Origin of the sequence: Chryseobacterium foetidum (genome assembly GCF_025457425.1) — a bacterium.
Taxonomy (GTDB): domain Bacteria; phylum Bacteroidota; class Bacteroidia; order Flavobacteriales; family Weeksellaceae; genus Chryseobacterium; species Chryseobacterium foetidum.
The window spans coordinates 632,917-690,587 of record NZ_JAMXIA010000001.1; the positions used below are offsets into that span (position 1 = coordinate 632,917).

Here is a 57,671-nt window from a genome sequence, read left to right on the forward strand (position 1 = left end):
TTCTCACCTTTTCTGTCTTTCGGGAGCATTCAGCATCAGAAATTTTATGGACGGATACAGCGATGATCTTGTTTTCTTTAATTGCCCGAGAGAATTTGTCCGCACAGACGAAGCGTGGAAATACAAACACATGCACATCGTTCTCAGCACTTCAGACGAAGACATCTGTAAAGATAAAAACATCGAAATGGCAGAAATATTAAGTTCAAAAGGAATTGATTTCTGGTATGATGAGCGCAAATGGATCAACCACGACTGGCCGCTCTGGAGAATGGTTTTCCCAACATTTATAGGTCGGTTTTTCTCTTAAAATTATTTAAATCTAAACAATATTAAACACATTAAAACTATTATTATGGCAAAAAAAGTAGGAATTCTTTTTGGAATGGAAGACACATTTCCGTGGGCATTCATCGATAAGGTAAACGAATTGGGCAAGGGAGACATCGTTGCAGAACCCGTAATGATAGATAAGCTCGAGCAGGGCGTTGATTACGGATACGCTGTTATCATCGACAGAATTTCTCAGGATGTTCCTTTTTACAGAGCGTACCTTAAAAACGCAGCTTTAAACGGAACGTATGTCATGAACAACCCTTTCTGGTGGAGCGCAGACGAGAAATTTTTCAACAATGCTTTGATGTCGAAACTCGGAATTCCACTTCCTAAAACGGTTTTACTTCCTTCGCATGAAAGACCGAGCAACACATCTGAAACTTCATTCAGAAACCTGAAATTCCCTCACGACTGGGATTATATTTTCGATTACGTAGGCTTTCCGGCTTACATGAAACCTCACGACGGTGGAGGTTGGAAAAGCGTTTATAGAGTTGAAAGTCCTGAAGATCTTTGGGATAAACTTTCAGAAACAGAGCAGTTGGTGATGATGGTACAGGAAGAAATTGTATTTGATGATTACTACAGAGTTTACTGTTTAGGTAAAAAGCACGTTCACATCATGCCTTACGAACCAAGAAATGAACATCATTTAAGATATGCGACGACTCATCAGACTTCGGGTGCTAAACTTAAAAAGTTACTGAAAACCATTCACGATTACACTATCAAGATGAATGAGGCTTTAGGATACGATTTCAATACTGTGGAATTTGCGGTAAGAGACGGAATTCCTTATGCTATCGACTTCTGTAACCCAGCGCCGGATGCTGATAAAAACTCTGTTGGAGAAGAAAACTTCAAATGGATCGTAGAAAATGCAGCAAAATTTGCGATTGAGAAAGCCAAAGAATATGTTCCTGGAAAAGCAAATATCTCATGGGGAACTTTCGTGAAGGACTCTGCGAAATAATTAATTTCAAAAACACAAAGTATGCACACATTTACCATAGGAATTGAAGAGGAATATCAAATCATAGACGTTGAAAGCAGAGATCTTATTTCTCACGTTTCCAAAATTATTGAGGGCGGTAAAGCGGTTTTAAGTGAAAATTTAAAACATGAAATGCACGAATCCATGATTGAAATGGAGACTGGAATCTGCCAGAATATCCAGCAAGCCAGAGAAGAGCTCACGAGCCTTCGCAAACATCTTATTGCGACAGCCCATGAACAGGGACTTCGTGTCTCGGGAGGCGGAACACATCCGTTCTCCAACTGGGAACACAACACGATTACCAACGGCGAGCGTTACAATAAAATTGTGGATGATATGGGCGACGTGGCAAGAGGAAACCTCATCTTTGGTCTGCACGTACACATCGGAATTCCTAACCGTGAGGAAGGCGTGAGAATACAGAACGTAATGCGTTATTTTCTGCCCCACGTTTATGCATTATCCACCAATTCACCTTTCTGGATTGGAAGAAATACCGGATTTAAATCTTACAGACAGGAGATTTTTGTAAAATTTCCGAGAACGGGTATTCCGAGTTATTTTAATTCTCTTTCTGAATTTGACAGCTATGTTGATCTACTGGTAAAAACAGGAACGATTGATAATGCCAAAAAAATATGGTGGGATCTTCGTGTGCATCCTTTCTACCCGACAATTGAGTTCAGAATCTGCGATATGCCGATGAGAATAGACGAAACTGTCTGTCTTGCTGCAATTATGCAGTGTCTCGTGGCGAAAATCTATAAACTTCATCAGCAGAATTTAAGTTTCAGAAGCTACAGAAGATTGTTGTTAAATGAAAACAAATGGCGCGCTTCCAAAGACGGAATTGATGCCCATTTGATTGACTTTGGTAAAGAGGAATCTGTTCCTTACCGCGATCTTTTAAAAGAACTTTTAGAATTTATCGACGATGTCGTAGATGAATTAGGCTGCCGAAAAGAAGTGGAATATGCATGGCAGATTATTGAAAACGGAACCGGTGCAGACCGCCAGCTGAAGGTGCTTCAGGAAACGGGAGACTTGAAAAAAGTAGTGGATTATATGATCTCTGAAACAGAATTTGGTATCACACACAGCGAGGCTGCTTTATAAAAATTTTATAACTTTGTTCAAATTATGAAGTTATGAAAGAGATAAGAATTGCGCTGCTGGATATGAATAACAACAAGAAAAATCAGGGTTTTAAAAACATCCGTGAGATTTCTGAAAGTTTTAAAGCAAATTCTGAAGAAGAAATTAACATTACCAATTTTGACATAAGACATCTGAACGAGATGCCGAAACTGGAAGATTTTGACATCTTTATTTCATCAGGAGGACCAGGAAATCCGCACAGAGAAGGACATGAATGGGAAGAGAAATTCGCCGGTCTTTTAGATGGTATTTTTAGTCACAACAAGGTTTCAGAGAACAAAAAATATATGTTTCTGATCTGTCACTCGTTTCAGATTGCCAGCATTCACTGGAAACTCGGAAATATTTGTGAAAGAAAATCTTACTCATTTGGTGTGATGCCTGTTCACAAATCTGAAGAAGGAGAAACTGATTTTTTACTTAAAAATCTGCCGGATCCTTTCTATGCAGTGGATTCGAGAGCTTATCAGTTTATCGAGCCGGATCAGCAAAGATTTGATGAGTTGGGAATGAAAATAATGGCACTGGAAAAGTTCCGCCCGCACATCAATCTTGAGAGAGCAGTGATGGCGATTCGTTTTTCAGAGGAAATTTTCGGTACTCAGTTTCATCCGGAGGCAAATCCTGAAGGAATGCTGGAAAACCTGAAAGATGAAGAGAACAAAATCGCTATGATTGAAAACTACGGTATCGAAAAATATCTGGAAACGCTCGACAGAATGGATGATGAGGATAAAATAAAACTGACTCAGGCACAGATTCTCCCAAGATTTTTGGAAGATGCAAAACAAAAAATTCTACAGCCGGAAACTGTTTAGAAATACAGCAAAATCGGGCACAGCGCCCGATTTTTTAATTAAAAAAAACATCAGGGATGATTCCAAAATACAGAAAAAAATTCAATTCAGAATTCTCTAATGAGAAATACCAAAATGTAAATTCAATCCTTACCGAAAAAAGCGGAATACAGACAGGATTCAGACTTTCTGAAAGTCCGGTTTTTTTGACTCACGATTTTAAAAATAAACTTACGGATGCCAGCGAAAGTATTTTGGACCAAATCATTGCGATGTCGCCGGAAGCTTTACAGATTGCCATTCCCGACAATTGTCAAGTTCCGAATGATACTTTAAAACCTCACTTTTTTACCATCGATTTCGGGATCTGTAAAAATGCAAAAGGCGAAGTTGAACCTCAGCTGATCGAACTTCAGGCATTTCCGTCTCTATATGCTTTTCAAAAAGTATATGAAGATGCTTTCTGCGAAGTCTACCCTTTTTTGAGTGATCTGAAAAGCAAAATGAGCGATGAAGAATTTCTGTCTCAGATGAAAAATCTCATTGTAGGAAATGAAAATCCCGAAAATGTAATTCTGCTTGAAATTTATCCTGAAAAACAGAAAACCTCAATTGATTTTAAACTTACAGAAAACTTTTTAGGCATAAAAACCGTTTGTCTTACCAAAATAAAAAAAGACGGAAAAAAACTTTTCTATGACAATGACGGAAAACTTACGGAGATCCGAAGAATCTACAACCGTGTAATTTTTGACGAACTCGACAGAATTCCGGATCTGAAAACTGAATTTGACTTCAGGGAAGACGTTGATGTGACCTGGGTGACGCATCCGAACTGGTTTTTCAAAATTTCAAAATATCTTTTGCCATTATTAAAACATGAATTTGTTCCTAAAAGTTACTTTCTCAACGAATTTCCAGCCGATGAAAATCTAAATGATTTTGTTTTAAAACCTCTGTTTTCTTTTGCAGGAAGCGGCGTCAACCTTCACCCGACATCAGAAATTACAGATAAAATTGAAGATAAGGAAAACTATATTTTACAGAGAAAAGTAGAATATGCTCCGGTTTTTGAGGACATCAACGGAGAATTTTCGCGTGCGGAAATCCGGCTTTTGTATGTGTGGCAGGAAAATGAGGAGCGTCCGGTTTTGGTTCAGTATCTTGTAAGAATGACAAAAGCGGAAATGGTGAACGTAGATTTCAATAAAAAAGACGCCATTTGGATTGGCAGTTCACATGCCTTTTTTGGGGAAGAATAAACAAAAAATCGGGTGAAACGTTGTCTCACCCGATTTTTTTGTTTTAAACTTATTTTAAATTTAAAGTCCTTTATTTTCCTCAAGCAATTCTCTCGCCTGATATTCCTGTACAAGATCGATTGCATTAGATATAACATCGCTCAAAGCAGTGATAAAAGTGCCGTCTTCAGCCATTCCCATTGCATGTTTTAACGCTTCAATTTCCTTTGGAATCGTTTCATAACTTACGTCTCTTCCGGATTCCTGCATGCCTTCGATGATTAAATTGTTAATCTCATCTTCAGTTCGTCCACGCAAATGTTTCTCGTTGCGGATGATGATGTGATCAAACATTCTGCCGGCAATTTTACCGCAAAGTTTGATGTCTGCATCTCTCCTGTCGCCAACACCGGAAATAATACCGATTTTCTTGGTGGCTTCCACATTTTTGAGATAATCTTCAATCGCTTCATATCCCGCCGGATTGTGTGCGAAGTCAATTAAGACTTTAAAATTCTTAAAATTAAAGACATTCAGCCTTCCTGGCGTCAGCTGTGCACTTGGAATAAAAGTTCTGAGTGAATTGGAAATATCTTCAATTGCAAATCCGTAAAGATAACAGGCTAAGCTTGCTGCCAAAACGTTTTCAATCATAAATTTCGCCTTGCCTTCCATCGTAATCGGGAAATCTTTGGCTTTACCAATTCTGATTTTCCAGTCGCCTTTTTTGATGGTTACAAAACCTTCTTCGTATACGCAGGTCGTTTTGCCTTCTTTCGCATACTTTTTAATGAAAGGATTGTTCTCATCCATGCTGAACAGTGCAATATTGCTGTCGAGATCATTAATAATTCTCATTGAATATTCGTCATCAGCATTCATTACACTCCACCCGTTCTTTTTCACGCTGTCGAGAATCACACGTTTTACCTTCGTAAGATCTTTCAGGTTGTGAATATCGTTGATGCCTAAGTGATCTTCTTTAATATTGGTTAAAACCCCGATATCACAGTTGGAGAAACCTAAACCTGATCTTAAAATTCCGCCTCTGGCAGTTTCAAGAACGGCAAATTCTACAGTGGGATCTTTAAGGATGAATTCTGCAGAGATCGGACCGGTGGTATCCCCTTTCGTCAACATTGTATTTTGGATATAAATACCGTCTGAAGTGGTAAAACCAACTCTGTAACCGTTGTTTTTAACGATATGGGAAATCAGCCTTGTTGTTGTTGTTTTCCCGTTGGTACCTGTTACTGCAATGATCGGAATAGTAAACGGCTTTCCTGGTGGATAAAGCATATCAACCACAGGAGCGGCAACGTTTCTTGGCAATCCTTCGCTTGGTGCGAGGTGCATTCTGAATCCTGGTGCAGCATTTACTTCAATGATGGCAGCACCACTCTCTTTTAGGGGCTGGGTAAGATTTTCAGCCATAATATCGATTCCGCAAACATCAAGACCGATGATTTTTGAAATTCTTTCTGCCATTGTGATATTTTCCGGATGCACCATATCGGTAACGTCGATGGAAGTGCCACCCGTTGAAAGATTGGCAGTTGATTTCAGATAAACTACTTCACCTTTTTGAGGAATCGTATCTAAGGTATAATGAAGTTTATCTAAAAGCTCTGTCGTGTCTTTGTCTATCGTGATTTCAGTAAGTACATTTTCATGACCGTAACCTCTTCTCGGATCCTGATTTTCTTTATCGATAAGTTGCTGAAGATTCAATTCCCCGTCGCCGATGACGTGAGCAGGAACTCTTCGTGCTGCAGCAATCATTTTATTATTAATCACCAAAACCCTGAAATCGTAGCCAGTGATATATTTTTCGACAATTACTCTGGTTGAATAAGTTTGTGCATGTGCCAGACCAATTTTGGCCGCCTCCCAGTCGCTTACATTGATTGAAGAGCCTTTTCCGTGATTTCCGTCAAGTGGTTTTATGACGATGGGATAGCCAATTTTTCTCACAACTTCATCCAATCCTTCCTCATCAGTGATCAGTTCACCAACAGGTACCGGAATGGCAGCGTCATGCAGCATTCTTTTGGTTAAATCCTTATTGCAGGCAATATCAACACCGATACAACTTGTATTTCCTGTAATTGTGGCCTGAAATCTCTGCTGATTGACACCATAACCCAACTGAACCAGCGAATTGGTTCCCAACCTAATCCATGGAATTTTTCTGGAAACCGCTTCCTCAACGATACTTCCCGTGGAAGGACCAAGGCGTACTTTCTCCCGTATCTCCTTTAATTTCTGAATGCAGGCAGGCAAGTCATAGTCTCTTCCTTCAATAAGAGCCTCAGCGATTTTTACTGATTCTTCAGCTGCAAAAATTCCTGCATTTTCTTCAAGATAATTAAAAACCACATTGTAAACTCCCGGAGTTCTGGTTTCCCTTGTTCTCCCAAAGCCTACATCCATGCCGGCCAGTGTCTGGATTTCGAGTGCGATATGTTCTATCACATGCCCCATCCAGGTTCCTTCTGCAATACGGTGAAAAAATCCACCCTCTACGCCCTCAGAACATCTGTGTGTGAAAAGTGACGGAATCAGCTGCTCTATGCGCTCGCGGAAGCCATCAATTTTGTTGGTAGGAAAATTTTCCATTTCCTGAAGGTCCAGTCTCATCTGGATCAGTTTCTTTCTTTTAATGCTCCAAATGTTTGGCCCTCTTAGTGCCTGTATCTTCTCAATGTTCATATAAACGGTGGTGGGTTAATTATCAATTTTTCGTTTTATACTCAAAGATAATGCAAAACATTAAATGATTGCAATATCAGTTTAAATATTTCTTAAAACAATAAATATTATAGTAAGCAATCTCTAATGAAAATCAATTCGTTAAATATAGATTAACATTTTATTAACCCACAAATATTTTTTAATTTTGCTGGCTATGAAACCTGTGGGAAAACTTATTATTATCGGAGGAGCTGTAAATAAAGGCAGTTTCACAGAAACCGAGTACGACCAAAATGTAGAAAAAAACCTTAATTTTTTTGAAAGAGGAATTTTAAGAAAAATCATTGCAGAATCTAAACACAAGGAAGATTCTGTAATTGAAGTGATTACAACAGCTTCGCAAATACCTAAAATCGTAGGTGCTGAATATAAAAAGGCCTTCGAATATCTTGGTGCTAAAAATGTAAATATTCTTGATATACACAACCGTGAAGAAGCCAATTCTGATGCGCTTGTTGCCAGAGCCAACGCTGCGGATGTAGTAATGTTTACCGGTGGAGATCAGTTAAGGCTGACTTCCATTTTGGGTGGAACAAGATTTCACGACACTATTTTACTGAAATATCAGGAGCAGGATTTTATCTACTCCGGAACTTCTGCGGGTGCAGCAGCGGCCTCTGAAAATATGATTTATCAGGGAAGCAGTTCTGAAGCTTTGCTGAAAGGTGAAATCAAAACAACACAAGGCTTAGGTTTAATTGATAATGTGGTGGTAGACACCCATTTTGTTCAGAGAGGAAGAATAGGCAGACTTTTTCAGGCGGTTGTGAGCAATCCGAGGACTTTGGGGATCGGTTTGGGAGAAGATACAGGTCTTTTTATTCACAACGACGTGATGACAGCCGTAGGATCCGGACTTGTAATCTTGGTGGACGGAAGATTCATTAAAGATACCAATTTAACCAATATCAATCTCGGAGAGCCAATTTCAATTGAAAATCTGACGGTTCATGTGATGTCGATGAATGACCATTACAACCTTACGACAAAGGAAATGACAATTGAGAATTCTCAGTTTAATCCGATTCCGCAAACATAAGTGATGTTTGATGAATGATGAATGATTTTTAAACGCATTATTTGAAACAATCAATCATCATTTATCACTTATCAATCATATCAAAAACATCCATTACATTCTATGAAAATCATCATCCACGGAGGTTTTTTCTCTGAAAGCGACCAGAGCAACGAAGTAAAAGTTGCCAAACAAAACTCGCTGAAAAGCATTGCTGAAAAGGCTTATCAACATTTAAAAACTAATTCTGCAGTGGATACTGCGGCTTACGCAGTTTCACTTTTGGAAGATGACGAACTGTATAATGCCGGAATTGGTTCGCAAATTCAAAGCGACGGGATCATCAGAATGAGTGCTGCTCTGATGGATGGTGAAACGCAGAAAATGAGCGGTGTGATCAATATTCAGGATGTGAAAAATCCGATTTTTGTGGCGAAGGAGCTGATGAATGAAGATGACAGGGTTTTGGGCGGAAATGGTGCAAAAATTTATGCAATTGACCATGGTTTTGAAAATTTCTCAACCGAAATTCCACAAAGAAGAAAAGAATACGAAGCCAAAATGAACAACGGCGGCAAAGGAACTGTGGGTTGCGTTGCCATCGACGAAAAAGGCAAACTGGCAGTGGCCACCTCAACCGGAGGCAAAGGTTTTGAAATCCCCGGAAGAATCTCTGATTCTGCGACTGTTGCAGGAAATTACGCCAACGAATTTTGCGCTGTAAGCTGTACCGGAGTGGGCGAAGACATCGTGAGCAACGCCACTTCAGCAAAAATTGTGACGAGAGTGACTGACGGAATGAGTCTGGAGCAAGCTTTCGACAAAACTTTTACCGAGCTGAAAGCAATTGACGGTTTTGCAGGAGCAATTGCTATTGATAAAGCCGGAAATATTTTCCATCAGGATTCTTATCCTAAAATGGTTTTTGCGAGCTTTGACGGAGAAAATTTTGAGATTTTTGAATAATCTGGCAAACACATAAGCCATAATAGTTTTTTGTTTAAGTGAATTGGATTTTTCAGAAAATACAAGATGAAAATCAAGATTTGATATTTAGACCAATCCTTAAAATTTTAACAAAACTTTAAATGTCATAAAAATTCTTTGGCACAGATTTTACATATTTCCTAATATCAATTAATTACAAATTAAAAAATAGAAATCATGGGAAATAAAACAAAAGGTTTATTGGCATTGGTAGGTTTAGGCGCATTGGCATATTGGAGATACAACAAAGCTACGCCGGAAGAAAAACAAGCGGTAAAAGATAAGATCAACAACGCAAAAGATAACATCAACAAGTGGGGAAATGATCTGAAAGACAAAGCAAACGAGGTAGCGTCACAGGCTCAAAGCAAATTTGATGAGGCAAAATCTGTTGCCGAGCAGAAGGTCAATCAAAACTAGTAATTAGTTAACATTCATATATACGGGAGAAAAGGTAAGTTTTTTATAGCTTATCTTTTCTTTGCTTTTATGGCGTACACCAACGGAATTTTATTCCCAAACTTTGTGATTCTCCACTTCCCTTTTTCAAATTCCTCCACGTGACGGAAGCACGCGTATGGCGACCAGTCGAATTCCCTGAAATGTTCTAAAACTAAATCTTTATCAATCAGACTTTGCAGGACATCAGACAAAGGATGATTCCACGAAACATAATCCTGAACGATTTCAGCTGATTTGTCTGCATAGGTGCCTTCTGTAGTTTCAATAATGGGTTTTTCATTAAAATAATTGTAGGCGACTCCATCGAAATCATCGTCATACATCCAGACCACGGGATGAAATTCTGCCATGACAAATTCTCCTTCAGGTTTTAAAAAATGACTTACTACTTCTCCCCATTTATTTAAATCGGGCAACCAGCCAATCGTTCCGTAGCTTGTAAAAACGATGTCGAATTTTTCATTTAAAACATTTGGTAAATTATAAACATCAGTACATATAAATTCGGAATCGGTTCCACATTGTTTTGCCAAATCGCTCGCAGCGTCAATTGCTTTATCCGACAAATCGACTCCGGTAACTTTTGCACCCATTCTTGACAACGAAATAGAATCCTGCCCGAAATGGCACTGCAAATGGAGAATACTTTTCCCTTTTACGTCTCCCAACAAATCCAGTTCGATTGAATTGAGAGAATTTCTTCCTTTTAAAAATTCATCTACAAAGTAAAAATCTGATTTCAGATGAGGCTCTACTCTGGCGTTCCAAGAGTTTTTGTTGATGTCTAAATAGTTTTCCATGCTTAATATTTTGTGTAAATATAATTTTTTTTGCAAAAATTAGCCTAAATGCGATATGCCGTAAAGAACTATAGAATTTTTAAAATAGATCTGGTAAAAATTTATTTATTCATTTGAAACAATAATTTTCATTCATTTTTCCCTCTTATTTGATAAAAAAAATTATATTTATAAATATTTAATTTTCAATAATAACGAAGGAAATTAAATGTAAAAATGATACTTAATACTAGCAAATAAATATGATTAATTTACAGAAAGGTCAGAAAATTGACATTGGATTGAGCAAAATGACGATTGGTTTGGGATGGGATCCCAGCGAAGGAACGGCTTTCGACTTCGATTTGGATGCTTCCGCATTTATGATTGACGAAAGGAGGCAGATCCCGAGCGAACCGTTTTTTATTTTTTATGGAAACACAGATTCTCCGGACGGCGCTTTGAGACACACCGGCGACGACCCAACAGGAGGAAACAGTGCCGACGGCGATGATGAAAGCATCGAGGTTGATTTATCTAAAGTTGACCCAAGAATCAACGAAATTCTTATTGTAGTAACCATTCACGAAGCTATCAACAGAAAACAAAACTACGGACAGGTAAGAAATTCATACATCAGAATCGTAGATGACAGCAACGGTCAGGAAGTGGCAAAATATGAGTTAGGAGAAGATTTTTCTATTGAAACTGCCGTTGAATTCGGAAGACTTTACAAAAGAAACGATCAGTGGAAATTTGAAGCTTCAGGAATTGGCTACAGAGAAGATTTAGCTTTCTTTTTATCAAAATATTACAGCGGACAAATTATCAAGTAATAAATATGGCAATCAATTTACAAAAAGGTCAAACCATCGATTTAAGAAAAAATGACCGTGGAGAAAGCGTTTACGACCTTTCACAGGTGACTATCGGTTTAGGATGGGATGTCCGTCAAAAACAAAGTGGTTTTTTCGGAAAAATATTTGGAGGAAAAGAAGAAGAATACGATCTGGATGCTGTAGCTTTTCTTCTCGACAGCAGCGGAAAAGTAGCTGATTTAGGGAGAACTGCTACTGTAGGTGGTAGAAACGTAGCTTTATACGGAGGCGACGTAATTTATTTCAACTCCATGAGACATCCAAGCGGAAATATCTGGTTGACGGGTGATAACAGAACGGGTGCAGGAGATGGAGATGACGAGCAAATCATTGTTCAGTTAGACAAACTCGATCAGAAATATCAGAAAATACTATTTGTGGTCACTATTTATCAGGGAAGACAGAATAATCAGCATTTCGGAATGGTAGACAATGCCTTCATCAGAGCTGTTGATGCCCGTGGAAAGGAAATTACAAAATACAGTCTTTCTGGCGATGTATCAATGAACGGAATGTGTTCCATGGTTTTTGCTGAAGCGTACAGACATAACGGCGACTGGAAATTCCGTGCACTGGGTGAACCCGGACAAACCGATAACTTCGTTGATCTTTTAGCAAAATACGCCTACAAATAATTAAATATGAGAAGATTACCCGTTTATTTATTATTAGACACCTCAGGTTCAATGACCGGAGAGCCGATTGAAGCTGTAAAAAACGGAGTTCAGATGATGCTGCATTCGCTTCGTCAGAATCCACAGGCTATTGAAACCGCTTACGTGAGCATCATTACGTTTGACAGTGAGGCAAAACAGATCGTTCCTCTTACCGACTTGGCTTCGTTTCAAATGGTGGACATCAAAGCTTCAGGTACAACATCACTTGGTGCAGCTTTAGGCTTATTAGCCGACAAATTAAATACTGAAATTACCAAAACTACCCTTGAGCAAAAAGGCGACTGGAAACCAATGACCTTCATCATGACCGACGGTATTCCAACAGATGACTGGCAAAGCGGATTTTCTAAATTAAAATCTGCAAATAAAGGTTTAATCGTCGGATGTGCAGTGGGAAGCGGTGCCGATGATAAAATTCTGAAACAAATTACAGAATCTGTTATCAGACTTGATAATGCCGATTCTGAAAGCATCAGCAAATTTTTTCAATGGGTAACAGATTCTATTTCTACCACCTCAACCAAAGTGGAAGAATCCGGAAAAGAAGTTACCGGTTTGGATCAGCTTCCTCCTCCACCGTCTGAGTTGGTAATCGTTGCATAATTATGAACAGACGACTATTAGCCTATTTTTTATTAGACACTTCAGGATCGATGAGAGGTGAGCCGATTGCTGCCCTGAATAATGGATTCAATGGTTTGGTAAGCATGCTCAGATCAGATCCGCAGGCTATGGATTCTTTGCATCTCAGCGTGATTACGTATGACCGTGAGGTAACCAATTTGATTCCGCTTGTTGATTTGGCCAGTTTTCATCCGGTAGAAATTACCTGTCCGGAAAGTGGACCTACACACACAGGGCAAGCGCTGGAAATGGTTTACAACCTCGTAAAAAAGGAAGTGATCAAAGGCTCAGCTGACAGAAAAGGCGATTGGAAACCCTTACTTTTTATTTTCACTGATGGTAAACCTTCAGATTTGCAGAAATACAAAGAGATGACTCCTTTAATCAAAAGTTTAGATTTTGGAGTCATTGTGGGCTGTGCCGCAGGTCCAAAAGCCGAAGTAAGTTTTCTTCAGGAACTCACGGACAACGTCGTAAAGCTGGATACGACAGATTCCAGCACGCTTACTAATTTCTTTCAATGGGTAAGTTCGTCCATCGAAATGGGAAGTAAAACGCAGGGAACCGGAGAAAGTATGACCTTACCGCCACCGCCAAGTGAATTGAATATTATTGTTTAAAACTAAAACATGAGAAGATTACCAATTTATTTCCTCATCGATGTTTCAGAATCGATGGTGGGAGAACCCATAGAGCAAGTTCAGGAAGGAATTGCCACCATCATCAAAGAATTAAAAACAGATCCTTACGCTTTAGAAACGGTTTGGGTTTCCATTATTGGCTTTGCGGGAAAAAGTAAAGTTGTCACGCCTCTTCAGGATGTCATCACTTTTTATCCTCCGAAAATTCCGATTGGTAGCGGAACTTCTTTATCTAAAGGTTTGGAAGAACTAATGAATTCCATCGACAGAGATGTTGTGAAAACCACTTACGAAAGAAAAGGCGATTGGAAACTTGTCATATTTTTATTCACAGACGGAATTCCGACCGATGATACTTCAAAAGCAATTGAAAGATGGAATGCCGATTACCGCACGAAATCCAATTTAATTATCGTTTCAATTGGCGACAATACCAACGTGAATCTTTTAGGTAAATTATCTGAACAGGTTTTGATGTTTAACAATACCGACAGCAATTCCTATAAAGAGTTTTTCAAATGGGTGACGGCTTCTATTAGGGCAACAAGTGAAAATATCAACAACAATAATGCGGATGGAATTAATTTAAGCAAATCAAATCCTGAATTGCTTGAGAAAATCGATTTAAGCAAAAACTATTCTGTTCCCGATAATAATTTTGTGGTTTTGAATGGAAAATGTTCCACGAATGACAAACTGTATTTATTAAAATTTAAAAAATCACTTCAGGAATCTCGCGTTCCCGGTTTTGATACGAGATTTTATAAAATCGAAGGCGCTTACAAAATTGATGAAAATTCGTACAGAGAATATTCTGAAGGTGGTTCCAACAACAACAAAATTTCCAGCGAAGAACTTTACGGAAATCCGAGCTGCCCATCTTGTGGAAACAGTTTTGCTTTGGCAACCTGCGTTTGTGGGGGAATTCACTGCATCGAAGGCGACGGCGTCGCAAAATGCCCATGGTGTGGAAATGCCGGTCAATACGGTGCTGCAGAAGGTGGGTTTGACATCAACAGAACTTTAGGTTAATATGAAAAGTTTATTGCAGGACGTCTTAAAAGAAAATCAAATCGATAGCAGCAAAATAGTGGACATCACTGTTGAAAAGCTTACCGATAATGCAAAGATCTACGAATTATCGAAAACCATCAAAGACCTGAAGTCACAAATATTACAAATTTTCACAATGCACAAAGACAGAGAAGAATTTAGGGAAAGTTACATCACGATTCCGAATGCCAATGTTAAAAAGGAATATAATTTCAAATTCGACCTTTCAAAACATCCTTCGATTGTCATTAAAGAAATTAAAAATCTTGATGGCGTGGGATTGCAGTTTGATGCAGAGAAAAGTTGTATTCATGGTACTCCGGCCAATGCCAACACGATAGAAATTCAGATTGTTTTCTTCAATAAAAATGATGAAAATTTGCAGGAAGACATCAAAACAATTCCGTTTATCGTCAATGCAGATCCGAAAGATTTGTGGCTCAACAAACCGAGTCCGAAAGACAGCAGATTTCCGAAAGAAGATCAGGCGACTTTTAAATCTACATTTTTAGACAAAAAAATTGTGGTGGCTTCTAAAAGAGGGAGATCTCATGCTCATGAAGGCACTTTCAGGGATGATGATTTTCTGGTTAAAGATTTACCCGGTGATTGGGCAATTGTTGCGGTGGCAGATGGCGCAGGTTCAGCAAGATTTGCGCGTGCGGGATCTCAGTTTGCCACAGATTTTATTGTGAAAAATTTTGACGATGAATCTCTTTTAAATAAATTATCAGATGCTGTCACTGTCTATTTTTCTAACGAAACCAAGGAAAACTTAAATGAAGAAAATGAAATAATTAATGAAGATTCAAATAATTCTGAAAATTCTTTAAATTCAAATTCTGCAGGCGATGAAAAAATAAAAAGCAAAAGTTTTATCATCAACTCCCTTTATCACAACGTGAAAAATCTTCACAGCGGGCTTTCGCAGATGGCAACTGAAGAAGGTGCGACATTAAAAGATTTTCATACTACCTTGATTTTTACTTTGGTGAAAAAGTTTGATTTTGGATATGTGATTTTAAGTTTTGGCGTTGGTGACTGCCCTGTCAATGTTTTAAACAGAGAAAATTCAGAGGTAAAACTTCTCAACTTTCTGGATGTCGGCGAGAGCAGCGGAGCGACCCGTTTCATTACAATGCCTGAAATCTTTGGTAAACCTGATATGGCTGAACGGTTTAAAATCAACTGTTTTGAAGATTTTTCCAAATTATTTCTGATGACAGACGGCATTTACGATCCCAAGTTTGTAGTAGAAAGCAAACTGGAAAATCTGGAAACCTGGAAGAACTTTTTAAGAGATTTAAATGGCGAAAATGAAGACAAGACAAAAGTAGATTTCGTGGAAGATTCAGATATTGAAAATCAACTGTCTGCGTGGATGGATTTTTGGAGTAAAGGCAATCATGACGACAGAACTTTGGCTGTAATTTATTAAGAATATGAGTGTAGTAAAGGTAAAATCAATCATAGATTCCACAAAAACATACGAGTATGTAGATGATGGAAATCCGAAAAAAGGCGGTGTAAAAGATGTTTATTTTTCGCCTGACAGAAAATATGTTGTGGCTTTTTTCCGCGATCCGCTTGACTTTAATCAAAAAGACAGAATCAAAAGAATTGTTTCACTTTATCTTGAAAATATTAAAAAAGGAAACAGTGCGGATTATTTTTTAGATGAAATTTTCAGATGGCCTTACGATGCGGTAGAACTAAACGGCAAAACAGGTGTGATTGTTCCTATTTATAATTCCAAATTTTTCTTTAAAAAAGGTTACAAATCCAACGAACTCATCAAAGGTGGCGAAAAAGTGGGCAAATGGTTTACCACGCCTTCTTTTAGAGACAATCAATACCCTTTGTCATTAGATAAAACCGAGCTCGGGGATTGGTTGAGTTACTTCCAGATTGCCATCAACATTTCACGAGGCGTGAAAAAAATGCACCAGATGGGTTTGGCGCATTCTGATTTATCCTACAACAACGTTTTGGTAGATCCCGTCACAAAATCTGCTGCAATCATCGACATTGACGGATTGGTTGTACCTGGATTATTCCCACCTGAAGTAATTGGAACTGCCGATTTTATCGCTCCTGAAGTTTTAAAAACAAAACATTTAAAATTACAGGATCCTGGCAGAATTCTACCTAATCAAAAAACAGATTTACATGCTTTAGCCATTCTTATTTACATGTATTTGCTCCGAAGACATCCCCTGCGTGGCGGAAAAATCTGGGATTTAGAATCTGAAAAAGATGAAGTTTTGTCGATGGGAGAAAAAGCTTTGTTTGTAGAACATCCTACAGATGACACCAACCGCGTGAAAGCAGATCATTTAAAAGTCTGGAATAAGTTTTGGGGTGATCCGTCTAGAATTCCTTACACTGTAACTGGTCCTTACCTGAGCGAATTATTTAAAAAAGCCTTTATCGACGGACTTCACAATCCTATACTTCGCCCAATTGCCAATGAATGGGAAACAGCTCTTTTGAAAACCGTTGATTTAATACAGCCGTGCAGCAACCCCAACTGTGACGAAAAATGGTATGTTTTCGACAATACATCAAAACCAAAATGCCCATTTTGTGGAACGCCTCACAAAGGAACTTTACCCGTTGTAGATTTATATTATAAATTCAAAGACGATGTCTGGAAACCTGAAAACCACCGATTGATGGTGTATCACAATCAGTATCTCTTTAAATGGCATGTGTCCAAAAAAGTGATTCGAAATGAAAGTCTGACAGCAATTGACAAAAAACCTGTTGGATATTTCACATTTTACCAAAATAAATGGGTGCTTGTAAACCAAAGTCTGACAGCATTGAAAGATATTACAGAAGACAAATTGATTCCCGTAAATTCTATGGTTGAGCTCACAGACGGTAAAAAAATCATGCTTTCTGATGAAGAAGGTGGCCGCCTGATGTATATAACTTTGACGAATACATAATTTTAGCTGGCTTTCTGTTTAAAAAAATTATGTTTGTCATAAAAGGCAAACATTTTTTATCTAAAACCATGATTACCAAGACAAAATTTCAATAAAAATACAGCAAAATATAAATCTAAATCCGAAATGAAGGAAAATTTCTGAAAATAAGGATTCACGTCAAAGATTGTCATTTAAAAATATTTATTTTGCATAGATGATCAATTTAAGTTATGAAATGATAATCTGCATAAATAATGTAAATATTTAACTTACAATTCAAATTTATAGATTTATTTTTACTTATTTTTGAAAAACCAAAATTACTTATTATTATTAGAATATTAAAAAAAACAAACACTATAATCAGATTGAAAGAGTGTATAAATTGATTTGATAACCCTGATAACCACGACTCTATGACTCCACTTTTACTAAAAAATGAAACGCTGGACCTCTGCAAGGATTTTAAAACTCCGCTGACAAACTTTTCAATTGCAGTAGATTGGGCATCCGTAAAGTCTCCTGTACGCAACTTTTTAGGATTTAAGACAAAAAGAATTTCTGACCATATTGATCTTGGGCTTACATGCGTATTGTTTGATAAACAGAATAAAATGATCGATCTCGTTTGTTCATCAAGATTTAACAGCTGGCTGATTAAAAACAGCTTTCCGTTAGGAAAAAGCATATCCCGGGATAAGGCTTTTAGACATTTTGACAACAAATCGACAGTAGATATTCTTTACAAGCAAGTAATATCCGTAGATTTGCTGAATGTCAACAGCGAAACTGACCACATTTTCTTTTATTTAAGTTTTGATCTCAGAAAAAATAAATCTCCTGACTTTTCTGCGGTAGATTCATTAAAACTTATTACTCTTGAAACTGTCTCACCAGATCGGGTGATTTCTGAATATGCCATTTCCACACAAAATACCCGCAGCAAAAACGAGGGCATCCTCATACTTGCCAGAGTTTACCGCGAAGATGAAGGCTGGAAATTTGCTACCGAAGGAAAATCGATTACTGAAAGTGGTTTCATTAGATTTACGAAAGGTATTCAGTAAACAGTACTCAAAAAGATCGCAAAGATTAGGAAAATTCTATCATGCTGAGAATCTTAAATTTTGGGTTCATATACAATAAAATGAAAAAAAGTATGAAATATTTTTTTCATCTAAATTGATGGAAATCAGAAAAAGCTAAAGAATTTATGAAAAATAAATAATTGATAACCAATTATTTAAACTATTAATATTTTTTTCTAAAAATCGGTCAGCTTTATAATAAATGAATAATTTAATAAAAAATTAGAAAAAACAGGTAAACTGCGGTATCACGTAAAAAACTTCCAAAAAGCCTGATTATCTTTGCAGAAGTAGATTTCTTCGGAATCTGAAAACACAATAACAGATATATTTTAGAAGAAACACAGGTGATGAAAAAATTCCGGCTCAATGCGGGCCGGAATTTTTATGTTCTGATATTATGAAAAATATACTTTTAGTTACCTTGGTTGCCATTTTGAATCTGAATGGATCAACACTCAAAAAATCTGATGTTTATCTTTGTGACAGTCCGGATGGAAAGAAATACCATTACACCAAAAACTGCCGTGGATTGTCTAACTGCAAGCATGAAATCATTAAAGTTAGTCTTAAAAAAGCACAGACTTTAGGGAAAACACTTTGTGGTTGGGAAGATTAAAATCTAACCTAAAAACTCTTCCAGAGAAACTGTTTTCTGTTCTCCTGCTTTAAGATTTTTAAAAGTTACATTACCATTTTTAATTTCTTCTTCGCCTAAGAAAACAAGATTTTTAATTCCTTTTTTCTCAGCGTAAGTGAACTGCTTGTTGATCTTTGCACTTTCAGGATAAAGCTCTGCAGAAATACCTTTTTGTCTTAACTGAATAATCAATTTTAAAGCTTCAATCGTTTCTTCACCTCCAAAGTTTGCGAAGAGATATTCTACGTTGGAAGTGGCATCTTCAGGGAAAAGATTTAACTCTTCCATTACCAGATAAATTCTGTCCAAGCCAAAAGAAATACCGATTCCCGGCACATTTTTTACGCCAAAAACTTCTGTAAGATTGTCATATCTACCTCCTCCACCGATCGATCCCATTTGCGCTTCGTCGGCTTTCACCTCAAAAATTGCTCCGGTGTAATAATCTAATCCTCGTGCTAAAGTAATGTCAAATACTAAATTCTGAATATCAACCCCTACATTTAAAGATTGGGTAATGACAAATTCTAATTCCTCAACACCTTTCAAACCAATTTCGTTTCCTGCAAATTTTTCTTTTAACTGAAGAAGATTTTCCAGAGCATCATTTGACTGTGTGAAAAGGAAATCAAGTTTATCGATTGATTCCTGAGAAATATTTCTTTCTAAAAGTTCCTTCACTACTCCATCTTTGCCGATTTTATCAAGCTTGTCGAGAGCGACAGTAAAATCAATGAGTTTGTCTGTAATTCCGGCGTATTCTGCCAAACCGGAAAGGATTTTTCGGTTGTTGATATGAATGGTCACTGAAACTTTTAATTCAGCAAAAGATTTTAAATACAGCTGAACCAGCTCCACTTCCTGCCAAAGGCTTTCGCTTCCTACGACATCCGCATCGCACTGGTAAAACTCTCTGAATCTTCCTTTCTGTGGGCGGTCTGCTCTCCAAACCGGCTGAATTTGATAACGTTTGTAAGGGAAAGTAAGTTTCCCGTGGTTCATGGCTACAAATCTTGCGAAAGGAACTGTAAGGTCATAGCGTAGAGCTTTGTCAGTGATATTTTCAGAACTGAAAGGTTTGTCTAAAGCTTTCTGAAAATCATTCATCATCTGAGTTTTTTTCTCATCTTTAGCTTCATTGATGCTCGAATTTAAAATCTTAAAAATCAAACGGTCACCTTCCTCTCCATACTTTCCAGTTAAAGTTGAAAGATTCTCAAAGCTTGGTGTTTCCAGAGGCTGAAAACCAAAAAGTTCAAAATTTTTCTGTAGTATATTGATGATGTATTTTCTTCTTGAAACTTCCAGTGAGGTAAAATCTCTTGTTCCTTTTGCTAAGCTTGGCTTCATTAGTATGAATGATAATTGATGGTTGATAAATGATATTCTCTGCAAAAATAAGGAATTGAAAGGACTTTTAAATGCATAAAAAGCCACAGAACATTTCCGTGGCTTTCTCACAAATTTATTTTCATCATTTAATTTTCAGAATCACACGCTTTCCAGAATTTCTATGATTTCTTCGCCGTAATTTTCTATCTTATGTTTTCCGAAACCTTTAATATCTAGGAGTTCCTGCTTCTTTGAAGGCTTGTATTTGGCTACGGAAGTCAATTCTTTATTGGTTGCAATAAAATAGGTAGGAAGATTCTGTTCTCTTGCCTTTTCTGACCGCCACAATTTCAGCGCTTCAAAAATTTTGATTTCACTTTCGGTTAAGACATCGTCATCAGCAGAATATTTTTCAGACTTTGTTTCTTTTACAAAGTTGGCAGTTTCGGGAAACCTTCTGTAGTAAAGGATTACAGACCACGACTGATCTTCATTCACAAAAGCCGTTTCAAACTTTACAACCTCATTTTCGACAAGAAAATGATCTACTTTCTGCTGATCTCCCATGAGAAACTCTTCAGCAATTCTCACTTTAAAAACTTTAATATGCATGGCTGAAATTTTTAAAATTAACCCTGTCTGTGGCCAAGAAGCACCAGTTCATCCACTCTTATTTCTGTGATGAACCTTTTGTTTCCATCTTTGTCGTCATACGATTTGTAGACAATTTTTCCTTCCACGGAAATCTCTTTTCCTTTCTGTACATATTTCTCCATGATGTCGGCGAGTTTTCCGTTGGCAACGAGATTGTGCCATTGTGTTTCTTCAACCTTCTCACCTTTTGCATTGGTGTAATAATCGTTGGTAGCAAGCGATACTTTTGCAATTTTACCATTTTCGAAGTTTACGATTTCAACTTCTTTTCCTGTGTAACCGATTAATGTTACTCGATTTCTTAGTGACATAATTTTGTATTTTTATTTGATTAATTATTCAGATAAGAGAGCTTCACTTTGTTTTCTCAAATCTCTGTTGCAAAGATTCATCAGGTTTGGAAAATTAGTCGGTTGTAAACTATTTAAATTCGTTTGTAGTCGTTTGAAAACGAATAAATTGATGGAAATCATTGTTTTATACAATTAAATAATTTATGTAATTTTTTGATTGATTGTGTAATTTTGAACGTTAGCCGTAATTATATAACATAAGCACATAAAAGTACATGCTTAGGTTTTTCGAAGAAATCTTATTATAATAAACAAGTTCAGCAAAAAATTGACTTTATTCAGCAATTTTCAATAGATTAGAAACATCTCACATATTACTAAAATGCAATCAACAAGGTCAAAATTGAAACTATGAAGTACAATTTTATAACATTTTCATTCACTTTCCTGTTGTGCCAGATCAATGTGTTGGCTCAGGATATTAAGGTTAAAAGCAGTTTTGATTATGTTGTAAGAAGTGAGCAAGGAGACTTGAATAATGACGGAAGAAAGGATAGAATTATGGTAGAAATGGATACTGTTGATGCTACACGTCCTCTACGATTGCAGATTTTTCTTTCAAAACCAAACGGAAAATTAGCTTTAAAAGTATCTTCTACACATATTATAGAAGCTCAGTATCCTCCAGAAAAACAAGCACAGTACAATGGATATCAAATTCCGGATTTTAGAATTGAAAATGGAAATCTATTGATGTGGAGCGAGATTAAAAATGGAAATATAAGCTACGAATTTAAATATCAAAAAGGAAATTTTAAATTGATAAGTGTCGAAAAGTTAACTAATAATTCTACAAAAGGCTATATTGACGAAAATACTTTATTTACTCAAACTAAATTTAATCTGGTGACAGGAATTAGAATCGAGACAGACGATACCAACTCAGAAAAAATACCGAAAAATAACATACGCAAACGAAGAGTACTCATAAAACCTTTACCGAAAATACAGGATTTTAAATTTTCAGATAAATACCTACATTAAAAGCAATTGTAATCCTGAAAATCACCAGAGAGTTATCCAGATCATAATTGCTGAATCCTCAAATCTGTTTAATAAATAAAAAAACTTCAGTGGTAATTTTTAATTGATTTTTAGCAATAATTTCTACTTTTGTACAGGAAAAAGTAAAAAATACAAAACAGGAAACTCTGCTTTAACAAAACAGCATGACTAAAGGAAAATTTGTAATATCTCTGGATTTTGAGCTGATGTGGGGCATGAGAGATATAGAAGATATCGCATCTTATGGCAAAAGTATTCTTGCAGTACATGATATAATTCCTAAGTTGTTGAATATTTTTACAAAGTATGGCATTAGTGCTACGTTTTCCACGGTAGGTTTTTTGTTTTTCGAAAAAAAGGAAGATTTGATTGCCAACATTCCGTCTGTAATTCCTGATTACGAAGATCAGAATCTGTCACCGTATTTAGGTTACTTTGATGTTGTAGGCGAAAATTATTTACAAGATAGATACCATTTTGCTCAAGATTTAATCCGGGAGATCCAAAAATATCCTCAACACGAAATTGGCACTCACACTTTCTCTCACTATTACTGTCTTGAACCCGGACAAACAACCGAGGCTTTTAATGAAGATTTAAAAAGTGCTGCCAGTATTGCAAAAAAATACAATATCAATTTGACTTCTCTGGTTTTTCCACGAAATCAGTTTAATGAAGAATATCTAAAATTATGTACAGAAAATGGTATTCTCTGCTACCGTGGTAACGAACGGTCATGGATTTACAAAGCCAAAAGCCGAGAGAACGAAAATTTATTTCGCCGTGGCGTGAGATTTTTGGACGCATATTTTAATATTTCCGGACATAACTGTTACTCAGATCGGGAACTTAAAGGTAAGTTACCATTAGACATTCCATCTTCAAGATTTCTCAGACCATTTTCAGAAAATATTCAATTTTTAGAAGGGTTGAGACTTAAAAGAATAAAAACGGGAATGACGCATGCTGCAAAAAACAATCTCACTTATCATTTGTGGTGGCATCCTCACAATTTTGGCTTAAATCAAGAGGAAAATTTCAAATTTTTAGAAGAAATTCTGATGCATTATCAATATTTGAATTCTAAATATGATTTTGAAAGTTATACCATGACCGCTTTGGCTAAATTAATTCTCAATGGAAAGTAAAAAAATAGTTTTATTAGCCGGTAAAGGTATTTCTACCAGCATTGTTTTTAATTCTATCCATCAGAATTTTGGCGTTGAAACTGCCATAATTGAAGAGCCTGAAAACCGAAAAATATTTCTAAGAAGAAGACTGAAAAAACTCGGGTTTGCAAGGGTTTTGGGTCAGGTTTTATTTCAGATTTTAATTTCAAAACCACTTTCAGTTTTATCTAAAAAAAGACATCAGGAAATTATCTGTCAATTTAAATTAGATCCTTCCGAAATTCCCGCTGATAAGGTGGTGAACGTAATTTCGGTAAATTCTAAAACAACGATAGACTTGTTAAAACAGATCAATCCAGACCTCATTATCGTCAACGGGACGCGGATTATTTCTAAAAAAGTTCTGTCGTCCGTCAATTGTAAATTCATTAATACCCATGCTGGCATTACCCCAAAATATCGCGGTGTACACGGCACCTACTGGGCTCTCGTCAACAGTGATCTGGAAAACAGCGGTGTGACAGTTCATTTTGTGGATGAAGGAATAGACACCGGAAACATTATCGCTCAAAGCCAGGTCTTACCGACTGAAAATGATAATTTTTCATCTTATCCCTTACTTCAGCTGGGTGAAGGCTTAAAAATTTTAAATACTGCAGTACAGGATTTTACAGAGGACAGACTTATTGCCAAAAAAGAAAAAAAACTGAAAAGTTTTCTGTGGTACCACCCTACTTTATGGCAATATTTATACTTCCGATTAAGAAAAGGTGTAAAATAAAACCTGAAAATCAGATAAGTCTCAAATCAAAATTGCGCTTAAAAGTTTCATGGTTTTTTCTGAAATTTGCGTGTTGTGTCGCCGTAAAATAATCACAGAAAATCTGATAAATTAGAGAATCTGTATGCGTAGCTTTAATTCCCAACTGAAAATAAATCTCCAGAATCTGATGCGATAATCTCTCCACCAAATCAGCTGCGAAAATGTGAATTTCAGATTGCTTTTCGGAAGAAACTGTTTCAAAATCATTCAGAATATCTTCTATTTCATTTGCAAAATCAAAAGTTTTGTCCAATTCATTATTAATCATTTTGTTAAATGAACTTAAATCAAGATTTGATCTGATTTTAATCGCTTCCTCAGAAAAATGAGCTGCCATCCCGAGATAATTGACCAGCAAAGTCAAATCTGCAAAAATCCTGAACGGAATTTTATCTAAAACATCGTCCGTAAAAAATTCATCGTAAACAAAACTGTATTCTTCCGAAACTTTCACATTTTCTGCTTTAAACGAATACGTTCCGGTAGCTTTCATGCCCATTGATTTCCAGTTGGGAATAATTTCAACTTTATCTTTAGAAATAACAAACGACCTTATCATTTCAGAACCCGATTTATCAAGCAGAGGAATTCCGTTCTCCAGCAATTTTGCATTTAATGTGAAATGGCTCAAATGTGGCGCTCCCGTCGCAAAATGCCAAAGTCCGTTGATCAAAAAAGTTTCGTCAGATTGCTTTTCTGCCGTTCCGCCAATCATTCCGCTGCCACCGAAACAGGTTTTTGAATCTGAAAAAAGTTCTTTTGCGATGTCCGGTTTTAAATTTCTTGAGAAAAAATTGGCTCCTGAACATAATGTGAGCATCCAGCCCAAGCTTCCATCGATTTTAGACCAATCGAAAAGAATTTGCAAACCTTGATTTAAACGAAAACCCAATCCGCCATACATTTTCGGAACCCAAATCTGAAGCAGTCTCTCCTGATGAATCTGGTCAATAATCTCAGAAGGAACTTTTGAAATCTGATGCATCTTTGCTGTGATTTCTTTGGGTGTAAACATTATTTGAAGTGTGTTTAAGTGAATGCTTTTATCTCTCGCTAATCAAGCAGATGTTGCAGATAAAAATCAGCTCAATTTGCTAAATCTGCGTGAACTTTATATAATCAGGCGACTTTTAAAGATTTAGATTTGATAATTTTCCGCCACTCAAAATATCCCGAAATCGCAACGATAAATAAGAAAGCCGTCAAACCTGCGTACAGATACAATTCTTTATGAATCAACAACGGAATTGCGATGATGTTGCTGATATTCAATAAAATCCAGTTTTCAATTTTTCTTCGTGCCATCAGCCACATTCCAGCCCATGCAAATGCACTGACCAACGAATCAACAACCGGAACATCAGAATCGGTAAACTTTGTGAGACAAATCCAGAAAAGGCTGAAAGTTCCAACTACAATTCCCGCCGTAATGAATTTCTCCTGACTGTTGGTTTCCGAAATTGTGGTTTCCGATTGACGTTTCCCAAATTTCCAGTAAAGCCAGCCGTAAATACTCATCACCAAATAATAGAGGTAAAGGGTGAACTCGGCGTACAGTTTAGACTGCATCATCACATAAAGTGAGAGTGAAATTCCGGCAATACCGAAAAGATAATTGTTTGAATTGTTTTTTCTGGCCAGTAAAACCTGAAAAATTGAAAAGAAGACACCCAGCCATTCCTGCCAGCTTGTTTGTTGTAAAATTTCCTGCATCAAATTAACTTATATAAATTAAATGATGAGATGATAAATCATAAAAAATCCCTACGTCGGCATTATCCGAATCAGGTGTGGAAAAAAATTCCCGGGTATCATCTCAGCCGCAATCTTGCAGCACCCCATTGATTGGGCAAAAGTGAGGATTTTTTTTGAAAAATGAAAGGTTTTTGTTTTTACATATTAAGAGTATTGTTATATTTCATAAAAATTATTTCCCCGACCCTAAAGGGAGTAATTTTTATGAAATTTTCGACAGACAAGTTTGTCATTCTGAAACCTTCAGGTTCGACGAGTCAAAGAATCTAATTAAGATTGTCGGGATGCTTTCAGCAAGACAAAATCCATGTTCAGAAGTACCGGAGGAAATTCTTATAAATTAATTTAACAATTTATCACAGTCGTTTACAAACGGATAATTTTTGTATCTTTAAATTCAAATAAATCCATATGAAGAAAACGCTGAAAAGAACCTACCGTGTATCAAAATATGTAATCTACAGAGAAACGCTTGTTGATTACAAAGAACATTTCTGGTCTTTTCTCGGTGCATTTTTCGGAATTGGAATTATCGCTTTTCTACAGTCGCAATATCTTTTGGAGCAGGAAAATGTCTTTCTCATCGGTTCGTTTGGAGCCTCCAGTGTTTTGATCTACGGAGCAATTCAAAGCCCGCTGGCTCAACCGAGAAATCTTGTTGGCGGTCATGTGATTTCAGCTTTGGCAGGTGTGACAGTTTATCAGATTGTTCCCGATATTTTGTGGCTTTCTGCACCGTTGGCAGTGGCTTTTTCGATTATTCTGATGCAGTACACCAAAACCCTTCATCCTCCGGGCGGTGCAACAGCTCTGATTGCCGTGACCTCTCCCGGAAAAATTGCTGATTTAGGCTATTGGTACGTGCTTTCTCCGGTTTTGTCAGGTTGTCTTATTTTACTTATCACTGCTTTGATTTTTAACAATATGACCAAAAACAGAACTTATCCGACGAGTACAAAGTGGAAGCGGCTTTTTAAATAAAAAAACATAAACACAATTGAAAAATTAATTAATCATGGAATGTATCGAATGCGGCGAAAAAATCATTGGCAGATCCGACAAAAAATTCTGTAACGATGCATGCAGAAATGCTTTTAACAATAAACAGAATAAAGATTCCAGCAATCTTATGCGGAATGTGAATAACAAACTTCGGAGAAATTACAGGATTCTGAGCGAAATCAATATTGAAGGCAAAACCAAAATCGCCAAAGCAAAACTCGATGGCTTGGGATTTGATTTCAATTATTTCACGAATCTGAAGGTGTATAAAAACGGTTCAGAATACAAATTTGTTTACGATCATGGCTACAAAATGCTTGAAGAAGATTTTGTTCTGATTGTAAAAAACTCCTGAATAAATGAAAGAAACAGTCCTGATTACCGGAGCCGGCGGAAGCATCGCCAGAAAGCTGGCAGAAACATTACAAAACGATTTTGAAGTCAGATTTCTAACCCGAAAAAAGAAAAATCCAAACGATTTTGAATGGGATCTGAAAAATAAAACCATTGAAGAGAAAGCTTTGGAAAATGTTTCGCACATAATCCATCTCGCAGGTGCCAATATCGCCGAAAAAAAATGGACTCCCGAAAGAAAACAGGAAATCATTCAGAGCCGCACGGATTCTGCACAACTGCTTTCAGATACTTTACAGAAGAAAAACATCAAATTAAAATCTTTTATTTCTGCTTCCGGAATCAACTATTACGGAACTAAAACTACAGAAAAAATTTTTAATGAAAACGATTCTGCGGGAAATGATTTTTTGAGTAAAGTTGTGATTTTATGGGAAAAATCTGCTGATCAGTTTAAAGAAAATAATGTTGCTGAAAGAGTTGTAAAACTAAGAACTGCAGTTGTACTGACCGAAAACGAAGGTGCACTTCCGAAAATGTCAACACCGATAAAAATGGGAATCGGTTCGCCAATCGGAACTGGAAAACAATACATGCCGTGGATTCACATTGATGACATTTGTAGAATTTATGAATTTGCCTTAAAAAATGAATCTCTTGAAGGCGCTTTCAATGCTGTAGCTCCGGAACACGCAACAAATCAATATTTAACCAAACATATTGCAGAAGTTTTGAAGAAACCTTTATTCATGCCGAATGTGCCTGCTTTCGTTTTAAAACTTTTGTTTGGTGAACTTTCAGTTGCACTTTTAGAAGGTTCCCGGGCGTCATCAGAAAAAATACAAAAAGCCGGATTTGAATTTAAATTTCCGAAACTGGAAAATGCCTTGAGAGATTTGTTTAAAAAATAATTAGCTTTAAAAATAGAAAATGCTGCAATCTACCATAAACATTGAAAAAACAGAGATTTTATCCAATAACTGGTACACTCTGAAAAAAGTAACCTTCAACATCAAAAAAGAAAACGGACAAACCGAAACGCAAAGTCGTGAAGCCTACGACAGAGGAAATGGAGCCGTAATTTTACTGTACAATATCAATTCTAAAAACGTAATTTTGACGAGACAATTCCGTCTTCCCACTTACATCAACGGAAATCCGACAGGAATGCTGATCGAAGCCTGTGCCGGACTTTTAGACAATGATAATCCTGAAGACTGCATAAAAAGAGAAACAGAAGAAGAAACCAGATACAAGATTTCAAAGGTTGAAAAAATTTTTGAAGCCTACATGTCGCCGGGATCTGTCACCGAAATTCTGTATTTTTTCATCGCTGAATATTCTGATGAAATGAAAATAAATGACGGTGGCGGAGTTGAAGAAGAGGGAGAAAATATCGAAGTTCTGGAAATAAATATTGACAAAAGTTTGGAAATGATTGACTCCGGAGAGATAAAAGATGCAAAAACGATTATGCTGCTTCAGCATTTGCGTCTTAAAAATTTAGTTTAAATTTATTAAATCACTGATTATGAAAGTTCGTCTTTTGATGATATTCTTTTTAAGTTTTTCGGCGGTGGCAATGGCTCAGAAAAGTCAGGCTTTAAGCTCTAAAGACAAAAAAATCATCGAATATTTTGAGAAAAATTATAAAAAACAAAATTATAAAAGATTTGACGGCAAAATTACCGTTAACAATAATTCCGTAAATTTTGACAAGAAAACAGTGAGCTTTGATGCTGCTGAAAAAAACATTCAAACCATTCTGAGAAAGGGATTAATTTATCCTCAGCTCATTTCAGAATATCAGGCAGAAAAATACAAAAAAGAAACTACAGACCGCACCCAGAAGCGTTTTATGAAAATTCAAAAAGGCTGGAAAGCGGCATTTGATATTCAAAGTATGAGATTAAGCCAGCTTCAGGAGCTTCAATATTTCAAAAATAATATTCAGGTAAAAAGGTTTAAGATCATTTCAAAAAACAGCAATCTTCCCAATTCTGTTACTTATTATTTTGAACTGACCAATGATAAAGCCAATGCCCAAACAAATTTGGAAGATTTTGTAAATGGTGCGAAGCTGACTTTCTTTGAGCAGGAGTGGTATGAGTGATTTAAATAAAGTATACAATTGAATCTTATTAATAACAGATGTTTGCCTTGATTTTTTGGATTTAGAAAATACTTTTTTAAAGTAAAATTTTATATTTTTGAATCAAAATATAAAATACTCGTTGCTATGGCAAATAAATATGTAGAATTTGTGTCTGATGAACATTTATTAGAGTGTGTGAAAAATCTCCACAATTCCTATTTAAAAGCCAAGAATAATATTTCTAAAAAAAGTTTTTATTCGAATAAAGTTGACACTTTTAAGTTGACTTTTGACTCAAAGTTTAACGATATCAGTGAAGAAGATTTGATTCAGTCTGAAATTCTCAGACAAATAGATAAATCAATCAACAACTCTATTGGAACTTTTCACGAACAGGTTTTAGGAGGAATTGCTGGGTTTGAAATTGGAAACCTCAGTGGTTTTGATGTAAAAGCAACTGATAATACTCTGTTTGCCGACATTAAAAATAAACACAACACCATGAACAGTAGTTCTGCCGAAGCATTATTTCAGAAGTTGGCACGCTATGCAGATGATTACAAAAAGGCGAAATGTTATTGGGTACAAATTTTAGCGAAAGGTAGTTTTGAAGAAAGCTGGAAAGGCGATATTAATGGAAAAGAATATGGTCACAGCAGAGTTTTTAAAATCTCCGGAGATCGTTTTTATGCACTTTTATCGGGACAAGATGATGCTTTAATACAACTATATAAGTCATTACCATTAGTAATTTCTGACCACTTAAATGAAATTGAAAAGGGAGATTTAGTTAAGGAAAATTCAGCTCTAGAAGAAATTACGTCCGCAACCGAAACGTCTAACAAATCAATTTTAGATCAGATAACTTTTGAAAATTTCAGCTATTATTTAGGCTTTGACAAATTATAATAAGAATTCAAAAACTTAATTATAGAATATCCTACTTCTCTACCCAAATTTACAGGAACCGCATTTCCAATTTGCTTGTATTGTTGAGCCAACGAGCCTGCAAATTCCCAATCATCCGGAAAAGTCTGAATTCTTGCATATTCACGGACGGTAAAAGGTCTTGTTTCGTCAGGATGACATCTTTCGGTTTGCTTCTGAGCAGGGCTGCAGGTTAGGGTTAAACTTGGCTCGTCCCAGCCAATTCTTCTTGCCATTCCTGTTTTTCCTCCACCCAAAAAGAAACTTCCGCCCATGTACTCTTTCTGAATTTCGAGAGGTAAATCTCTCCAATATCCCTTTGGTGGTACTAAATCTAAAACGACTTTTTTACTTTGAGGATATTTTGCACCGCCTGAAATTGGAACATCTGTATCAAACAATTCTCCCTTTTTTAAAGCATCTTTTAAATTATAAATTTTATTAAATGGTTTTGGGTAATCAAATTTAACATGAATATCTTTTCTAATTCCTACCAGAATTAATCGTTCTCTTTTTTGAGGAACTTTGTAATTTACAGCCTTTAAAACCTCAACAGGAACTACATTATAGCCAATCTCATCCAGGATGGAAATCATTCCACTTAAAGTGTTTCCATTTTCGTGATTTAAGAGACCTTTTACATTCTCTCCAATACAAATTGGAGGATTAACTTCCCGAACAGCTCTGGCAAATTCATAAAAAAGTGTTCCTCTTGCATCTTCTAAACCTAATCTTTTCCCTGCATAACTAAATGCCTGACAAGGAAATCCACCAGTAACAACATCAATTTTATCTTTGTATTCTGAAAAACTAAAGTTTTTAATATCACCTTCGAAAACTTTCCAATGAGGTCTGTTTTGTCTTAAAGTCTGACACGCAAATTTATCTATCTCATTTAAAGCTTCACATTTCAATCCTGCTTTTTCTAAACCAATTGCCAGACCACCTGCTCCAGCAAAAAGCTCTAATACTTTATAATCATTATCAGCTTCCACATAGTTATTTAAATGATTATTTTCTTCGACCAAAAAATCCGGAAACAGACTCTGAATATCATTTCGATGATATACACGATAATTACTCATAGGCTCTCTTACGGCAACCAATTTACCTTCATCATCCCATCTTCTGAGTGTTTTTGTGCTCTTATTTAAAAGTTCAGCAGCTTCAGAAATTGTATAATAATCTTTCATAACCAAGTTGTACAACATTAGACATTGGTTACAAATTTAGATGAAATTTTATTATTTTACAATAACATATTCTAATTATTTTATTCTATAGATTAGTATGTAAATTTAATAATTCATCCAGCTAAATAAGTTTAATTAACTTCAAATAAATTAATAATCAAAAACTTACGGTTTTTAAAATTAAAAAGCCTACTTTTGCACCGCGAAATAAGGATTGTACGTTATGAAAAAAATAGGTGATTACAGAAAACTTCTTGAAGTAGATAATACTGCTACTTTGAAAGATTTAAAAACAATTTACAGAAATGTGATGAAAGATACGCATCCTGATAAATTTGTAAATAATGAAGAAGGGAAACTTGAAGCTGAGGAAAAAAGCAAATCTGTGATTGAAGCCTATCATTTTTTGGTAAGCATCAATCCTGAAACTCAGGAAAAATACAAAGAAGAATATACAGAAACAATCACAACTTCTATTATTACTGATTTTTATCTTGAAAAATCGATTTTAAAAGTTCAGCATTTGAACGGTAAAATGTTTGAATACATCGGAGTTCCAAGAAATACATACATCAAAATGGTGAATGCTGATTCTCCGAGCCGTTTTGCAAGAAGACATATCTATGGTAATTTCATCTTTAGAAAGTCTGGTGAAGTGATGGCAGATTAATCTTTTGATTTAAAATATTTTTAAAGCTTTCGGTTTGTTCCGGAAGCTTTTTTTTGCTAAATTCTTTAGGTTTTGATTCAAAATGCAAAATTGCAAGAATTACAAGCAAACATTTCCACCCACTTTGTCATCATTTAGGGATATAAACAACATTTGTGTGTTATTCTTCGTTGAATGACCCGAGCCGAGTTCCCTTCGGGATGACAAACATGGCGGTCATCTACTTTTCTTATTTTTTTATGAAATCGCTGCAACGTTTTGTGTGAGATGTTACACTGAATGATTCGAGCCGAGTTCCCTGCGGGATGACAAACACACCGATCAAGTTTTTTTTGTATTCGAAGCAATATTTAGATAAAAAAACCCGCATCAACGAATTGATGCGGATTTTTGGGTTAATCAAAGGTTGTCATATTAATCTATGTGTTTCGGGGTGTATCCGTCTTCACTTAGTTCTCTGTGCTCATAATCTGCTTTCATTTCAGCGTCATAATCTACTGGTTCACCTTTGCCCATTCTTCTCAATATTGAATCGAATAGTGAATAAACCACCGGTACGATAATCAATGTCAGGAATAATGATGATGTCAAACCACCGATGATTACCCAGGCAAGACCATTGTTCATCTCGGCTCCTGCTCCTTTTGCGATCGCAATCGGAATCATACCGAAGATCATCGCAATCGTCGTCATCAAAATCGGACGGAGACGGGCGTGGTTGGCCTGAATCAAAGCGTCGTGGGTGTTTGCTCCCGCTGCTTTTCTCATATTGGCAAAATCGACAATCATAATCGCGTTTTTCGCCACCAAACCAATCAACATGATCATCCCCAACATCGTAAAGATGTTTAATGAATTTCCGGTAATGGCCAGGATTACCATTACCCCAATCAATGCCAATGGAATTGAGAACAATACTACGAAAGGATATACAAACGAGTCATATAAAGAAACCATTACCAGATAAACCAATACGATAGCCGCCAGTAAAGCAATTCCTAATGTACCGAAACCTTCAGTCTGGTTTTCCATATCTCCACTCCAGATGTACGTTACGCCTGCAGGTTTTGTTTTTTCGTTGTCCATAAACTGAGCTGCCCATTCGTTGGCAACATCCCCAACAGGACGGCCTACAACTTTGGATTTTACTTTCACAGAAGGCGCTTTGTCTCTACGCTCAAGCAAACTCGGTCCTGAACCCATTTTCACATCTGCAAATTGGCTAAGTCTGATCTGTTCTCCCGAAGGATTTGTGAACATAAGGTTTCTTACGTCATCAATCGACTGTCTGTTGGCATCTCCAAAACGGATGTTGATGTCATATTCATATTCTCCGGCTCTGAATTTTCCGTCGGTATTTCCACTGAATGCGGTCTGCATCGTCTGTCCTACACTTGAAAGATTTAAACCTAAAGCAGACATTTTATCTCTGTCGATATTCACCTGAACTTCGGGGTTTCCTGAGTCGGTGGATAATTCTGCATCTACAGATCCCGGAACTTTTTTAAGCAATTCCAGAATTCTGTTGGCTTCCTTGTTCGCCGTGGCATTATCCTGAGCGGTTACTACCATTTCGATTGGTGCAGCATCCGCCCCCATCAAACCGATTGGTGCTGTTTTGAATTCCACTCCGGTGAACTTTTCTTCTAAATCTCTTTTGATTTTAGCCGATTTAATGTCTGTACTTTCGGTTCGTTCGGATTTATCAACCAAAATTACCTGAATTTCCGACTGATATAAAGTTGCCTGAGCCCCTCCAAATCCTGATGACTGCTGACCTACCGTGGTAATCATATCCACCACATCTTTGTCATTTCTCAGATATTTTTCAACAGCCAAGGTCAACTGGTTGGTTTTTTCTACAGAAGCATCTTTTGGTAATTCCATCTGAACGAGGAACTGACCTCTGTCCATTTTAGGGAAGAATTCTCCTCCGATGAATCCGAATGCAACCAACATGAATGAAGCGATCAAAATAATAAATGTCACTACAACAACCATTATTCTTCTCAGTCCTGATTTTAAAGCCCACTCCAGAATTCCTGAAATCCAATGTGTGAATTTATCCAACTGCTTTTCAAACCAAAGGATAAATTTCTCGAAAGGATTTTTACCTGTTAAATGAACCAGTTTTCCGAATCTTGAAGACAACCACGGAATAATGGTGAACGATGCCAGTAATGAGAACATCGTCGCAATTACTACCGTGACGCAGAACTGAGCCAAAATATCTGAAACCAAACCTGAACTCATCGCAATCGGTAAGAATACCACCACGATTACCAAAGTAATTGCTGTTACGGTAAATCCAATTTCTGAAGCACCGTCGAAGGCTGCACGGATTCTGCTTTTTCCCATTTCCATGTGACGGTAAACGTTCTCCAAAACCACAATCGCATCATCCACAAGAATACCGACAACGAGTGAAAGTCCCAATAAACTCATTAAGTTTAAGGTATATCCCATCAGATACATTCCGATTACCGTGGCAACTAATGATACTGGAATTGAAACCATTACGATAAATGCGTTTCTGATGTTGTGAAGGAATAATAACATTACTACTGCAACCAAAATAATCGCCAGGAACAAGTCGAAAATTACGTGATCAGCAGCTTCAAGGGTAAACTCCGTACTGTCATCAACAATATTTACTTTTACCCCTTGTGCCTTATAGTTTTCCTGAACCTGAGCAATTGTTTTCTGAACCAATTCTGAAACCGCTACTGCATTCGCATCAGACTGTTTTTTCACCTGCATCAAAATCGTAGGATTCTGGTTGAATCTCGCTACTTTTTCTACATCTTTCTGAGTATCAAAAACCGTTGCCACATCTGAAAGACGCACCTGCACCCCATCTTTATTGGAAACCACAAGATTATTCATCTCAGCAATATCTCTGTATTTTCCTGAAAGTCTGATGGTAGATCTTGAAGTTCTTGTCTTCAAAGCTCCGGTAGGGAAATCTAAATTGGAGGAAAGAATCGCCTGCTGCACATCTCCGATAGAAAGACCGTAACCCTGAAGTTTCATTTCATCAAGACTTACCTGAATTTCTCTTTCCTGTCCGCCCACAAGGTCAACCTGAGCCACACCGTTCACACGGGAAAAAATCGGCTCTACTTTTTTATCTAAAAGATCGTACAGTTCTTTATTATTCAGTTTATCACTGGTGATACTCAATGTCATGATCGGTAAATCATCCAAAGAGAATTTTTGCAGTGACGGCGGGTCTGCATCTTCCGGAAGGTCTGCCAAAATAGCGTTTACCTTTCTCTGAGCATCATTCAGAGCATAATTTACATCGGCTCCGGTGTTCAGCTGAACCATGATTACCGATAAACTTTCGTAAGATGATGACTCTACTTTTTTTACGTTTTCCAAAGAACCTACAGCATCTTCAATTTTACGCGTCACCGAAGTTTCAACCTCTGCAGGCGAAGCTCCCGGATACACCGTAGAAATCGTAACCATATTGGTTTCAAACTTCGGAATCAATTCGTACCCCATCATGGAGTAACTTAACAAACCTCCCAACGTAAGGATCGTAAATAATACGATAACCAGGGACGGTCTTTTAATGGATATTTCTGCTAACTTCATTCTTATCTTACTTTACGATATTGATTTTCGAACCATTGTCAAGGTTGATCTGGCCGCTGGTAACTACCTGCTCACCTCCGTTCAGTCCGCTGATGATCTGTACTTTGTCACCATACACTTTTCCGGTTTTTACAGTAATCATTTTTGCTGTTCCGTTCTGAACGATAAAGATTTGTCCTGAACTTACACCATTGGCAAATGCCTGAGCAGGTATAGTAAGCATATTCTGAGTCTCTGCACCATTGTTGGTTTTAAAGGTTGCTGTAGCATACATACCTGCTTTCAGATTCCCTCTGTTCTGAACTTCAATCTCTACAGGGAAATTCAGTGAAGCATCACTTTTTGGAGCGATAAATGTAATTCTTCCGCTGAAAGATTCACCAGGCAATACATTTACATTGATTGAAACTTCCTGACCCAGCTGAATTCTTCCGATCTGGCTTTCATCCACCAAAACTGAAAGTTTCAGTGAATTAATATTTACTATTTCAAATAAAGCTGTTCCCGGTGCAACCACCATTCCCGGCTCTACCATTTTCTTGTTAATGGTTCCGCTGATTCCTGCTCTGATGCTGGTATCGTTTACTCTCACGCTCTGAGCTCTTACCGCAGCCTGCATATTTTTAAGCTGCAATCTTGAGTTATCCAACTGCTGTTTAGTCACACCTCCAGTTTTGAAAGCATTTTCATAACGTTGGTTGTCTGCAATGGCATTCTGTAAGTTATTCTGAGCCTGAGTAACGTCTACTTCGATCGCATCTCTTTTGATGGTTGCCAAAGTTTGTCCCGCTCCTACTCTTGAACCTTCTTTTACGAAAACGCTTACTACACGCCCTGAAATATCAGCCGACTGATTCATTTCCTGTTTCGGGATGAAAGTACCGTTTGCGGTGTAATCTGTGTTGATATTAGACCTTGATGCAGTAACTACGTTGACGTTGATTTTGTCAACCTGTTTTGCCACCTCTTTTACCTCAGTTTCCTGCTTCTTTTTGTTGTCTGAAATCTTCCATGCCGCCAAACCTACAAGTACAGCTGCAACGATGATATATATTATAGTTTTTTTCATTTCTGGTAATGATTTTTTTAATGTGAACTGCAATCCTTACTGATGAAGATTACAATCATTTTTATTATGGTTTTTGAAGAGTATTAAGTTCGCCTTTCGCTTTTATAAGTTTAATTTCAGCCTGTTTGTAGTCTAATAAAGCGTTTGCGTAGTTCTGTTTTGCCTGCGTTAATGCATTTTCAGTGTCCAGAACTTCCGTCAATGTCGCCAAACCGTATTGATAATTGGCTTGCGTATCTTTCTGAACTTTCTCGGCAAGACCAACGTTGTTCTTCATACTTTCGATGTTGATTAAAGAATTTTCCATGTTTGTGATGGCATTTTTATAATCAAGACTTAGCTGAAGCTCAGTATTTTCAATATCTAAATCTAAATCATCGATATCAATCTGAGCCTGAGCAATTTTAGACTTCGTAGCTCCACCCGTGAAAATCGGAATGTTTATATTTAAACCAATTGCAGAGAAATCACTCCAAAGTACTCCGTTCTGTAAACCGTTGGTTAAAGGAAACTTCGCACCCGTAGCACCCCAACCGTAGTTGGCAACCAAATTGACTGTTGGATAAAGATATGCTTCAGTCGCTTTTTTATTGAAAACCAAAAGTTCTCTGTTTTTCTGAAGAACTTTTACCTCTGAACGGCTTGTTAAATCTACATTTGAAGCTAACAATTCAGGTCTTGGCTCGATTGTTTCCTCTTCAAGCGTAATTTCAGTTTCAATCGGAATTCCCATGTAGAATTTCAATGAATTTTTTGAAAGCTCCACACTGTTGATCAACGTCTGTTTGTTTGAACCGATGTTAGTCAACTGAACATTCGTTCTGTCTAAATCGATTTTTTTAGCCAAACCATTATCTACCAGACTCTTGATTACGTTTCTTACTTTTTCAGTATTTGCGTAGCTTTGATTTACTGTCTCCAGATTTTCTTCCTGTACAAACACCTGATAATAAGCCGTTGCTACGTTTTCAATCAATTGCTCGTTTGTCAGCTGAGCGTTAAGAATATAAAATTCTCTGGTCGACTTCGCAGCCTTTAAACCTGTGAAAACTCTCTGGTCGAAAATCGCCTGCTGAACCTGAGCTGTAGAAGTGGTCTGCCAAGGCTGTCCCAGTTTTGCAATAATTCTTTCTCCGCCGAATTCCAGTAAAGATTCCTGAATTACCGGATTGTAAGTAAGACCAGACGTGATACTGATTTGTGGCAAAGCTCCGGCTCTGGCCTCGGCAATTTTGTATTCAGCTTTTTTGATCTGCAAAGCTGCTTTTTTGGCTTCTGCTTTATTTTGCAGTGCCTGCTTAATGGCCTCCTGCAAAGACACCTGTTGCTGCGCAAAAGCAGATGTAGAGCCGAAAATCATAAATGCTGCAGCTATCCCAATTTTTAGCTTTTTTGCAGTTATAAGTTTTCTATTCATAATTTATTACTTCGTTTATTTTTTGTTTTCTTTGTTAAAATCTTTACTCCTAAAGGACGAGTGAATTCTTAAAATACTTTAAATTTTTTTAATTAATTCTTAAAAAGCATATTCAGTATGATATCTTTTCGATCTGCAATCAGAAGATCAAATTCTTTATCACTGATCATCATATTTTCCAGAAAAAGAGGCCTTACAGCACTTGGAAATACCAAAAGTGCGATCATATTCATTACAAACTGTATCGGCGCCATTTTTTCTATGTTTCCCAGTTCCATTTCTTTATCAATATCTTCATAAAGTTTCTCGAGTTCGTGCTTCTCTACATCTCTTTTGTGACAGCTGCCACTATTGATCTGCGAAACAATGTACGTCTCCAGATAAGGGTATGTAAGACTTGTTTTTAAACTTCCGTCAATGAAATTGGCAATCTTCTCTTTGAAAGGAAGATCTGAATTCATAATTAATTCAGATTTTTGTTTTTCCACTCGGTGAGCTTCATCAAAAATAATCTGAATCAAATTATCCCGTGATCTGAAGTAGTAGTTGATCAATGTTCTGTTAACACCGGCCTCATCCGCAATCTCTTGTGTAGTTGCGTTAAATTTCCCCTGCACAAAGAATAAATTCTTGGCAGTCTCCTTGATTAATTCCTGAGTTTGGTCTTTCTTTTCTTGTTTTGACATTTTTGTTAAACAATTTTGTGCAAATATATATCAATCATTTGTTTTGACAAAATTGTTAAACAAAATAATTAATGATTTTCTCGTGATTATTATCATAAAAAAAGTCCGGAACAAATGTTCGGACTTTCAATTTTATTTTGAGAGTATTTTTAAACCAACTTTATTTTATCATCCATTATTTCGACGATTTTATCTTTGTACAAACCACCAAGAGCCTTTTTAAAGTTCTTTTTGCTCATTTGAAGCTCTTCTTTAATCTCTTCCGGCGTAGACTTGTCTGAAAGATGAAGCAGACCGTAATTTTCTTCCAGCTTATCCAAAATTTTCTGTTTAAACTCGTCGATATTTTCAAAGCCCTGCGGCTGTAATGAAATATCAATCTTTCCATCTTCACGGATGTCTTTGATGAAACCACTTTCCTCTGATAAAGGATATAGTTTTTTGAAAACATCAGAAGCGTAGATCAGCCCGATGTATTTTTTGTTGATAACCACATTCCAGCCCAGTTCGCTTTCGTTCATCATGATTAAATCTACCTTATCACCTTTCTGGAAAGGTAAATTTTCATACTGAGGATTTCTTTTAAACTTCGTAGTTCCGGTAATTAAATCAAGATCTTCATCAACATAGAGATAGACCAAATATCTTTTTCCATCAAGAATTTTTGTTTTCTGCTGTTTGTAAGGGATGAATAGGTCTTTGATGATTCCCCAATCCATAAACGCACCTGTCGGAAGGCTTTCCACACAGCTCATCACGGCAAATTCGCCTACCTCAGCCAATGGAATCTCTGTTGTTGCCTTTAACTTATGATCATCCTGAAAAACAAAAACTTCAACCTCATCACCAATTTCTTTTTCTTCACGGATAAAAACTTTAGACATGAAAGCCGTTTTGCCGGATTCTGATTCAAGCATCCATCCTGAATGATTTTTTTCTGAAATTTTTAAAGTCTGGGTTTTTCCGAGTTGCATTGATGATAATTTAGTTGGCAAAGGTAAGGAAAATAAGTTGGAGATTTTTTGAGTTTTAGGGTTGGAAGGTTTTAGAGTTCGAGCGTCTGAGGATTGGAGTGTTGAAGAGTTGGAGGATTGGAGTGTTTTGGAATTACATGGTATATTGATTTTAAATTTAATGCTTATAATTTTTTAAATGATTAATCAAATTTTTAGATTTTTTTAAATAATCTGTTTTTTCATCATCATCAAATTTCCCGATGCTTTTAATAAGTTGATCTTTCTCATAATAATTTCTTGATTCAGACAAAAATTGAGGTTGTTTCAAATAACCATTTTCATCGAGCGTCTGGTATTTTTTTGAATGAACAAAAACCAACTTCCCGTTTTCCGAGAAAAAATATTCTGTAATGATGTTCCAGGCAGACAAGCCAACCCAATGTTCCATTTTTCTGAGTTTTCCGTTTTTGTAAAATCCCTTTAACTCAATTCCGTTATCTGTAAGCTCAGATTGATCCATAAAATAAGAGTATGGAACTGTTCTAATTTTAAAATCTTTGGTTTGATTGATTTGCTGAACAAGCTTTTTTACCGGCTCAATATTCTGTCCGAAAAGCATTCCGGAAAAAGCAATCATTAAAAATAAGGTCAGTTTTTTCATCATCAGTAATTTAACTAAAAAATACAAAAAAAAAGAGAAGCCAAAACTTCTCTTTTAATATATATAATCCAACCTGACTCTCTTAACTTTCAACCTGGCTCTTTTTACTTTTACCTTGACTCTTACATGTGCAAAGCTCTCTTCCCTGTAGCATCCAAAGCAGCTTCTTTCACCGCTTCAGCATACGTTGGGTGTGCGTGAGAACTTCTTGCGATATCTTCAGCACTTGCACGGAATTCCATTGCAATTACACCTTCAGCAACCAAATCTGCAGCTCTTGCTCCAATCATGTGGAAACCTAAAACCTCATCTGTTTTTTCGTCAGCAATAATTTTTACCAAACCATCGATGTCACCACTTGCACGGCTTCTACCCAGAGCTCTCATTGGGAAGGTTCCGATTTTGTAAGCAACACCTTCTTCCTTCAACTGCTCTTCAGTTTTACCAACTCCGGCAACTTCCGGCCATGTGTAAACCACTCCAGGAATTAAATTATAATTGATGTGAGGTTTTTGTCCGGCTAAAGTTTCAGCAACAAAAACACCTTCTTCTTCAGCTTTGTGAGCCAACATTGCTCCTTTAATTACATCTCCAATGGCGTAAATATTTGCCACGTTGGTCTGCAAATGGTCGTTTGTTTTGATTCTTCCTCTTTCGTCCAATTCAACACCTGCTTTTTCCAAACCAAGTCCATCTGTGAAAGGTCTTCTTCCCACAGAAACCAAACAGTAATCTCCTTCAACAGTTACCTCCTCTCCTTTTTTATCTTTCGCTGTAATTTTTACGGAATCTCCGTTTCTTTCAACTGCTGAAACCGCTGTAGAAAGCATGAATTTCATTCCCTGCTTTTTCAGAACTTTAGTCAATTCCTTGCTTAAAGCTCCATCCATTGTAGGAATGATTTTATCCATAAATTCAACTACAGTCACCTGAGCGCCAAGTCTTAAGTAAACTGAACCTAATTCAAGACCGATAACTCCACCACCGATCACTACCAAATGCTTAGGAATTTCTTTTAAATTTAAAGCTTCAGTAGAAGTGATCACTCTTTCCTTATCTAAAGTGATGAACGGGAGCGATGAAGGTTTAGAACCCGTTGCGATGATGGTATATTTTGATTCGATAGTTTCAGATGAACCATCGTTTTTAGTCACTTTTACCTGAGTTGCAGATTCAAAGCTTCCAAGACCTTCAAAAACAGTGATTTTATTTTTGTCCATCAGGAAGTTGATTCCTTTTGTAGTCTGCTCTACCACTTCATTTTTTCTCGCAATCATTCTTGCGATGTCGGCTTTTGGCTCGTTAATGATAATTCCGTGGTTTTCGAAATTGTGTTTTGCATTTTCGAAATGCTCAGAGCTGTCTAAAAGCGCTTTTGAAGGAATACATCCAACGTTAAGACAGGTTCCGCCTAAAGTTGAATACTTTTCAATAATTGCTACTTTGAAACCTAATTGTGCAGCGCGGATTGCAGCTACATAACCTCCGGGACCAGAACCTATTACGGTAACATCGAATTGACTCATTTTATATTTTAATTTATTTATTATCTGATGATTAATTCTTACAAATTTACTGATTAATTTAGAAGGAACAAAGTGAGTTTTGTCAAGTTTTTGGGAGCGGGGTGTGGGGCGTTGGGTGCGGGATGTTTAAATGATTGAGAATACTTTTGATTTTGCGACTGCAGATCTCCCAGCTTCCAGCTTTAGCCTTCCAGCTTTAAATTCAGTTTTCCTTCTCCAAATTCTTCTTTATTTCCAAAAAACTCACCTCCGCAAATGTACCAGGGAAGATTTTCTAAATATTCTACAGCATTTTCAGGTTTCATTTCTGCCACTTCTTTTTTGGCGATAATTCCTTTAAACCATCTGTTTAAATTGGAAGAATTTGCAGATTCAACGGTATATTTAAGCCAGATTCTCTGACAAAGTCTGCATTGAATAATGCTTACTTCGGCATTCCTGTCTTCTGTCAAATCTTTTCCTATGATTGAAGTTCTGTATTCGGATTCAATCAGGTCGTGTTTTTCGCATGCACATCCTAATTTCGGGAGTTTTTTCATGAATGAAATATGAGTTTAATTTTTTAGAAATTCAAATCTAAGGAAATGCTTGAAATTTAATTGATTATTATTCCGTCAAAATAGCTTTTACACTCTGCTTTATAAATTTTTACCTGTTCTCGAAAATCACTTTTCCATTCAAATAAATCATCACTTTTAAATGAATATGAAATGTGATAGCTGTAAACAAAAAGCAACAACAAAATAATCTGCAGGAATGAATATGTTTTTAAAATAAACTTCTGATTTTTTAATAATTTAATTAAATAAAAATCAAAAATTAAAAGAAGAGTCGCGATAACTAAACCATTAAGCAGAATTCCTGAAATGTAGAAATTTTCGGCCATTGAAGAAGCTAAAGAATCACTTTTATACACAAAAGGAAAAGCATAATACTTCGGAAAAACATCATCCTTGCAACTGCATTCAAAAACTAAATTTACCCAGGCAAATTTCAGAAGAAAGAAGCCAACTGAAAATATATAAAAAGAAGTAACTTTTAGAAAAATCTTCACCAGCCTATTTTTTATGCATCAAATCCAGCAAAACCTTTTCATAATTATCCAAAATAATTTCCTTTGAAAACCTCGATTTTATAGAATTTTTTATGGCATCATGATCGTAAGACCGATGCAGAATCTGCATAATTTTTTGTGAGAAATCTTCGTGATTTTCAATATCAGAAATTTCGCCGTTCGTTTCGTGCTGAATGATTTCATTGATTCCGCCAGGACAGTTGTTGGCTAAAGAATACGTTCCGCAGGCTCCTGCTTCGAGTAAAACATTGGGAAAACCTTCGTACCGTGACGATAGAATAAACAGGTCAGCATATTTCAAAAACTCATACGGATTCTCCTGCTTCCCGTGAAAAAACACATTTTTCAGACCCAGAAAATCTTTCATTTGGTGAAGAATTTCACGATCTCTGCCATCACCTAATATGTGTAACAAAATTTTTTCATTTTTTAATCTTGAAAAAACTTTCAGCAAATTATCAAAACCTTTTCTGGCAGACAGATTGCCGATGGCTACAACATTTTTATAATTGTATTTAAAACTCTCAGGTTTGCGGGAGATTGTTAACTTTTCGTCAATAAACTCAAAATCTACAGGATTATTGATCTTGACAATTTTCGAACGGTTGACTTTAAAATTTCTGACCAGATCGTGCATCATATCATCACTCTGTGCGATAATCTGCTGGTAATTATTGTAGAAATGGTAGAAAAATTTAATTTCCTTCTTGGTTACATGTTGCGAGACAACATTGGTTTCTCTCGCAATGAATTTTGTTTTCGGGAAAAGTTTGATAAACATCGAAAGATACGCATTCACCTCTCCGTATCCGGAAAAAACAATATCCGGTTTTCGGCGGTAAATTTCTTTAAGAATTGGTTTTAAAGAGTGACGAATCCTTTCGGTATTGATATCGATAATTTCGACATCTTTTTTCAGAAAGTTCAGGTAACCGCCTTCTTTGCGTAAAAGCAAAATCTTCGGTTCAAAACGATCTCTGGAGAGATGATTTGCAATGGTGGTAACGATTCTTTCTGCACCTCCGGTCTCAAGATCCGGCAGAATAAATATGACAGAAATTTTCTTGTTCATTGTAAATTTTGTTTGAAAAAACCTTCTGTTTAAAGTATTTTTTCTCTTCAAAAAGCTAACGATATCGAGCTTTTTTTAAATTACATCAGCTCGGGAAATTCCTGAGAATGATTGTTGATAATATGATTGATCAAAAACTGATTGTCTTTTTGGTCATAAAAGATAAACCAGGAAGTCCGGTGATTGGCTTTGTATTTAATAAATATTTTACCAAATTTCTGAAGTGCTTCCGGTGTATTTCTGCCGATTGGTTTATGAATATTATAATCTACAAAATCATAAATTTTCTCAGCATATAATTGGCAGTCTATTTCAAAGCCAAAATATTCTTTTACATATAAAATCCTAATCAGATTTTCTATAGACTCATGAAATTCATCCGAATAGACAATTATTTCACCCAAGACAATTTTGAAATAAATTCTCTCGTTTTTTTCCTCGATTCTGCTGAATTCAGACCTTTTGCAAAACGCTCATCGAAATCATCTTTTACCAAATATTCAGTATGAGGTTCCGAAAAAGTTTCTGCGGTTGCCCTTTTTTCTTTTAAGTCAACTAATTCTGCAATTACCTCGAGATCATCCAGTCTGTTTATCCAGTGGATTAACTCTTTTTTTGATTGTAGAATGGGATTTTCCATTTTAATTTTATTTAAAAATCAATTGGCAACGTCGCTGATAAATTTTATTCTCAGCATTCTCACTTCTTCGTCAGACAGTTCATCGCCAAACTCATCAAGCAAAACTTTCATGCTGTCACTTTCAGATTCATTCATAAATTCCATGAACTCATCCACCATATCTTCATCGAAATTTTCTTCGATATAATAATCAATATTCAATTTAGTACCCTGATAAACAATACGTTCCATTTCTTTCAACAGATCATTCATCGAAAGATTTTTGGCTCGTGCAATATCTTCAAGGTCAATCTTTTTATCCGTATTTTGGATGATAAAAACTTTGTGGCTCGATTTATTCGCCACATTTTTCAACACCATGTCCTGAGTACGCTCAATATTGTTATCTTCAACGTATTTTGAAATAAAATCCGCAAATTCTTTACCGTATTTCTTGGCTTTTCCTTCTCCTACTCCGTAAATTTTGGCAATTTCTTCAACTGTAATCGGATACTGAACGGTCATGTCTTCCAGACTCGGATCCATAAAAACCGTGTAAGGCGGAATGCTGTGCTTTTTGGCCACTTTTTTTCTGAGTTCCTTTAAAAGTGCAAACAAGTTTTGGTCTAAACCTCCACCCGACTGTTGCTGCACCTGATCGCTTTCTGCTTTGGTCTGTGAAAGGTCAAACTCACGGTCCTCGGCAATCATAAATGAACTTTCCAATTCGCCCTTGAGTGCCTGTCTTCCCTTTTCCGAAATTTTTAAAACACCATAGGTTTCAATATCTTTCTGAAGGAAATTCTGTACAGTTGCCTGTCTTAAAATGGTTTTCCAGTAATTTTCTTTTTCGTCTTTACCAAACCCAAAGTGCGGCGTTTGCTCTAATTTATAGGATTTAGTAACCGCATTTTCTTTTCCGACGATCGTTGATATCAAATCCTTAGATTTAAATTTTTCTCCTGTATCATTGATGAGATGCATTACTTTCTTAAAATCTTCCGTAGCATCTGTCAGTTTGGGAGGATTTGATGCATTATCACACATCTTCGCTCCGTCTCCGTTTTCAGGATCGAAACTTTCTCCGAAATAGTACAGAATATACTGTCGTCTGCTCATGCAGGTTTCAGCGTAGCCTACAACTTCATTCAATAACTGAAGACCAATTTCTCTTTCGGAAACAGCTTTTTGGGCTAAAAACTTTTCCAGTTTCTCAATATCTTTAGGATCGTAGAATGCGAGGCAGTGACCTTCGCCACCATCTCTTCCGGCTCTTCCGGTTTCCTGATAATAGCTTTCAAGAGATTTTGGGAAATCATAATGGATAACGAAACGCACATCCGGTTTATCGATTCCCATTCCAAAAGCGATGGTGGCAACGATTACATCAGCTTCCTCCATCAAAAATTTATCCTGATTAGCGACCCTTATTTTTTGGTCAAGACCTGCGTGGTAAGGAAGTGCATTGATCCCGTTTACCTGAAGAAGCTGGGCAAATTCCTCCACTTTTCTTCGGCTTAAACAATATACAATACCAGATTTTCCTTTGTGCTGATTGATAAATTTTACAATTTCCTTGTCAACGTTTACTTTCGGTCTTACTTCGTAATAAAGGTTAGGCCTGTTGAAACTTTCCTTGTAGACCGCTGCTGAAGTCATCCCCAAAGTTTTCTGGATATCATCCTGAACTTTCGGAGTAGCAGTTGCGGTTAAAGCAATCACCGGAACATCGGCAATTTTATCTATAATTGATTTTAAATTTCGGTATTCAGGTCTGAAATCGTGACCCCATTCTGAGATACAGTGCGCCTCATCAATGGCTACAAACGATATTTTTACCTCTTTGAAAAATTCGAGATAATCTTCTTTTATCAGCGATTCCGGAGCAACGTAGAGCAGTTTGGTTTTTCCTGCTTTAATATCGTCAAAAACCTTTTTGGTCTGAGTTTTGTTAAGTGATGAATTCAAAACATGGGCTACACCTTCATCTGATGAGAGTCCGTTGACTGCGTCCACCTGATTTTTCATCAGAGCAATAAGCGGTGAAACCACGATGGCAGTTCCCTCAGAAATCAGTGCAGGAAGCTGGTAACAGAGAGATTTACCTCCACCTGTAGGCATAAGGACAAAAACATCCTTTCCGTTCAGTAAATCTTCTATGATTTGCTCCTGCTGACCTTTGAAGGTAGAAAATCCAAAGTATTTTTTTAATTCGCCTGATATATTGGCTTTTTTTGCGCTCATCTAATTTTGTATTGCTAAATTTGCATCTATTCCAAAGTTATAAAAATTTTGCTTAAAATAAAAGCGAACGAATTTATAAAAATAAAATTTATAGTAAATATAAATAGATTCTGTGTCTATTTTTTCAATTGTAATATACGACAAAAATGTATACAAACGACATTATTTCCAACGCAAAAAAAACACTTGAAATAGAAATTGCCGAGCTCGAAAAACTGAAAAACAGAATTGACGGCGATTTTGAAAAAGCGGTGCAAACCATTCATGCTGCCACGGGAAAACTCATCGTTGTAGGGATCGGAAAATCTGCCCACGTAGCCAATAAAATGGTTGCAACGCTGAATTCTACAGGAACACCTTCTCAGTTTCTTCACGCTTCAGAAGCTATTCATGGTGATTTGGGTGTAATCCAAAAGCAGGATGTGGTTTTATGCATATCAAATTCGGGAAATTCTCCTGAGATTGTGAGCCTTGTTCCTTATTTAAAAGACTATTCTTCTTCTTTAATAGGAATGACAGGGAATAAAAGCAGTAAGCTAGCTGAATTTTCAGATATTATTCTTGATACACACGTTGATGTGGAAGCATGCCCAATCAAACTTGCTCCGACGAGCTCAACAACCGTTCAGATGGCTTTGGGAGATGCTTTGGCAGTAAGTTTAATGGAACTGAATGATTTTAAGGCTAATGATTTTGCTAAATTTCATCCAGGCGGAAGTCTGGGTAAAAACCTGATTTCAAAAGTTGATGATTTCCTATCTTCACAAAAACCTCAGGTTTCTGAAAATGACAGTGTGAAAGATGTCATCATTTCCATAAGCAGTTCAAGACACGGAATTACCGTCGTCACAGACAACGAAAATATTATTGGAGTGATTACCGACGGCGATCTTCGAAGAATGCTGATGAATGAAATTAATATTTCTGAAGTATCAGCAAAAGACATTATGTCTCTGAATCCCAAGACGGTCGAAAGAAATTCCCTGGCAAAAGACGCTATGAAAATCCTGAAGGACAACAACATCGGTCAGCTTGTCGTAACCGAAAACGGAAAATATTTCGGTATTATTGATTTACATAAACTCTTGGATGAGGGGATTAATTAGGTTGAGGTTAAGGTTAAGCTAAACTTAAATGAGTAACTCAGGTTTTTAATCTTAAATATTAAATTTTGAATCTTGAATTTTAAATCTTAAATTTTAAATCCCGAATTTCAATTAATCCTGCGCTTAACACCCGCTTTTTTTCCTAAATTTGAAAAACTTAAAAAATATTTTGTGAGCGAAGGTAAAGACATGTCTTTCTGGGGACATATTGGCGAGCTGAGAGGACATCTCATCCGCGCAATTATAGCGATTATCATCGCAGCATTTATTATCGGATATAATATAGAATGGATTATGGATCATGTGTTTTTTGGTCCTACCCGTAATGATTTCCCGACTTTCAGAATTGCCAATCACTTCTCAAGAATGATTTTGGGTGAAGACAGCATCACGCTTCCAAAGGATTTTCCTGTGCGTGTACAAAGGCTTTATCAACAGTTTAATGTAATGATGGCAGTATCTATTTTTGGAGGTATCGTTTTGGCCTTTCCGTACATTATCTGGGAATTGTGGAGATTTATCAGTCCGGCCTTGCATCCGAGAGAGAGAAAAAATTCAATTTTTATTATCAATTCGGTTTGGATACTGTTTTTAGCAGGAGTTCTTTGCGGTTACTATCTAATTTTACCATTTGCGGTAAATTTTGGGGTGATTTTTAAGATTTCAAACATTATTATTCCGCTTTATGACCTGAGCGATTACACGACATTGTTTTTACAGGTTGTATTGGGAATGGGTGTTGTATTTTTATTCCCTATTTTGATTTACTTCCTCACATCCATCGGAATTTTAACGCCGATGTTTATGAGAACGTACCGCCGTCATGCCATAGTTTTAATAATGGTGGTTGCAGCGATTATTACTCCGGCAGACGTTTTAAGTATGATGATGGCAGCCTTGCCACTTCTTGCTTTATATGAGTTCAGTATTCTGGCTTCGGGATACACTTACAAGAGAGTGCAGAAGGCAAATGCAAGACTCGCAAAACAGGATTAAAGAAAATTTCAAACAAATTATATTGAGCAGTTTTATTAATTTAAAGCTGCTTTTTTATTTTAATTTGATATAAACTGTTACTTCAAGAACATTTTTGCGACTTACCAAAAATTAATTCTCTATTTTTGAAATATACATAACCTATGAAAAAAATCACTTTCTCGCTGCTTTTCGCCTCATCACTAGCTTTCGGGCAGTTTTTTGAGCATGGTAAAACCTTTACAAAACAGGATACTTTAAAAGGTTCAGATACCAAATTCAGGAATTTCTGGGATGTAAAAAGGTATGATCTTTCAGTTGAACCGGATTTTGCTTCAAAAAGTATTAAAGGAAATAATAAGATCAGTTTTGAAATCACAAAAGACATTTCGAACCCCGTTTTTCAGATTGATTTGCAAAAACCAATGAAAGCCGATAAAATTGAATGCAGTTTCCCTACGACAAATGTTTTTAAGCAAGATGGAGATTTTATTTTCATTTCCACCAAAAAGAATTTTAAAAAAGGAGAAAAATATACGATTGACGTAACGTATTCCGGAAAACCGACGATTGCCAAGCGTGCTCCCTGGGACGGTGGATGGGTTTTCACAAAAGATGAGAAAGGAAACCCGTGGATGAGCGTTGCTGATGAAGGAATTGGCGCCTCCGTATGGCTTCCGACAAAAGATATCTGGAGCGACGAGCCTGATCAGGGAATCACGATGAAAATTATTACTCCGAAAGATCTCGTTGGTATCGGAAACGGAAGACTGATCAGCAAAAAAGAGGAAGGTAACAAAACCGCTTATATCTGGGAAGTTAAAAATCCAATAAACGCGTACTCTATCATCCCCAACATAGGAAAATACGTGAATTTTAAAGACACATACAATGGCGAAAAAGGAAAGCTTGATTTGGACTATTGGGTGATTGACTATAATTTAGATAAAGCAAAAAAACAGTTTCAGCAGGTAAAACCGATGCTTGAAGCTTTTGAATATTGGTTCGGTCCCTATCCTTTTTATGAAGATTCTTACAAACTCGTTGATTCGCCATATTTAGGAATGGAACATCAGAGCAATATTGCGTACGGAAATCAATATATGAACGGTTATCTGGGCAGCGACTTATCCGGAACGGGAGTAGGTTTAAAGTGGGATTACATTATTGTTCACGAAAGTGGTCACGAGTGGTTTGCCAACAATATCACCGCAAAAGATCAGGCAGACATGTGGGTTCATGAAGGTTTTACGATGTATTCTGAAGTGCTTTTTACCGAAAAATATATGGATAAAAAATCCGCCGAGATTTATGCTCAGGGAGTTCAGCGTTCGATTAGTAATGATGTTCCAATTATTGGGAAATATGGTGTAAGAAATGAAGGCAGCGGCGATATGTATCCTAAAGGTGCGAGCATGCTTCACACCATCCGTCAGGTGATTGATAATGATGAGAAATTCAGACAGATTTTACGAGGTTTAAATAAGGATTTTTACCACCAGACAGTTACCACAGAGCAAATTGAAAAATACATTTCTGATAAATCGGGAATCGACTTTTCGTCGGTTTTTAATCAGTATTTAAGAACTACAGATGTTCCGGTTCTGGAATATTCTCAAAAAGGAAATGAACTGAAATTTAAATACAGCAAAGTCGTTAAAAATTTTAAACTTCCTTTAAAAATTAGCGGCGAATGGATAAAACCTACTGAAGAATGGCAGACGATGAAGTTGAAAAATGATGGTGCAGTAGAGTTTAATAAAAATAATTACATCAGATATCAAAAGGTAAATTAGGTTGAGGTTCAGACTGAGGCTGAAAAACATTGGAAAAGCAAAATCGCACGTTCGGTTTTGCTTTTTTTTAACATCTGTTCTGTAACAAAATCAGTTTTGCTGCAACTACTTAAGCAAATTAAATCAGCATGAAAAAAATTGCAATCAGCTTAGGACTTTTATCCGCAATAGCATTTAATGCACAGTCTGTGAAGACGCAAATTGACCTTGTCAACATTAAAGACGATAAAGTAAATGTAAGTCTTGAATTTCCGAAAATGAAATCGGGCGATGTGAAATTCCACTTTCCGAAAACAGTTCCGGGAACATATTCAACAGACGATTACGGAAGGTTTATTGAAGGAATAAAATTTCTTGACAACAAAGGAAAAGAACTGAAGTTCACAAAGGTGAATGACAATTCCTATACTTTAAAAAATGCACAGAATTTAAATAAAGTTACGTATTGGGTAAACGACAGTTTCGATGATGAAATGGATAATACCAAGCACAAAGCGGTATTTTCACCATCAGGAACCAATATCGAAGAAGGAAAAGTTTATCTTGTCAACACCCATGGTTTCGTTGGTTATATCGAGAATATGCAGGATGTGCCTTATCAGTTAATCGTAAAAAAACCAAAGGATTTCTACGGAACAACAGCGTTGGTAGATCAGGATAAATCTGAAGATACTGACACTTTTACTTTGGCAAATTATGCTAAACTGACCGATTCTCCGCTGATGTACACCAAGCCGGATTACGTAACCTTTAACGCAGGAGGAATGGAGCTGGTTTTAGGCGTTTATTCTCCGACGGGAAAGTATAAAGCTGCAGATTTTAAAGAAAATTTAGAGAAAATGGTCATTGCTCAAAAGAAATTTCTGGGCGATATGAATACCAATAAAAAATATGCAATCATGCTTTATCTTGCAGGTACAGACGGTCCTCAGATCAAAGGTTTCGGAGCGTTGGAACATCACGAATCCACAAGTGTTGTGTTGCCTGAAATGATGCCTAAAGAAGCTATTGACCAAACCATAACAGACGTTGTTTCTCACGAATTTTTCCACACAGTAAATCCTTTGAAAGTGCATTCTGAAGAAATTCATTATTTCGATTATGCAGACCCGAAAATGTCTCAGCATTTGTGGATGTACGAAGGTGGAACTGAGTATTTTGCCAATCTTTTCCAGATTCAGGAAGGTCTGATTACAAGAGACGAATTTCTGAAAAGAATGACCGACAAAATCACTAATTCTAAAAATTACAACGACACAATGCCGTTTACAGTGATGAGTAAAAACATTCTGAAAGACGAGTACAAAGACCAATACAGAAATGTTTACGAAAAAGGAGCATTGCTGGCGATGTGTCTGGATATTGAATTGAGAAAACTTTCCAACGGCGAAATGGGCTACCGTGATATGATCAGAAAACTGTCTCAAAGATTTGGTGAAAACAAACCTTTCAAAGATGATAAACTGATTGACGAACTGGTTGAAGTTACAGGCTATCCGCAGGTGAGAGATTTTTACAATAAATATATTGCCGGAAGTGAGGCTACACCGTATGAAAAGTACCTGAAAGAAGTCGGAGTTGAAGTACAGAAGCAGGATACACCACCGATTTTCTGGTTTGTAAAAGATCCGAATCAGACGGGTTACAACGATAAAAACAACACTTTTATTTTTGACGAAAGCTCTGCTCTTTCACCTTTTGCAAAATCTGTCGGTTTTAAAATTACAGATGAAGTAGTTGCTCTGGATGGAAAAATCATCAACATTCAGAATATTCAGGAGTTTATCAACTATGCGAAAAGCGTAAAAGACGGACAGAATGTAACGCTTACCGTTTTGAGAAATAAAGACGGTAAATCTGAAAAAATAGATTTAAAAGGAAAAGCCATTCTCGATAAAATGACGGTTGAAACTTTAGGTTTTAAAGCCAATCCAACTGCTGCTGAGAAAAAACTTCAGGATCAGTGGATCACAGGAAAGAAATAATATCAAAATAAATTTATACAAAAATTCCGCAGTTTCAATGAAACTGCGGAATTTTTTTTGGAAGATAAGATCGCATTATAACTCTCAAACTCTAACACTCTCAAACCCTAAAACCCTACCAATCATCTACTTCTGCAAATCAGGTTCTATCGGATTGTTATTTTTCTTAAAACCTTCTTTGGCTTTCTTTTCCATTTCTCTGAAAACCTGGTTTGGATCTGAAATTTCTCTGCCATCGGCAGTTTTAGTTTTAAAAACTACGCGGTTGGTGTCTGTATTTTTCTGCATCATTTCGCGCATATTTTTTGTAGGATCAGCTACGTAGGCTTTCCAGACTTTTCTGAACTGGTCTTCCGTGATTTCAATTTCTTTACCGCCCATTCCAAAAACACGGACTTCCGTTGGAAGATTAAGTTCCGTTTCCTGTGAAGCTGCTTTGATCTTTTTATTTCCTGCCAGTGTCATCACGTGCGTTCCGGTAGCATCTTCGATTTTCACAATAAGGCCAGGCAAACCATAAAATTTGTACGGACCATCCTGAAAAGGAATATCCTGCGTGAACCAAGCGGTCCACTCTCTTCCGCCGAAGCTCGTGGTTGCTTTTTGGGTGTTGTACTCTCCGATTTTCTGTTTTTCACCGGAGATCTTCCACTCAGGCTTAGAATCTTCGGTAATTTTATATTGGTCGCTTGAGATTTTTCTGTACAGAGAAGTTTTAAAATCAGGATAAGTTTTAGTTACTTTAAAAGTGATTTGCCCAGGCTTATCAGTTCTTTTAATATTAATACTGTTCGGATTCATCTGAATCTGCTTTTCAATATCAGCTTTCTGAGTAGAATCTGCTACAAAAGTTGCGTGACTGTAGTAAGAAGAACCTCTTGAATCGATATCCAAAACCATCATTTCAGTTTTCACATCAGCTTTATCGTTGATATCCGGAACAAATTTGTAGTCGTAGAAAAACCTGTTGGTTTGAGCCTGAGCAAAAATCAATGTCAGAATAAAACCCGTAGTTAGAAGTTTTTTCATTTTAAAAATAGATTATTTCGTTTCAATACGGATCTCGCCAGAACTTTTCCCGTCTGTGTTTTGCTTGTTAACGGTCATTCTTTTGAAATTTTTACTGTCAAGTTTTTTAAATTCTGCTTCAGTGATTTCCTTATCGTCCAGATAGTATTTGATATTTGAGTCACCATGCATACTAAAGATTTTCGGTTTTGAAACATTGACTCCTCCATTTGGAAACCTCATTGTTGTAGTTCTTCCAACCACCGGTGGAAAAGGAGCTGAAATATTTTTTACAGATCGAATGACCATTGAATTTCTACCATCCAGCATTCTTCTTTCTGCTTCAATCTTTGCACGTTCACCTTCAAGTTTAGCTCTTTTGGCATTTAGTTTTGCAGCTTCTTTTTCAAGTTTGGCTCTGCGTTTTGCGTTCTCGGGACTTTCTTTTTTGTCAAGGAAAACTTCGCTTCCAGGCATCCAGTTTCTATCTATATTTAAATTTTGTTTATGAAATTTCACTTTGGTTCCATCAGGTAACTTTATATCATCTCCGGTAAAATCCATATTTGAAAGATCAGGAAGCTCTATGTTCATCGTTTTAAGACGCTCAACCTCACTCTTCCATTTATCTGAATTAAATAATTTTGCCATCTTTTCACTATCCATTTCAGGAATGCTGAAATGAAATTGCTGTGTATTCACAGTCTTACTTATCTCCTCTGAAAGTTTCTCAATCTCCTGCAGACTTGCTTTGAATTCCTGTGAATCCGGTTTTAAAACCTTCAGATTTTTAGATTCTTTTTCAATTTTTGTGCTTAGTTCAGAGATTTTCTTTTCAGCCAGAACTTCTTTTTTTAATCTTGGCGGAGCAATTTTTTCATTGAAAACAATCTTCTCTTTTGGAACGATAGTATCTTTTTTAATTTCTGAAACTGCCTTTTCAATTTCAATATTGGTCTTTTTTATTTCTGTGTTTTTTGCATTAACCAAATAAGCAAAAGCAACCGTAAATACGATAGGTAAAGCTAAAATTCTTCTTGTGTAACCAAATTTGGTATTGGGTTTTTGTAACATCTGTAATCTTTTTTTGAGGTTTGAATTAAGAAACGGACTCGCCGCAGGAAGTGCCGTCCCCGAAAAATGACTGGTCAGAAGCATCTGCGCAAATGCTTTGGTGTCTTTTTTCTCAACAGCCTTGTTGTCAGCAAGATATTCGTGTATTAAACTGATTTCTTTTTTAATTAAATAGAAAAACGGATTGAACCAGAAAACTGCTGTGATCACTTCAGCAAAAATCTTGTCGATGCTGTGTTTCTGCTCAATATGCACCATTTCATGTTTCAGGATTTGTTTCCCGACATCAGAATCCAAAGTGATGGAATCTTTCCAGAACAGGTTTCTGAAATAGGAAAAAGGTGCGTCTGTAAGATCGGTCTGATAAAAGTTGATGCCTTTTATCTGTTCTTTTCGGAAACTATTTTTTAATTTCTCGATTTTAAAAATTCCTGTAAGAATTTTAACTATAAAAAAGAGAGAAACCAATCCCAGAGCCGAAAAAATAATTCTAAAATAAGTGTGGTCATTATTGATGTTTTTTGGAGTTTTAAAACTTTGTACCTGCTCAAAAAGAAGGTAAATCCGGTCGCTCACTTCGATGGTAAAATCTTCAACTCTCAGCAGTGGTAAAAATATCGAAACCAGCATTGTAGCCAAAAGGTAAAACCTGTTGTAGTGATGAAAGGTCTTGTCTTTTAAAGACAACTGATAGTAAAGAAACATTACACCCGAGCATGCAAAAAGTTTCAGAATATAGATGAAGAGATTTTCCATATCAGCTTTTGTTTTTTAGTTCTTTGAGGAGCATTTCAAGATCTTCAACACTCATTTCGCTTTCTTCTACAAGGAAGGAAACTGCACTTTTATAGGAACCTTTGAAGTAATTTTTCACCAGACTTTTCATCGTCTTTCCGGAGTACTGATCTTTAGAAATCAAAGCAAAATATTCGTGCTGTCTGCCAATTACATTATAATCCACAAAATCTTTGTCTTTTAAAACCTTTAAAATAGTGGAAACGGTATTAGTATGAGGCTTTGGCTCCGGAAAAAGATCGAGCACATCTTTTAAGAAACCTTTTTCAAGTTTCCAGAGATACTGCATGATTTGTTCTTCTGCTTTGGTAAGATTCTGTATTTTCATTTATTAAAATCAATATTTATAACTAATTACTTAGTGATACAAATGTAGAAATTAAATCAATTCATACAACTATTTTTATAGTGATAAAGATTTGAATTAACTCAAATAACTGATTTTCAATACAATAATTTTAATATTTAACACAATTTAGTATTTAATGAAACTGATAATAATTCATTGATAATAATCAAGTTCATTCAAATTCTTAAAACTTGTTAAAATTTATTAAATAAAATGATGAGGAAGTGAGAAAAAATAAGAAAAAATATTTATTTTAGTGGTCTCAAAAAAATTATAAAAATCTATTTATGAAAAGATATACTCTACTGGCTGTAATTTTGATGTGCACATCTTCATTCACATTTGCGCAGTCATCGGTATTTGGATCAATTACTGAGGCAAAATCAAAAATTGAAGCTACGGTGCCTGTCGTAATTGAATATTTAAAGAAAACTAGCGAAAAAGAAGGAGACCAAACTATTCTTACCAACGGAACAGAAGCTTTGAGAAAAGAGTACAACGCAGTTTCTCAGGAATTTGATTTATATAAAGGAAACCTTGCAAGCTGCATCGTTAACAAAAAGAAAAAAGTTGCTACCAAGTGTTTAAATTACCACACGCAATATTTCAGAAGCACTTTGACTAAATATGATAATTTCATTTCATATCTGACTAAAAAGAACGGTTTCTTAGGTGTTGATGATGAAGAGGTGAAAAAAGACCTGAAGCCCACAGAGATCGCAACGACAATTGATAAAGATTTTACGTCTGCTGCAGGCGCTACAGCCAATATGAAAGGTGTTGAAAAAACAAAATATTTCGAAAGTCTGAAATCAGATGATTTGAAATTACAGCCTTTCAACTCTCTTGTAAATTAAAAAATTCAATCCGCTTTTCGAAGCGGATTTTTTTTGCTTAAAAATTTAGGTTCTGATTTAATTGAATTTTAAATTACTGTCTCAGAATTTTCTCCATTTTCTTTCCTTTTGCCAGTTCGTCAACTAATTTATCTAAATATCTTGCTTTTCTCGTGAGCGGATTTTCTATCTCCTGAATTTTGTAGCCACAAATCGTTCCGGTTATCAATTCCGCATTCGGGTGCAGATTTGCCCTTTCGAAAAAAGTTTCAAAGGTAATTTTTTCACTGATGAGTTCCTGCAGTTTATTTTCATCAAATCCTGTAAGCCACTCGATTACCTGATGCAGCTCTTCTTTTGTTCTCCCTTTAGTTTCCACCTTGGTTACGTAATGAGGATAGACAGAAGCGAAGGTCAGTTTGGCAACCCGCTCGTTATGTTTTTCAGTTTCTTTCATGTG

General features: G+C 36.5%; 56 protein-coding genes (1 of these 56 running past the window's edge). 32 read left to right on the top strand and 24 right to left on the bottom strand.

The window, feature by feature from the left end:
- The 5 genes in view from NG809_RS03000 to NG809_RS03020 are tightly spaced (at most 56 nt apart) and all read left to right on the top strand, a layout consistent with a single transcriptional unit that may run on beyond the window.
- Positions 1-310: the 3' portion of an alpha/beta hydrolase-fold protein gene (locus tag NG809_RS03000; RefSeq protein ID WP_262147957.1), read on the top strand. The gene continues 404 nt to the left of window position 1, outside the view; the window shows 310 of its 714 coding nt (coding positions 405-714); its start codon lies beyond the left edge, outside the window; it ends in the stop codon at positions 308-310.
- Between the two features lie 45 nt (positions 311-355).
- Positions 356-1,309 (top strand): ATP-grasp domain-containing protein, encoded by a 954-nt coding sequence (locus tag NG809_RS03005; protein WP_056080660.1) that lies wholly within the window; start codon positions 356-358, stop codon positions 1,307-1,309.
- Positions 1,310-1,330: 21 nt separating this feature from the next.
- Entirely contained in the window at positions 1,331-2,449 is a 1,119-nt protein-coding gene (locus NG809_RS03010) for a carboxylate-amine ligase (protein WP_191735564.1), read from the top strand.
- Between the two features lie 32 nt (positions 2,450-2,481).
- Positions 2,482-3,309, top strand: a complete 828-nt coding sequence (locus NG809_RS03015; RefSeq protein ID WP_262147961.1) for a type 1 glutamine amidotransferase — start codon at positions 2,482-2,484, stop codon at positions 3,307-3,309.
- A 56-nt stretch (positions 3,310-3,365) separates the two neighbouring features.
- Positions 3,366-4,550, top strand: coding sequence for an ATP-grasp domain-containing protein (locus NG809_RS03020; protein ID WP_262147962.1), 1,185 nt, complete (start codon positions 3,366-3,368; stop codon positions 4,548-4,550).
- A 60-nt stretch (positions 4,551-4,610) separates the two neighbouring features.
- Here the strand turns inward: NG809_RS03020 and cphA are convergent, their stop codons facing one another.
- Complete coding sequence (gene cphA, locus NG809_RS03025) at positions 4,611-7,241, bottom strand: cyanophycin synthetase (protein WP_262147964.1); 2,631 nt, start codon at positions 7,239-7,241, stop codon at positions 4,611-4,613.
- A 196-nt stretch (positions 7,242-7,437) separates the two neighbouring features.
- Between cphA and NG809_RS03030 the strand changes: the two genes are divergently transcribed.
- From NG809_RS03030 to NG809_RS03040, 3 genes are all read left to right on the top strand, one after another.
- The gene (locus NG809_RS03030) at positions 7,438-8,322 is read left to right on the top strand and encodes a cyanophycinase (RefSeq protein WP_262147965.1); all 885 of its coding nucleotides are present in this window, start codon (positions 7,438-7,440) and stop codon (positions 8,320-8,322) included.
- 102 nt (positions 8,323-8,424) lie between these two features.
- Complete coding sequence (locus NG809_RS03035) at positions 8,425-9,267, top strand: isoaspartyl peptidase/L-asparaginase (protein WP_262147966.1); 843 nt, start codon at positions 8,425-8,427, stop codon at positions 9,265-9,267.
- A gap of 198 nt (positions 9,268-9,465) precedes the next feature.
- Positions 9,466-9,708, top strand: coding sequence for a YtxH domain-containing protein (locus NG809_RS03040; protein WP_262147968.1), 243 nt, complete (start codon positions 9,466-9,468; stop codon positions 9,706-9,708).
- 50 nt (positions 9,709-9,758) lie between these two features.
- Here the strand turns inward: NG809_RS03040 and NG809_RS03045 are convergent, their stop codons facing one another.
- A complete protein-coding gene (locus NG809_RS03045; protein ID WP_262147970.1) occupies positions 9,759-10,550 on the bottom strand; it encodes a class I SAM-dependent methyltransferase in 792 nt (263 codons plus the stop codon).
- 242 nt (positions 10,551-10,792) lie between these two features.
- Here NG809_RS03045 and NG809_RS03050 point away from each other — a divergent pair, with 242 nt between their 5' ends.
- The 9 genes from NG809_RS03050 (at position 10,793) to NG809_RS03090 (ending at position 19,045) form a co-directional block, all read left to right on the top strand.
- A complete protein-coding gene (locus NG809_RS03050) occupies positions 10,793-11,365 on the top strand; it encodes a TerD family protein (RefSeq protein WP_262147972.1) in 573 nt (190 codons plus the stop codon).
- A gap of 5 nt (positions 11,366-11,370) precedes the next feature.
- Positions 11,371-12,042 (top strand): TerD family protein, encoded by a 672-nt coding sequence (locus NG809_RS03055; protein ID WP_262147974.1) that lies wholly within the window; start codon positions 11,371-11,373, stop codon positions 12,040-12,042.
- A gap of 6 nt (positions 12,043-12,048) precedes the next feature.
- On the top strand, positions 12,049-12,687 hold the full coding sequence (locus tag NG809_RS03060; protein ID WP_262147976.1) for a vWA domain-containing protein: 639 nt from the start codon (positions 12,049-12,051) through the stop codon (positions 12,685-12,687).
- Between the two features lie 2 nt (positions 12,688-12,689).
- The gene (locus tag NG809_RS03065; RefSeq protein WP_262147978.1) at positions 12,690-13,328 is read left to right on the top strand and encodes a vWA domain-containing protein; all 639 of its coding nucleotides are present in this window, start codon (positions 12,690-12,692) and stop codon (positions 13,326-13,328) included.
- A 9-nt stretch (positions 13,329-13,337) separates the two neighbouring features.
- Positions 13,338-14,381 (top strand): TerY-C metal binding domain-containing protein, encoded by a 1,044-nt coding sequence (locus NG809_RS03070; protein ID WP_262147980.1) that lies wholly within the window; start codon positions 13,338-13,340, stop codon positions 14,379-14,381.
- Between the two features lies 1 nt (position 14,382).
- Positions 14,383-15,840, top strand: a complete 1,458-nt coding sequence (locus NG809_RS03075) for a PP2C family serine/threonine-protein phosphatase (RefSeq protein WP_262147983.1) — start codon at positions 14,383-14,385, stop codon at positions 15,838-15,840.
- Between the two features lie 4 nt (positions 15,841-15,844).
- Positions 15,845-17,356, top strand: a complete 1,512-nt coding sequence (locus NG809_RS03080) for a helix-hairpin-helix domain-containing protein (RefSeq protein ID WP_262147985.1) — start codon at positions 15,845-15,847, stop codon at positions 17,354-17,356.
- Positions 17,357-17,754: 398 nt separating this feature from the next.
- On the top strand, positions 17,755-18,405 hold the full coding sequence (locus NG809_RS03085; RefSeq protein ID WP_262147987.1) for a TerD family protein: 651 nt from the start codon (positions 17,755-17,757) through the stop codon (positions 18,403-18,405).
- A 421-nt stretch (positions 18,406-18,826) separates the two neighbouring features.
- Positions 18,827-19,045 (top strand): hypothetical protein, encoded by a 219-nt coding sequence (locus tag NG809_RS03090; protein ID WP_262147989.1) that lies wholly within the window; start codon positions 18,827-18,829, stop codon positions 19,043-19,045.
- A 3-nt stretch (positions 19,046-19,048) separates the two neighbouring features.
- Here NG809_RS03090 and hisS read toward each other — a convergent pair whose 3' ends face one another.
- The 3 genes from hisS to NG809_RS03105 all read right to left on the bottom strand — a co-directional run bounded on the left by hisS (position 19,049) and on the right by NG809_RS03105 (position 21,363).
- Entirely contained in the window at positions 19,049-20,416 is a 1,368-nt protein-coding gene (gene hisS, locus NG809_RS03095) for a histidine--tRNA ligase (RefSeq protein ID WP_262147991.1), read from the bottom strand.
- 141 nt (positions 20,417-20,557) lie between these two features.
- The gene (locus NG809_RS03100) at positions 20,558-21,010 is read right to left on the bottom strand and encodes an HRDC domain-containing protein (RefSeq protein WP_262147993.1); all 453 of its coding nucleotides are present in this window, start codon (positions 21,008-21,010) and stop codon (positions 20,558-20,560) included.
- A gap of 17 nt (positions 21,011-21,027) precedes the next feature.
- Complete coding sequence (locus NG809_RS03105; RefSeq protein WP_262147995.1) at positions 21,028-21,363, bottom strand: single-stranded DNA-binding protein; 336 nt, start codon at positions 21,361-21,363, stop codon at positions 21,028-21,030.
- A gap of 393 nt (positions 21,364-21,756) precedes the next feature.
- On the opposite strand from NG809_RS03105, the gene NG809_RS03110 reads away from it, so the two are divergent.
- From NG809_RS03110 to NG809_RS03120, 3 genes are all read left to right on the top strand, one after another.
- On the top strand, positions 21,757-22,389 hold the full coding sequence (locus NG809_RS03110; RefSeq protein WP_262147997.1) for a hypothetical protein: 633 nt from the start codon (positions 21,757-21,759) through the stop codon (positions 22,387-22,389).
- Between the two features lie 185 nt (positions 22,390-22,574).
- Positions 22,575-23,558, top strand: a complete 984-nt coding sequence (locus NG809_RS03115) for a polysaccharide deacetylase family protein (protein ID WP_262147999.1) — start codon at positions 22,575-22,577, stop codon at positions 23,556-23,558.
- Entirely contained in the window at positions 23,548-24,321 is a 774-nt protein-coding gene (locus NG809_RS03120) for a formyl transferase (RefSeq protein ID WP_262148001.1), read from the top strand. The genes NG809_RS03115 and NG809_RS03120 overlap by 11 nt, the downstream gene beginning before the upstream one ends.
- 10 nt (positions 24,322-24,331) lie before the next feature.
- Here NG809_RS03120 and NG809_RS03125 read toward each other — a convergent pair whose 3' ends face one another.
- Both NG809_RS03125 and pnuC read right to left on the bottom strand, forming a co-directional pair.
- Positions 24,332-25,378: an acyl-CoA dehydrogenase family protein gene (locus tag NG809_RS03125; RefSeq protein ID WP_262148003.1), complete on the bottom strand. Its 1,047-nt coding sequence runs from the start codon at positions 25,376-25,378 to the stop codon at positions 24,332-24,334.
- Between the two features lie 104 nt (positions 25,379-25,482).
- Positions 25,483-26,079, bottom strand: coding sequence for a nicotinamide riboside transporter PnuC (gene pnuC / locus NG809_RS03130; protein WP_262148005.1), 597 nt, complete (start codon positions 26,077-26,079; stop codon positions 25,483-25,485).
- 450 nt (positions 26,080-26,529) lie between these two features.
- Here pnuC and NG809_RS03135 point away from each other — a divergent pair, with 450 nt between their 5' ends.
- The 6 genes from NG809_RS03135 to NG809_RS03160 all read left to right on the top strand — a co-directional run bounded on the left by NG809_RS03135 (position 26,530) and on the right by NG809_RS03160 (position 30,478).
- Positions 26,530-27,099 (top strand): HPP family protein, encoded by a 570-nt coding sequence (locus NG809_RS03135; protein WP_262148007.1) that lies wholly within the window; start codon positions 26,530-26,532, stop codon positions 27,097-27,099.
- 34 nt (positions 27,100-27,133) lie between these two features.
- Positions 27,134-27,475, top strand: coding sequence for a DUF2116 family Zn-ribbon domain-containing protein (locus NG809_RS03140; protein WP_262148009.1), 342 nt, complete (start codon positions 27,134-27,136; stop codon positions 27,473-27,475).
- A 4-nt stretch (positions 27,476-27,479) separates the two neighbouring features.
- Positions 27,480-28,385, top strand: coding sequence for a TIGR01777 family oxidoreductase (locus tag NG809_RS03145; protein ID WP_262148010.1), 906 nt, complete (start codon positions 27,480-27,482; stop codon positions 28,383-28,385).
- A gap of 19 nt (positions 28,386-28,404) precedes the next feature.
- Positions 28,405-28,986 (top strand): GDP-mannose pyrophosphatase NudK, encoded by a 582-nt coding sequence (nudK, locus tag NG809_RS03150; protein ID WP_262148011.1) that lies wholly within the window; start codon positions 28,405-28,407, stop codon positions 28,984-28,986.
- 19 nt (positions 28,987-29,005) lie between these two features.
- Positions 29,006-29,587, top strand: coding sequence for a hypothetical protein (locus tag NG809_RS03155; RefSeq protein WP_262148012.1), 582 nt, complete (start codon positions 29,006-29,008; stop codon positions 29,585-29,587).
- 126 nt (positions 29,588-29,713) lie between these two features.
- Positions 29,714-30,478, top strand: a complete 765-nt coding sequence (locus NG809_RS03160; RefSeq protein ID WP_262148014.1) for an Eco47II family restriction endonuclease — start codon at positions 29,714-29,716, stop codon at positions 30,476-30,478.
- On the opposite strand, the gene dcm is transcribed toward NG809_RS03160, so the two are convergent.
- Positions 30,454-31,695, bottom strand: a complete 1,242-nt coding sequence (gene dcm, locus NG809_RS03165) for a DNA (cytosine-5-)-methyltransferase (RefSeq protein WP_262152550.1) — start codon at positions 31,693-31,695, stop codon at positions 30,454-30,456. The genes NG809_RS03160 and dcm overlap by 25 nt on opposite strands.
- A gap of 217 nt (positions 31,696-31,912) precedes the next feature.
- On the opposite strand from dcm, the gene NG809_RS03170 reads away from it, so the two are divergent.
- Positions 31,913-32,359, top strand: a complete 447-nt coding sequence (locus tag NG809_RS03170) for a KTSC domain-containing protein (RefSeq protein WP_262148016.1) — start codon at positions 31,913-31,915, stop codon at positions 32,357-32,359.
- A 414-nt stretch (positions 32,360-32,773) separates the two neighbouring features.
- Here NG809_RS03170 and NG809_RS03175 read toward each other — a convergent pair whose 3' ends face one another.
- The 12 genes from NG809_RS03175 to recQ all read right to left on the bottom strand — a co-directional run bounded on the left by NG809_RS03175 (position 32,774) and on the right by recQ (position 47,287).
- Positions 32,774-35,962, bottom strand: a complete 3,189-nt coding sequence (locus tag NG809_RS03175) for an efflux RND transporter permease subunit (protein WP_262148017.1) — start codon at positions 35,960-35,962, stop codon at positions 32,774-32,776.
- A 7-nt stretch (positions 35,963-35,969) separates the two neighbouring features.
- Positions 35,970-37,031 (bottom strand): efflux RND transporter periplasmic adaptor subunit, encoded by a 1,062-nt coding sequence (locus NG809_RS03180; protein ID WP_262148019.1) that lies wholly within the window; start codon positions 37,029-37,031, stop codon positions 35,970-35,972.
- Positions 37,032-37,095: 64 nt separating this feature from the next.
- The gene (locus NG809_RS03185; protein WP_262148021.1) at positions 37,096-38,448 is read right to left on the bottom strand and encodes a TolC family protein; all 1,353 of its coding nucleotides are present in this window, start codon (positions 38,446-38,448) and stop codon (positions 37,096-37,098) included.
- Positions 38,449-38,540: 92 nt separating this feature from the next.
- The gene (locus NG809_RS03190) at positions 38,541-39,134 is read right to left on the bottom strand and encodes a TetR/AcrR family transcriptional regulator (protein ID WP_262148022.1); all 594 of its coding nucleotides are present in this window, start codon (positions 39,132-39,134) and stop codon (positions 38,541-38,543) included.
- A gap of 149 nt (positions 39,135-39,283) precedes the next feature.
- Positions 39,284-40,108, bottom strand: coding sequence for a CvfB family protein (locus NG809_RS03195; protein ID WP_262148023.1), 825 nt, complete (start codon positions 40,106-40,108; stop codon positions 39,284-39,286).
- A gap of 157 nt (positions 40,109-40,265) precedes the next feature.
- Positions 40,266-40,751 carry a hypothetical protein gene (locus NG809_RS03200; RefSeq protein ID WP_262148024.1) on the bottom strand — a complete coding sequence of 162 codons (486 nt, stop codon included), beginning with the start codon at positions 40,749-40,751 and terminating at the stop codon, positions 40,266-40,268.
- A gap of 122 nt (positions 40,752-40,873) precedes the next feature.
- Positions 40,874-42,277 carry a dihydrolipoyl dehydrogenase gene (gene lpdA, locus NG809_RS03205; protein WP_262148026.1) on the bottom strand — a complete coding sequence of 468 codons (1,404 nt, stop codon included), beginning with the start codon at positions 42,275-42,277 and terminating at the stop codon, positions 40,874-40,876.
- Between the two features lie 182 nt (positions 42,278-42,459).
- Entirely contained in the window at positions 42,460-42,816 is a 357-nt protein-coding gene (locus NG809_RS03210) for a hypothetical protein (protein WP_262148028.1), read from the bottom strand.
- 519 nt (positions 42,817-43,335) lie between these two features.
- Positions 43,336-44,424, bottom strand: coding sequence for a glycosyltransferase (locus tag NG809_RS03215; RefSeq protein WP_262148030.1), 1,089 nt, complete (start codon positions 44,422-44,424; stop codon positions 43,336-43,338).
- An 80-nt stretch (positions 44,425-44,504) separates the two neighbouring features.
- On the bottom strand, positions 44,505-44,828 hold the full coding sequence (locus NG809_RS03220; protein WP_262148032.1) for a hypothetical protein: 324 nt from the start codon (positions 44,826-44,828) through the stop codon (positions 44,505-44,507).
- Positions 44,816-45,064 (bottom strand): hypothetical protein, encoded by a 249-nt coding sequence (locus NG809_RS03225; protein ID WP_262148033.1) that lies wholly within the window; start codon positions 45,062-45,064, stop codon positions 44,816-44,818. The genes NG809_RS03220 and NG809_RS03225 overlap by 13 nt, the downstream gene beginning before the upstream one ends.
- Positions 45,065-45,082: 18 nt before the next feature.
- Positions 45,083-47,287: a DNA helicase RecQ gene (recQ, locus tag NG809_RS03230; RefSeq protein WP_262148034.1), complete on the bottom strand. Its 2,205-nt coding sequence runs from the start codon at positions 47,285-47,287 to the stop codon at positions 45,083-45,085.
- Positions 47,288-47,433: 146 nt separating this feature from the next.
- On the opposite strand from recQ, the gene NG809_RS03235 reads away from it, so the two are divergent.
- The 4 genes from NG809_RS03235 to NG809_RS03250 all read left to right on the top strand — a co-directional run bounded on the left by NG809_RS03235 (position 47,434) and on the right by NG809_RS03250 (position 53,149).
- On the top strand, positions 47,434-48,393 hold the full coding sequence (locus NG809_RS03235) for a KpsF/GutQ family sugar-phosphate isomerase (RefSeq protein ID WP_262148035.1): 960 nt from the start codon (positions 47,434-47,436) through the stop codon (positions 48,391-48,393).
- Between the two features lie 171 nt (positions 48,394-48,564).
- Positions 48,565-49,389 (top strand): twin-arginine translocase subunit TatC, encoded by an 825-nt coding sequence (gene tatC, locus NG809_RS03240; protein ID WP_262148037.1) that lies wholly within the window; start codon positions 48,565-48,567, stop codon positions 49,387-49,389.
- Between the two features lie 143 nt (positions 49,390-49,532).
- A complete protein-coding gene (locus NG809_RS03245) occupies positions 49,533-51,164 on the top strand; it encodes a M1 family metallopeptidase (RefSeq protein ID WP_262148039.1) in 1,632 nt (543 codons plus the stop codon).
- A gap of 128 nt (positions 51,165-51,292) precedes the next feature.
- Positions 51,293-53,149, top strand: a complete 1,857-nt coding sequence (locus NG809_RS03250) for a M61 family metallopeptidase (protein WP_262148041.1) — start codon at positions 51,293-51,295, stop codon at positions 53,147-53,149.
- A 126-nt stretch (positions 53,150-53,275) separates the two neighbouring features.
- On the opposite strand, the gene NG809_RS03255 is transcribed toward NG809_RS03250, so the two are convergent.
- The 3 genes from NG809_RS03255 to NG809_RS03265 are packed head-to-tail and all read right to left on the bottom strand — an operon-like array spanning position 53,276 to position 56,354.
- Positions 53,276-54,178, bottom strand: a complete 903-nt coding sequence (locus NG809_RS03255) for a GLPGLI family protein (protein WP_262148042.1) — start codon at positions 54,176-54,178, stop codon at positions 53,276-53,278.
- A gap of 12 nt (positions 54,179-54,190) precedes the next feature.
- The gene (locus tag NG809_RS03260; protein ID WP_262148043.1) at positions 54,191-55,987 is read right to left on the bottom strand and encodes a M56 family metallopeptidase; all 1,797 of its coding nucleotides are present in this window, start codon (positions 55,985-55,987) and stop codon (positions 54,191-54,193) included.
- A 1-nt stretch (position 55,988) separates the two neighbouring features.
- Positions 55,989-56,354 (bottom strand): BlaI/MecI/CopY family transcriptional regulator, encoded by a 366-nt coding sequence (locus NG809_RS03265; protein ID WP_262148045.1) that lies wholly within the window; start codon positions 56,352-56,354, stop codon positions 55,989-55,991.
- 308 nt (positions 56,355-56,662) lie between these two features.
- Between NG809_RS03265 and NG809_RS03270 the strand changes: the two genes are divergently transcribed.
- Positions 56,663-57,232: a hypothetical protein gene (locus NG809_RS03270; protein WP_262148046.1), complete on the top strand. Its 570-nt coding sequence runs from the start codon at positions 56,663-56,665 to the stop codon at positions 57,230-57,232.
- 73 nt (positions 57,233-57,305) lie between these two features.
- Here NG809_RS03270 and NG809_RS03275 read toward each other — a convergent pair whose 3' ends face one another.
- A complete protein-coding gene (locus NG809_RS03275) occupies positions 57,306-57,668 on the bottom strand; it encodes a DUF2200 domain-containing protein (RefSeq protein ID WP_262148047.1) in 363 nt (120 codons plus the stop codon).
- Positions 57,669-57,671: the final 3 nt, after the last annotated feature.

Excerpts from the sequence above, each read along its gene's own strand:
- NG809_RS03105 (WP_262147995.1), bottom strand. The coding sequence starts at position 21,363 with ATGTCACTAAGAAATCGAGTAACATTAATCGGTTACACAGGAAAAGAA.
- NG809_RS03115 (WP_262147999.1), top strand. The coding sequence starts at position 22,575 with ATGACTAAAGGAAAATTTGTAATATCTCTGGATTTTGAGCTGATGTGG.
- lpdA (WP_262148026.1), bottom strand. The coding sequence starts at position 42,277 with ATGAGTCAATTCGATGTTACCGTAATAGGTTCTGGTCCCGGAGGTTAT.
- NG809_RS03085 (WP_262147987.1), top strand. The coding sequence starts at position 17,755 with ATGACTCCACTTTTACTAAAAAATGAAACGCTGGACCTCTGCAAGGAT.
- NG809_RS03265 (WP_262148045.1), bottom strand. The coding sequence starts at position 56,354 with ATGAAAATACAGAATCTTACCAAAGCAGAAGAACAAATCATGCAGTAT.
- NG809_RS03060 (WP_262147976.1), top strand. The coding sequence starts at position 12,049 with ATGAGAAGATTACCCGTTTATTTATTATTAGACACCTCAGGTTCAATG.
- NG809_RS03255 (WP_262148042.1), bottom strand. The coding sequence starts at position 54,178 with ATGAAAAAACTTCTAACTACGGGTTTTATTCTGACATTGATTTTTGCT.
- NG809_RS03185 (WP_262148021.1), bottom strand. The coding sequence starts at position 38,448 with ATGAATAGAAAACTTATAACTGCAAAAAAGCTAAAAATTGGGATAGCT.
- NG809_RS03020 (WP_262147962.1), top strand. The coding sequence starts at position 3,366 with ATGATTCCAAAATACAGAAAAAAATTCAATTCAGAATTCTCTAATGAG.
- NG809_RS03015 (WP_262147961.1), top strand. The coding sequence starts at position 2,482 with ATGAAAGAGATAAGAATTGCGCTGCTGGATATGAATAACAACAAGAAA.
- NG809_RS03245 (WP_262148039.1), top strand. The coding sequence starts at position 49,533 with ATGAAAAAAATCACTTTCTCGCTGCTTTTCGCCTCATCACTAGCTTTC.
- NG809_RS03005 (WP_056080660.1), top strand. The coding sequence starts at position 356 with ATGGCAAAAAAAGTAGGAATTCTTTTTGGAATGGAAGACACATTTCCG.
- NG809_RS03110 (WP_262147997.1), top strand. The coding sequence starts at position 21,757 with ATGAAGTACAATTTTATAACATTTTCATTCACTTTCCTGTTGTGCCAG.
- NG809_RS03170 (WP_262148016.1), top strand. The coding sequence starts at position 31,913 with ATGAAAAAAATAGGTGATTACAGAAAACTTCTTGAAGTAGATAATACT.
- NG809_RS03045 (WP_262147970.1), bottom strand. The coding sequence starts at position 10,550 with ATGGAAAACTATTTAGACATCAACAAAAACTCTTGGAACGCCAGAGTA.
- NG809_RS03155 (WP_262148012.1), top strand. The coding sequence starts at position 29,006 with ATGAAAGTTCGTCTTTTGATGATATTCTTTTTAAGTTTTTCGGCGGTG.
- NG809_RS03070 (WP_262147980.1), top strand. The coding sequence starts at position 13,338 with ATGAGAAGATTACCAATTTATTTCCTCATCGATGTTTCAGAATCGATG.
- NG809_RS03055 (WP_262147974.1), top strand. The coding sequence starts at position 11,371 with ATGGCAATCAATTTACAAAAAGGTCAAACCATCGATTTAAGAAAAAAT.
- nudK (WP_262148011.1), top strand. The coding sequence starts at position 28,405 with ATGCTGCAATCTACCATAAACATTGAAAAAACAGAGATTTTATCCAAT.
- NG809_RS03035 (WP_262147966.1), top strand. The coding sequence starts at position 8,425 with ATGAAAATCATCATCCACGGAGGTTTTTTCTCTGAAAGCGACCAGAGC.
- NG809_RS03235 (WP_262148035.1), top strand. The coding sequence starts at position 47,434 with ATGTATACAAACGACATTATTTCCAACGCAAAAAAAACACTTGAAATA.
- NG809_RS03200 (WP_262148024.1), bottom strand. The coding sequence starts at position 40,751 with ATGAAAAAACTGACCTTATTTTTAATGATTGCTTTTTCCGGAATGCTT.
- NG809_RS03210 (WP_262148028.1), bottom strand. The coding sequence starts at position 42,816 with ATGAAAAAACTCCCGAAATTAGGATGTGCATGCGAAAAACACGACCTG.
- NG809_RS03270 (WP_262148046.1), top strand. The coding sequence starts at position 56,663 with ATGAAAAGATATACTCTACTGGCTGTAATTTTGATGTGCACATCTTCA.
- NG809_RS03195 (WP_262148023.1), bottom strand. The coding sequence starts at position 40,108 with ATGCAACTCGGAAAAACCCAGACTTTAAAAATTTCAGAAAAAAATCAT.
- NG809_RS03275 (WP_262148047.1), bottom strand. The coding sequence starts at position 57,668 with ATGAAAGAAACTGAAAAACATAACGAGCGGGTTGCCAAACTGACCTTC.
- recQ (WP_262148034.1), bottom strand. The coding sequence starts at position 47,287 with ATGAGCGCAAAAAAAGCCAATATATCAGGCGAATTAAAAAAATACTTT.
- cphA (WP_262147964.1), bottom strand. The coding sequence starts at position 7,241 with ATGAACATTGAGAAGATACAGGCACTAAGAGGGCCAAACATTTGGAGC.
- NG809_RS03190 (WP_262148022.1), bottom strand. The coding sequence starts at position 39,134 with ATGTCAAAACAAGAAAAGAAAGACCAAACTCAGGAATTAATCAAGGAG.
- NG809_RS03080 (WP_262147985.1), top strand. The coding sequence starts at position 15,845 with ATGAGTGTAGTAAAGGTAAAATCAATCATAGATTCCACAAAAACATAC.
- NG809_RS03160 (WP_262148014.1), top strand. The coding sequence starts at position 29,714 with ATGGCAAATAAATATGTAGAATTTGTGTCTGATGAACATTTATTAGAG.
- NG809_RS03250 (WP_262148041.1), top strand. The coding sequence starts at position 51,293 with ATGAAAAAAATTGCAATCAGCTTAGGACTTTTATCCGCAATAGCATTT.
- NG809_RS03075 (WP_262147983.1), top strand. The coding sequence starts at position 14,383 with ATGAAAAGTTTATTGCAGGACGTCTTAAAAGAAAATCAAATCGATAGC.
- NG809_RS03050 (WP_262147972.1), top strand. The coding sequence starts at position 10,793 with ATGATTAATTTACAGAAAGGTCAGAAAATTGACATTGGATTGAGCAAA.
- NG809_RS03225 (WP_262148033.1), bottom strand. The coding sequence starts at position 45,064 with ATGGAAAATCCCATTCTACAATCAAAAAAAGAGTTAATCCACTGGATA.
- NG809_RS03090 (WP_262147989.1), top strand. The coding sequence starts at position 18,827 with ATGAAAAATATACTTTTAGTTACCTTGGTTGCCATTTTGAATCTGAAT.
- NG809_RS03140 (WP_262148009.1), top strand. The coding sequence starts at position 27,134 with ATGGAATGTATCGAATGCGGCGAAAAAATCATTGGCAGATCCGACAAA.
- hisS (WP_262147991.1), bottom strand. The coding sequence starts at position 20,416 with ATGAAGCCAAGCTTAGCAAAAGGAACAAGAGATTTTACCTCACTGGAA.
- NG809_RS03100 (WP_262147993.1), bottom strand. The coding sequence starts at position 21,010 with ATGCATATTAAAGTTTTTAAAGTGAGAATTGCTGAAGAGTTTCTCATG.
- NG809_RS03175 (WP_262148017.1), bottom strand. The coding sequence starts at position 35,962 with ATGAAGTTAGCAGAAATATCCATTAAAAGACCGTCCCTGGTTATCGTA.
- NG809_RS03120 (WP_262148001.1), top strand. The coding sequence starts at position 23,548 with ATGGAAAGTAAAAAAATAGTTTTATTAGCCGGTAAAGGTATTTCTACC.
- NG809_RS03145 (WP_262148010.1), top strand. The coding sequence starts at position 27,480 with ATGAAAGAAACAGTCCTGATTACCGGAGCCGGCGGAAGCATCGCCAGA.
- NG809_RS03135 (WP_262148007.1), top strand. The coding sequence starts at position 26,530 with ATGAAGAAAACGCTGAAAAGAACCTACCGTGTATCAAAATATGTAATC.
- NG809_RS03010 (WP_191735564.1), top strand. The coding sequence starts at position 1,331 with ATGCACACATTTACCATAGGAATTGAAGAGGAATATCAAATCATAGAC.
- NG809_RS03180 (WP_262148019.1), bottom strand. The coding sequence starts at position 37,031 with ATGAAAAAAACTATAATATATATCATCGTTGCAGCTGTACTTGTAGGT.
- NG809_RS03065 (WP_262147978.1), top strand. The coding sequence starts at position 12,690 with ATGAACAGACGACTATTAGCCTATTTTTTATTAGACACTTCAGGATCG.
- NG809_RS03030 (WP_262147965.1), top strand. The coding sequence starts at position 7,438 with ATGAAACCTGTGGGAAAACTTATTATTATCGGAGGAGCTGTAAATAAA.
- NG809_RS03125 (WP_262148003.1), bottom strand. The coding sequence starts at position 25,378 with ATGTTTACACCCAAAGAAATCACAGCAAAGATGCATCAGATTTCAAAA.
- NG809_RS03260 (WP_262148043.1), bottom strand. The coding sequence starts at position 55,987 with ATGGAAAATCTCTTCATCTATATTCTGAAACTTTTTGCATGCTCGGGT.
- NG809_RS03040 (WP_262147968.1), top strand. The coding sequence starts at position 9,466 with ATGGGAAATAAAACAAAAGGTTTATTGGCATTGGTAGGTTTAGGCGCA.
- NG809_RS03215 (WP_262148030.1), bottom strand. The coding sequence starts at position 44,424 with ATGAACAAGAAAATTTCTGTCATATTTATTCTGCCGGATCTTGAGACC.